This window comes from [Mycobacterium] manitobense (assembly GCF_025821665.1).
Lineage (GTDB): Bacteria > Actinomycetota > Actinomycetes > Mycobacteriales > Mycobacteriaceae > Mycobacterium > Mycobacterium arseniciresistens.
Window position 1 is genome coordinate 1 of the sequence record NZ_JACKSJ010000247.1, and the last position, 56,023, is coordinate 56,023.

The 56,023-nt window shown below is 70.3% G+C and carries 57 protein-coding genes (1 of these 57 cut by a window edge); 40 read left to right on the plus strand and 17 right to left on the minus strand.

What is annotated here, in order from left to right; genetic code table 11:
- The 4 genes from H7I41_RS27070 to H7I41_RS27085 form a co-directional block, all read left to right on the plus strand.
- Positions 1-595 (plus strand): SDR family NAD(P)-dependent oxidoreductase (locus tag H7I41_RS27070; RefSeq protein WP_264015731.1); only part of this gene is annotated, 595 nt, incomplete at its 5' end.
- 28 nt (positions 596-623) lie between these two features.
- Positions 624-1,826, plus strand: coding sequence for a precorrin-6y C5,15-methyltransferase (decarboxylating) subunit CbiE (cbiE, locus tag H7I41_RS27075; RefSeq protein WP_264015732.1), 1,203 nt, complete (start codon positions 624-626; stop codon positions 1,824-1,826).
- Complete coding sequence (gene cobM, locus H7I41_RS27080; protein WP_264015733.1) at positions 1,823-2,578, plus strand: precorrin-4 C(11)-methyltransferase; 756 nt, start codon at positions 1,823-1,825, stop codon at positions 2,576-2,578. The genes cbiE and cobM overlap by 4 nt, the downstream gene beginning before the upstream one ends.
- 21 nt (positions 2,579-2,599) lie before the next feature.
- The gene (locus tag H7I41_RS27085; protein ID WP_264015785.1) at positions 2,600-3,322 is read left to right on the plus strand and encodes a cobalt-precorrin-6A reductase; all 723 of its coding nucleotides are present in this window, start codon (positions 2,600-2,602) and stop codon (positions 3,320-3,322) included.
- On the opposite strand, the gene H7I41_RS27090 is transcribed toward H7I41_RS27085, so the two are convergent.
- Genes H7I41_RS27090 through cobG form a run of 4 tightly spaced genes read right to left on the minus strand, consistent with a single transcriptional unit; the run spans position 3,309 to position 7,619 of the window.
- Positions 3,309-4,373 (minus strand): phosphotransferase family protein, encoded by a 1,065-nt coding sequence (locus H7I41_RS27090; protein WP_264015734.1) that lies wholly within the window; start codon positions 4,371-4,373, stop codon positions 3,309-3,311. The two genes, H7I41_RS27085 and H7I41_RS27090, sit on opposite strands and share 14 nt — an antisense overlap.
- A 12-nt stretch (positions 4,374-4,385) precedes the next feature.
- The gene (locus H7I41_RS27095; protein ID WP_264015735.1) at positions 4,386-5,867 is read right to left on the minus strand and encodes a precorrin-2 C(20)-methyltransferase; all 1,482 of its coding nucleotides are present in this window, start codon (positions 5,865-5,867) and stop codon (positions 4,386-4,388) included.
- Complete coding sequence (locus tag H7I41_RS27100) at positions 5,864-6,490, minus strand: precorrin-8X methylmutase (protein ID WP_264015736.1); 627 nt, start codon at positions 6,488-6,490, stop codon at positions 5,864-5,866. The genes H7I41_RS27095 and H7I41_RS27100 overlap by 4 nt, the downstream gene beginning before the upstream one ends.
- A gap of 4 nt (positions 6,491-6,494) precedes the next feature.
- Entirely contained in the window at positions 6,495-7,619 is a 1,125-nt protein-coding gene (gene cobG, locus H7I41_RS27105; protein ID WP_264015737.1) for a precorrin-3B synthase, read from the minus strand.
- 246 nt (positions 7,620-7,865) lie between these two features.
- Between cobG and H7I41_RS27110 the strand changes: the two genes are divergently transcribed.
- Positions 7,866-8,126 (plus strand): hypothetical protein, encoded by a 261-nt coding sequence (locus tag H7I41_RS27110; RefSeq protein ID WP_264015738.1) that lies wholly within the window; start codon positions 7,866-7,868, stop codon positions 8,124-8,126.
- Between the two features lie 2 nt (positions 8,127-8,128).
- On the opposite strand, the gene H7I41_RS27115 is transcribed toward H7I41_RS27110, so the two are convergent.
- On the minus strand, positions 8,129-9,025 hold the full coding sequence (locus H7I41_RS27115; protein WP_264015786.1) for a TauD/TfdA dioxygenase family protein: 897 nt from the start codon (positions 9,023-9,025) through the stop codon (positions 8,129-8,131).
- A gap of 185 nt (positions 9,026-9,210) precedes the next feature.
- On the opposite strand from H7I41_RS27115, the gene H7I41_RS27120 reads away from it, so the two are divergent.
- From H7I41_RS27120 to H7I41_RS27150, 7 genes are all read left to right on the plus strand, one after another.
- Positions 9,211-9,858, plus strand: a complete 648-nt coding sequence (locus H7I41_RS27120) for an ABC transporter permease (protein WP_264015739.1) — start codon at positions 9,211-9,213, stop codon at positions 9,856-9,858.
- A complete protein-coding gene (locus H7I41_RS27125; protein WP_264015740.1) occupies positions 9,855-11,045 on the plus strand; it encodes an ATP-binding cassette domain-containing protein in 1,191 nt (396 codons plus the stop codon). The genes H7I41_RS27120 and H7I41_RS27125 overlap by 4 nt, the downstream gene beginning before the upstream one ends.
- Positions 11,042-11,812 carry an ABC transporter permease gene (locus H7I41_RS27130; protein WP_264015741.1) on the plus strand — a complete coding sequence of 257 codons (771 nt, stop codon included), beginning with the start codon at positions 11,042-11,044 and terminating at the stop codon, positions 11,810-11,812. Before H7I41_RS27125 ends, H7I41_RS27130 begins: the two co-directional genes overlap by 4 nt.
- Positions 11,809-12,786: a glycine betaine ABC transporter substrate-binding protein gene (locus H7I41_RS27135; protein ID WP_264015742.1), complete on the plus strand. Its 978-nt coding sequence runs from the start codon at positions 11,809-11,811 to the stop codon at positions 12,784-12,786. Before H7I41_RS27130 ends, H7I41_RS27135 begins: the two co-directional genes overlap by 4 nt.
- Positions 12,787-13,065: 279 nt before the next feature.
- Positions 13,066-16,650 (plus strand): cobaltochelatase subunit CobN, encoded by a 3,585-nt coding sequence (gene cobN, locus H7I41_RS27140; RefSeq protein WP_264015743.1) that lies wholly within the window; start codon positions 13,066-13,068, stop codon positions 16,648-16,650.
- A gap of 9 nt (positions 16,651-16,659) precedes the next feature.
- Positions 16,660-17,058: a PPOX class F420-dependent oxidoreductase gene (locus H7I41_RS27145; RefSeq protein WP_264015744.1), complete on the plus strand. Its 399-nt coding sequence runs from the start codon at positions 16,660-16,662 to the stop codon at positions 17,056-17,058.
- Position 17,059: 1 nt separating this feature from the next.
- Positions 17,060-17,443, plus strand: coding sequence for a PPOX class F420-dependent oxidoreductase (locus H7I41_RS27150; protein WP_264015745.1), 384 nt, complete (start codon positions 17,060-17,062; stop codon positions 17,441-17,443).
- Here the strand turns inward: H7I41_RS27150 and H7I41_RS27155 are convergent.
- On the minus strand, positions 17,440-18,090 hold the full coding sequence (locus H7I41_RS27155) for a dienelactone hydrolase family protein (RefSeq protein WP_276009721.1): 651 nt from the start codon (positions 18,088-18,090) through the stop codon (positions 17,440-17,442). The two genes, H7I41_RS27150 and H7I41_RS27155, sit on opposite strands and share 4 nt — an antisense overlap.
- A 104-nt stretch (positions 18,091-18,194) precedes the next feature.
- On the opposite strand from H7I41_RS27155, the gene H7I41_RS27160 reads away from it, so the two are divergent.
- Genes H7I41_RS27160 through H7I41_RS27175 form a run of 4 tightly spaced genes read left to right on the plus strand, consistent with a single transcriptional unit; the run spans position 18,195 to position 22,988 of the window.
- A complete protein-coding gene (locus tag H7I41_RS27160; protein WP_264015746.1) occupies positions 18,195-18,701 on the plus strand; it encodes an FxsA family protein in 507 nt (168 codons plus the stop codon).
- Between the two features lie 15 nt (positions 18,702-18,716).
- On the plus strand, positions 18,717-20,309 hold the full coding sequence (locus tag H7I41_RS27165; RefSeq protein WP_264015747.1) for an amidohydrolase: 1,593 nt from the start codon (positions 18,717-18,719) through the stop codon (positions 20,307-20,309).
- Entirely contained in the window at positions 20,302-22,197 is a 1,896-nt protein-coding gene (gene lnt, locus H7I41_RS27170; RefSeq protein WP_264015748.1) for an apolipoprotein N-acyltransferase, read from the plus strand. The genes H7I41_RS27165 and lnt overlap by 8 nt, the downstream gene beginning before the upstream one ends.
- On the plus strand, positions 22,194-22,988 hold the full coding sequence (locus tag H7I41_RS27175) for a polyprenol monophosphomannose synthase (RefSeq protein ID WP_264015749.1): 795 nt from the start codon (positions 22,194-22,196) through the stop codon (positions 22,986-22,988). The genes lnt and H7I41_RS27175 overlap by 4 nt, the downstream gene beginning before the upstream one ends.
- Before the next feature lie 7 nt (positions 22,989-22,995).
- Here H7I41_RS27175 and rbpA read toward each other — a convergent pair whose 3' ends face one another.
- A complete protein-coding gene (gene rbpA / locus H7I41_RS27180; protein WP_264015750.1) occupies positions 22,996-23,334 on the minus strand; it encodes an RNA polymerase-binding protein RbpA in 339 nt (112 codons plus the stop codon).
- Between the two features lie 120 nt (positions 23,335-23,454).
- On the opposite strand from rbpA, the gene H7I41_RS27185 reads away from it, so the two are divergent.
- The 7 genes from H7I41_RS27185 (at position 23,455) to H7I41_RS27215 (ending at position 29,093) form a co-directional block, all read left to right on the plus strand.
- Positions 23,455-23,820, plus strand: coding sequence for a hypothetical protein (locus tag H7I41_RS27185; protein ID WP_264015751.1), 366 nt, complete (start codon positions 23,455-23,457; stop codon positions 23,818-23,820).
- Between the two features lie 104 nt (positions 23,821-23,924).
- Positions 23,925-24,617, plus strand: coding sequence for a hypothetical protein (locus tag H7I41_RS27190; protein ID WP_264015752.1), 693 nt, complete (start codon positions 23,925-23,927; stop codon positions 24,615-24,617).
- A 159-nt stretch (positions 24,618-24,776) separates the two neighbouring features.
- A complete protein-coding gene (locus H7I41_RS27195) occupies positions 24,777-25,553 on the plus strand; it encodes an ABC transporter permease (protein WP_264015788.1) in 777 nt (258 codons plus the stop codon).
- On the plus strand, positions 25,550-26,287 hold the full coding sequence (locus H7I41_RS27200; protein WP_264015753.1) for an ABC transporter ATP-binding protein: 738 nt from the start codon (positions 25,550-25,552) through the stop codon (positions 26,285-26,287). Before H7I41_RS27195 ends, H7I41_RS27200 begins: the two co-directional genes overlap by 4 nt.
- A gap of 23 nt (positions 26,288-26,310) precedes the next feature.
- On the plus strand, positions 26,311-27,345 hold the full coding sequence (locus H7I41_RS27205) for an ABC transporter substrate-binding protein (RefSeq protein WP_264015754.1): 1,035 nt from the start codon (positions 26,311-26,313) through the stop codon (positions 27,343-27,345).
- Between the two features lie 2 nt (positions 27,346-27,347).
- Complete coding sequence (locus tag H7I41_RS27210) at positions 27,348-28,472, plus strand: LLM class flavin-dependent oxidoreductase (protein WP_264015755.1); 1,125 nt, start codon at positions 27,348-27,350, stop codon at positions 28,470-28,472.
- A gap of 75 nt (positions 28,473-28,547) precedes the next feature.
- Positions 28,548-29,093 carry a hypothetical protein gene (locus H7I41_RS27215; protein ID WP_308214660.1) on the plus strand — a complete coding sequence of 182 codons (546 nt, stop codon included), beginning with the start codon at positions 28,548-28,550 and terminating at the stop codon, positions 29,091-29,093.
- 10 nt (positions 29,094-29,103) lie between these two features.
- Here the strand turns inward: H7I41_RS27215 and H7I41_RS27220 are convergent, their stop codons facing one another.
- Entirely contained in the window at positions 29,104-29,811 is a 708-nt protein-coding gene (locus H7I41_RS27220) for a hypothetical protein (protein ID WP_264015757.1), read from the minus strand.
- Between the two features lie 76 nt (positions 29,812-29,887).
- On the opposite strand from H7I41_RS27220, the gene H7I41_RS27225 reads away from it, so the two are divergent.
- From H7I41_RS27225 to H7I41_RS27250, 6 genes are all read left to right on the plus strand, one after another.
- Entirely contained in the window at positions 29,888-31,396 is a 1,509-nt protein-coding gene (locus H7I41_RS27225) for a carboxylesterase/lipase family protein (protein WP_264015758.1), read from the plus strand.
- A gap of 54 nt (positions 31,397-31,450) precedes the next feature.
- Positions 31,451-33,394, plus strand: coding sequence for a primary-amine oxidase (locus H7I41_RS27230; protein ID WP_372503810.1), 1,944 nt, complete (start codon positions 31,451-31,453; stop codon positions 33,392-33,394).
- 47 nt (positions 33,395-33,441) lie between these two features.
- Positions 33,442-35,442 carry a DUF7064 domain-containing protein gene (locus H7I41_RS27235; RefSeq protein ID WP_264015760.1) on the plus strand — a complete coding sequence of 667 codons (2,001 nt, stop codon included), beginning with the start codon at positions 33,442-33,444 and terminating at the stop codon, positions 35,440-35,442.
- Positions 35,443-35,528: 86 nt separating this feature from the next.
- Complete coding sequence (locus H7I41_RS27240) at positions 35,529-35,858, plus strand: YnfA family protein (RefSeq protein WP_264015761.1); 330 nt, start codon at positions 35,529-35,531, stop codon at positions 35,856-35,858.
- 58 nt (positions 35,859-35,916) lie between these two features.
- Positions 35,917-36,126 carry a hypervirulence associated TUDOR domain-containing protein gene (locus H7I41_RS27245; RefSeq protein ID WP_264015762.1) on the plus strand — a complete coding sequence of 70 codons (210 nt, stop codon included), beginning with the start codon at positions 35,917-35,919 and terminating at the stop codon, positions 36,124-36,126.
- Between the two features lie 3 nt (positions 36,127-36,129).
- Positions 36,130-36,486 (plus strand): DUF3140 domain-containing protein, encoded by a 357-nt coding sequence (locus H7I41_RS27250; protein ID WP_264015763.1) that lies wholly within the window; start codon positions 36,130-36,132, stop codon positions 36,484-36,486.
- On the opposite strand, the gene H7I41_RS27255 is transcribed toward H7I41_RS27250, so the two are convergent.
- A complete protein-coding gene (locus H7I41_RS27255) occupies positions 36,473-37,366 on the minus strand; it encodes an SCO6745 family protein (RefSeq protein ID WP_264015764.1) in 894 nt (297 codons plus the stop codon). The two genes, H7I41_RS27250 and H7I41_RS27255, sit on opposite strands and share 14 nt — an antisense overlap.
- Before the next feature lie 8 nt (positions 37,367-37,374).
- Entirely contained in the window at positions 37,375-38,091 is a 717-nt protein-coding gene (locus H7I41_RS27260; protein WP_264015765.1) for a FadR/GntR family transcriptional regulator, read from the minus strand.
- Positions 38,092-38,215: 124 nt separating this feature from the next.
- Here H7I41_RS27260 and H7I41_RS27265 point away from each other — a divergent pair, with 124 nt between their 5' ends.
- Positions 38,216-38,728 carry a gluconokinase gene (locus H7I41_RS27265; protein ID WP_264015766.1) on the plus strand — a complete coding sequence of 171 codons (513 nt, stop codon included), beginning with the start codon at positions 38,216-38,218 and terminating at the stop codon, positions 38,726-38,728.
- A complete protein-coding gene (locus H7I41_RS27270) occupies positions 38,725-40,200 on the plus strand; it encodes a GntP family permease (RefSeq protein WP_264015767.1) in 1,476 nt (491 codons plus the stop codon). Before H7I41_RS27265 ends, H7I41_RS27270 begins: the two co-directional genes overlap by 4 nt.
- A 27-nt stretch (positions 40,201-40,227) precedes the next feature.
- On the opposite strand, the gene H7I41_RS27275 is transcribed toward H7I41_RS27270, so the two are convergent.
- The 4 genes from H7I41_RS27275 to H7I41_RS27290 all read right to left on the minus strand — a co-directional run bounded on the left by H7I41_RS27275 (position 40,228) and on the right by H7I41_RS27290 (position 42,957).
- On the minus strand, positions 40,228-40,701 hold the full coding sequence (locus tag H7I41_RS27275; protein ID WP_264015768.1) for an RDD family protein: 474 nt from the start codon (positions 40,699-40,701) through the stop codon (positions 40,228-40,230).
- 98 nt (positions 40,702-40,799) lie between these two features.
- Complete coding sequence (locus tag H7I41_RS27280) at positions 40,800-41,807, minus strand: DoxX family protein (protein ID WP_264015769.1); 1,008 nt, start codon at positions 41,805-41,807, stop codon at positions 40,800-40,802.
- Between the two features lie 46 nt (positions 41,808-41,853).
- Positions 41,854-42,357: a DUF6328 family protein gene (locus H7I41_RS27285; protein ID WP_264015770.1), complete on the minus strand. Its 504-nt coding sequence runs from the start codon at positions 42,355-42,357 to the stop codon at positions 41,854-41,856.
- A 48-nt stretch (positions 42,358-42,405) separates the two neighbouring features.
- Positions 42,406-42,957, minus strand: a complete 552-nt coding sequence (locus H7I41_RS27290; RefSeq protein ID WP_264015771.1) for a dihydrofolate reductase family protein — start codon at positions 42,955-42,957, stop codon at positions 42,406-42,408.
- Positions 42,958-43,041: 84 nt separating this feature from the next.
- Between H7I41_RS27290 and H7I41_RS27295 the strand changes: the two genes are divergently transcribed.
- Positions 43,042-44,439, plus strand: a complete 1,398-nt coding sequence (locus tag H7I41_RS27295) for a xylulokinase (protein ID WP_264015772.1) — start codon at positions 43,042-43,044, stop codon at positions 44,437-44,439.
- Positions 44,440-44,475: 36 nt separating this feature from the next.
- Here H7I41_RS27295 and H7I41_RS27300 read toward each other — a convergent pair whose 3' ends face one another.
- Positions 44,476-45,393 (minus strand): LysR family transcriptional regulator, encoded by a 918-nt coding sequence (locus H7I41_RS27300; protein WP_264015773.1) that lies wholly within the window; start codon positions 45,391-45,393, stop codon positions 44,476-44,478.
- Positions 45,394-45,420: 27 nt separating this feature from the next.
- Here H7I41_RS27300 and H7I41_RS27305 point away from each other — a divergent pair, with 27 nt between their 5' ends.
- On the plus strand, positions 45,421-46,287 hold the full coding sequence (locus H7I41_RS27305; RefSeq protein ID WP_264015774.1) for an acyl-CoA thioesterase domain-containing protein: 867 nt from the start codon (positions 45,421-45,423) through the stop codon (positions 46,285-46,287).
- Positions 46,288-46,329: 42 nt separating this feature from the next.
- Positions 46,330-47,826 (plus strand): FGGY-family carbohydrate kinase, encoded by a 1,497-nt coding sequence (locus H7I41_RS27310; protein WP_264015775.1) that lies wholly within the window; start codon positions 46,330-46,332, stop codon positions 47,824-47,826.
- Here the strand turns inward: H7I41_RS27310 and H7I41_RS27315 are convergent.
- On the minus strand, positions 47,811-48,602 hold the full coding sequence (locus H7I41_RS27315; protein ID WP_264015776.1) for an SDR family NAD(P)-dependent oxidoreductase: 792 nt from the start codon (positions 48,600-48,602) through the stop codon (positions 47,811-47,813). The two genes, H7I41_RS27310 and H7I41_RS27315, sit on opposite strands and share 16 nt — an antisense overlap.
- 22 nt (positions 48,603-48,624) lie before the next feature.
- The gene (locus tag H7I41_RS27320; RefSeq protein WP_264015777.1) at positions 48,625-49,650 is read right to left on the minus strand and encodes a sugar-binding transcriptional regulator; all 1,026 of its coding nucleotides are present in this window, start codon (positions 49,648-49,650) and stop codon (positions 48,625-48,627) included.
- A gap of 127 nt (positions 49,651-49,777) precedes the next feature.
- Here H7I41_RS27320 and eltD point away from each other — a divergent pair, with 127 nt between their 5' ends.
- The 6 genes in view from eltD to H7I41_RS27350 are tightly spaced (at most 20 nt apart) and all read left to right on the plus strand, a layout consistent with a single transcriptional unit that may run on beyond the window.
- Positions 49,778-50,866 (plus strand): erythritol/L-threitol dehyrogenase, encoded by a 1,089-nt coding sequence (gene eltD / locus H7I41_RS27325; protein WP_264015778.1) that lies wholly within the window; start codon positions 49,778-49,780, stop codon positions 50,864-50,866.
- 20 nt (positions 50,867-50,886) lie between these two features.
- Positions 50,887-52,311, plus strand: a complete 1,425-nt coding sequence (locus tag H7I41_RS27330) for an extracellular solute-binding protein (RefSeq protein WP_264015779.1) — start codon at positions 50,887-50,889, stop codon at positions 52,309-52,311.
- Positions 52,312-52,325: 14 nt separating this feature from the next.
- Entirely contained in the window at positions 52,326-53,282 is a 957-nt protein-coding gene (locus tag H7I41_RS27335; protein WP_264015780.1) for a carbohydrate ABC transporter permease, read from the plus strand.
- 4 nt (positions 53,283-53,286) lie between these two features.
- A complete protein-coding gene (locus tag H7I41_RS27340) occupies positions 53,287-54,168 on the plus strand; it encodes a carbohydrate ABC transporter permease (RefSeq protein WP_264015781.1) in 882 nt (293 codons plus the stop codon).
- Complete coding sequence (locus H7I41_RS27345; RefSeq protein WP_264015782.1) at positions 54,168-55,274, plus strand: ABC transporter ATP-binding protein; 1,107 nt, start codon at positions 54,168-54,170, stop codon at positions 55,272-55,274. Before H7I41_RS27340 ends, H7I41_RS27345 begins: the two co-directional genes overlap by 1 nt.
- Before the next feature lie 8 nt (positions 55,275-55,282).
- Positions 55,283-56,023, plus strand: the 5' portion of a protein-coding gene (locus H7I41_RS27350) for an ABC transporter ATP-binding protein (protein ID WP_264015783.1). Its footprint extends 375 nt past the window's final position; the window shows 741 of its 1,116 coding nt (coding positions 1-741); the start codon lies at positions 55,283-55,285; the stop codon falls past the right edge of the window.

Sequence of the window (56,023 nt, forward strand, 5' to 3'; positions counted from 1 at the left end):
GGGTGCGCAGGCGGTGCACACGGTGGCGTTCGACGCCGACGACGTCGCGGCCCACGGCGCGCTGATCGGCGCGATCGTCGCCGAGCACGGGCCGATCGGCACCGCGGTGCTGGCGTTCGGCGTGCTCGGCGACCAGGCCCGCGCCGAGCGCGACCCGGCGCACGCCGCGGCGATCGTGCACACCGACTTCGTCGCCCAGGTCAGCCTGCTCACCGCACTGGCGGCCGCGATGCGGGACGTCGGTGCGGGCACCATCGTCACCTTCTCCTCGGTCGCCGGGGTGCGGGTGCGCCGCGCGAACTACGTGTACGGATCGGCCAAGGCGGGACTGGACGGGTTCTGCGCCGGCCTGACCGACGCGCTGCACGGTTCCGGGGTGCGGCTGCTGGTCGTGCGCCCGGGGTTCGTGATCGGCCGGATGACCGAGGGGATGTCACCCGCGCCGCTGCCGAGCACGCCCGCGCAGGTCGCCGATGCGACCGTGCGCGGGTTGCGGCGGGGGCGCAGCCACGTCTGGGTGCCGGGCGCCCTTCGGCTGCTCTTCTTCGCGTTGCGGATGGTGCCGCGGCCGGTGTGGCGCAGGATGCCGCGATGAGCGCTCCCGCGAAGAGCCGAGGACACCGATGATCTATGTGGTGGGTGTCGGCGCCGACGGCATGGGTGGACTGGCGCCGGCGTCGGCGGCTGAACTGCGCCGCGCGACGGTGGTGTACGGCTCAGCCCGCCAGCTGCGCCTGCTCGACGAGTCGGTGGGCGCGCAGCGCCGGGAGTGGCCGTCGCCGCTGGTGCCGGCGCTCGCGGTGCTCGGCGAGGCCACCGGCGACGTGCACGTGGTGGCCAGCGGTGACCCGATGCTGCACGGGATCGGCGCGACGCTGATCCGGCGGTTCGGCGCGGACCGGGTGTCGGTGCTGCCGCACGTCTCCTCGGTGACGCTGGCCTGCGCCCGGCTCGGCTGGAGCGTGCAGGACACCGAGGTGATCAGCCTCGTCACCGCCGACCCGCACACCGCGGTGCGCAGGGGCGGCCGCGCGGTGGTGCTGTCCACCGACCGCACCACGCCCGAGGCGCTGGCCGCGCTGCTGACGGCGCACGGCCGGGGCGACTCCGAGCTCACCGTGCTCGAGCAACTCGGCGGCCCCGACGAACGGCGCCGCAACGGCACCGCCGCGCAGTGGGCCGGCCGGGCGCCCGCCGACGTCGACGACCTCAACGTCGTGGCGGTGCGCTACCTGCCCGACGAGCGGATCGCCTGGCCCGGCGACGACGCGTTCGACCACGACGGGCAGATCACCAAGCACGGCATCCGCGCCGTCACCCTCGCCGCGCTCGCCCCCCGTCCCGGGGAACTGCTGTGGGACGTGGGCGCCGGTGCGGGCAGCATCGCGGTCGAGTGGTGCCGCAGCGGCCCGGGGTGTTCGGCGGTCGCCTTCGAGTGCGACGAGCGACGTCGCGCCCGCATCGTGGCGAACGCCGAGGCGTTCGGGGTTCGCGTGGACGTGCGCGGCGCCGCCCCCGAGGCGTTCGGCGCCGCCGAACTCAGCAGTGCGGGCGTGGCAGGCGTGCCGACACCCGCGGCGATCTTCGTCGGTGGCGGCGTCACCGCACCGGGACTTCTGGACGCCTGCGTCGAGCGCCTGCCCGCCGGTGGGCGGCTGGTGGTGAACACCGTCACCGCGGAGTCTGAAGCGCTTGTGCTGCAGTGGTATTCACGGCTCGGCGGTGAGTTGCGCCGGTTTCAGCACTACCGCGGCGAGCCGCTGGGCGGGTTCACCGGATGGCGGCCGGCGATGCCGGTCACCCAGTGGTCGGTGGTGCCATCGTGACCGTCTACTTCATCGGTGCCGGCCCGGGCGCCGCCGACCTGATCACCGTGCGCGGGCAGCGACTGCTGCAACGGTGCACGGTATGCCTCTATGCCGGCTCGATCATGCCCGATGACCTGCTGGACTCCTGTCCGCCGGACGCGAAGATCGTCGACACCGGGCCGATGACGCTCGAGCAGATCGTCGGCGAACTGGCCGAGGCGCACGCCGCGGGACTGGACGTGGCGCGACTGCACTCGGGTGACCCGTCGATCTACAGCGCGCTGGCCGAGCAGTGCCGCCGCCTCGACGACCTCGGGGTGGACTACGAGATCGTCCCCGGCGTACCGGCGTTCGCCGCCGCCGCGGCCGCGCTCGGCCGCGAGCTGACCGTGCCCGGCGTCGCCCAGACGGTCACGCTGAGCCGGGTGGCGACGCTGTCGACGGCGATGCCTGCGGGGGAGGACCTGCGCACCCTGTCGGCCCCCGGCGCCACGCTGGTGCTGCACCTGGCGGCCGCCCAGATCGACGGGATCGTGCCCGAGCTGCTCGCCGGTGGATACCGGCCCGAAACCCCCTGCGCCGTGGTGGCATTCGCGAGTTGGCCGCAGGAGGTGGTGGTGCGGTGCGCGTTGGCGGAACTCGCGGAGCGGACGCACGCGGCCGGCATCACCCGCACCGCCGTGATCGTCGTCGGCGAGGTCCTCGCCGCCGAGGGATTCACCGACAGCTACCTGTACTCGAGCGGCCGGACACGGCGCGGGCGGCATTGAGGTGAGCCGGTGACCACCCGGCTGCGGGTGCTGCTGCTCGGCGGCACGGGCGAGGCCCGCGCGCTCGCCGCCCGGCTGCATCCCGCTGTGCACGTGATCAGTTCGCTGGCCGGCCGGGTGCCCGATCCGGCGCTGCCGGTCGGTGAGGTGCGCGTCGGCGGCTTCGGCGGCGTCGAGGGACTGCGCCACTGGCTGGCGGAGGCCGGCGTCGACGCCGTGGTCGACGCGACGCACCCGTTCGCCGCCACCATCACCGCCAACGCGGCGAAAGCCTGCGCGCAAGCCGGGGTGCCGCACCTGGTGCTGGCCCGCCCGGCGTGGCCGCACGGCGCCGCGATCGTCGTCGATTCGGACCGAGAGGCCGCTGAAACGGTTGCACGTCAACAATTCTCGCGGGTGTTCCTGACCACCGGCCGTTCCGGCATCGCGGCCTTCGCCGACGTCGACGCCTGGTTCCTGATCCGCGCCGTCACCGCGCCCGACGCCGCGGTGCTGCCACGGCGGCACGAGCTGCTGCTGTCCCGCGGGCCCTACCGCTACGACGAGGAACTGCAGCTCATGCGGGGCCGTCGCATCGACGCCGTGGTCACCAAGAACAGCGGAGGCGACATGACGCGGGCGAAGCTCGACGCGGCGGCCACCCTGGAGCTGCCGGTGGTGATGGTCGACCGCCCGCCGCTGCCCGCAGGGGTCGACACGGTGCACACCGTCGACGAGGCGGTGGGCTGGATCAGCTCTCGATGAGCTCGAGGGCCCCGAGGTCGCGGATCGCCTGGCAGCCGCGCTGCGCCATCACCGCCATCATGTCGTCCCCGCGCTCGGTGGAGGAGGCGAACGCGCAGCCCAGCACGGTGATCAGCGGGGCCTGCAGCGTGCCGAGCCGGTAGTCGCGCCAGCAGTCCTCGGCGCTGTAGTCCGCCACCCCGTGGGTGAGCAGCTCGCGGTGGTAGGCCTCGACCAGGTCGCGTTCGACCTGCGGGCGCAGCTCCGACGGCAGGCTGGTGGCCAGGAAGTACGCCAGGTCGCGGGCCGGCAGTCCGACGCCGAGGGTCTGCCAGTCCACCACCGTCACGCGGGTGCGGTCGGGGTCGAAGAGCAGGTTGTCGAGCCGGTAGTCGCCGTGCAGCAGGGAGAACCGGCCGGGCTCGGTCAGCAGCCACGGCGTCACCACCGACATGGCCTCGACCAGCGTCTCGCGATCCTGCGGCGACACCTTGTCGCCCAGCTTCTCGATCGTCATGTCGGCGGCCATCCTGGCGACGTCGCCCATGCCCTGGGCGGTGGCCGCGTCCGGCTTGACCATCGCGATGCCGGGGGTGGCCGCCAGGTCCTCGTCACCCCAGCTGGGCCCGTGCAGGCCCGCGATCGCGACCGCGGCGAGCCGCGCCTCCTCGGCGCTGCACCCGGCGATCTGGTCGCCCTGCACCGCGGGCGCCATGTCGGCCAGCAACAACACGAAATCTGCTCCGTCGCGGTCGATCTCGCAGTGGTAGCAGTCCGGAACCGGGACCGTGGTGCGGTCGGCGAGCGACTGGTAGAACGCGTGCTCGGACAGGTAGCCGAGGGTGACGCGCTCGCGCACCGCCTCGTCCTGTGCGGGCAGTTTCACCGCGAAGGTGGCGGGCAGGCGCACGTCGGTGTCGCCGTAGCCGACCGACAGCCGGTAGGTGGCGCCGGTCTGGCCGGTCCCGATCGGCGCGACGTCCACCTCGCGGACGTCGGCGCCCAGCACAGAGGTCAGCCACTGCGGAGTGATGTCGGTGGGCCGCGCGGGGATCGAGACGGTCGAAGTCATGCAGAGTACCTATCAGGTCGGGTAGCGCCGTGGTGTGAAAACCCGGTCACCGGAGTCGTCACCGTGGGAATCGTCGCGGTACCACTGGGTCTGGGAGGACCCCACGATCAGCAGGCAGCGCATGTCGACGTCGGCGGGGTCCAGATCGGCCAGTCGTACCACCGTGATCCGTTCCTCGGGTCCGGCGACGTCGCGCCCGATCACCACCGGGGTGTCCGCGTCGCGGTGGCGCAGCAGCAGATCGCGCGCCGCGCCGACCTGCCAGGTCCGCGACTTCGACGCCGGGTTGTAGATGGCGAGCACCAGATCGGCGGCGGCCGCGGCGGCCAGGCGCTTCTCGATCACGTCCCACGGCTTGAGCCGGTCGGACAGCGACACCACCGCGTAGTCGTGGCCCAGCGGAGCGCCGACCCGGCTGGCGACGGCCTGCGCCGCCGTCATCGCCGGGATCACCCGCACCTCGACACCGGGCCACTGCTTGGCTTCCTCCACCACCGCGGTGGCCATCGCGAACACCCCCGGGTCGCCGGAGGACACCACGGCGACGGCGCGGCCCTGCTGCGCCAGCTCGCACGCCAGGCGGGCGCGGGCAGGTTCGTCGGTGTTGTCGCTGGGGTGCCTGCGCTGGTCGGCGCGCGGGCGGACCCGGTCCAGGTAGGGGGCGTAGCCGATCAGGTCGGTGGCCGCAGCCAGTTCCCGGCGGCTCTGCGGCGTCAGCCAGTCCGGGTCACCGGGTCCCAGGCCCACCACGGCGACGCCGGCGGGCAGCGGCGGGCGGCGGTGACCACCGGGCAGCATCGCGATCGAGAAGTACGGCACGGCGTCGGCGTCCGCCTCGCCCGCGGGCAGCACCCGCTGCGCCGGCGTGCTCGCCCGCTCCACGTAGAAGGCGCCGTCGAGCCGGTCTGCCGCAGAAAGTGCCTCTCGCACAACCGGATAAGATCGTCCGAGCTTGAGGATCACGGCGGCGTCGGTGTCGGCGAGGCGGCGGCGCAACTCGTCGGAGGGCAACGTGCCGGGCAGGATGGTCAGCACCTCGTCGCCCTGGACGAGCGGGATGCCGGTGGCCGCGGACGCGGCGCTCACCGACGTCACCCCGGGCACGATCACCGCGTCGAAGCGCTCGGTGAGCCGGGTGTGCATGTGCATGTAGGAGCTGTAGAACAGCGGGTCGCCCTCGGCCAGCAGCGCCACGTCGCGGCCCGCGTCCAGGTGGGCGGCGATCCGCTCGGCGGCCTCGCGGTAGAAGTCCTCGATGGCGCCGGCATAGCCGCCGGGGTGGTCGGTGGTCTCGGTCGTGACGGGGTAGACGAGGTGCTCCTCGATCTGTCCGTCGCGCAGATAGGGTTCGGCGATGCCGCGGGCGATGCTGCGGCCGTGCCGGGCGCTGTGGTAGGCGATCACGTCGGCCTGCCCGATCACCCGGGCCGCCTTGACGGTGACGAGTTCGGGATCGCCGGGTCCAAGGCCGACACCCCAGAGCGTGCCCCTCATTCGTGCTCACTCGCGATCGCGTTGACGGCGGCGGCCGCCATCGCGCTACCGCCGCGCCGCCCGGTCACCATCAGATAGGCGATGCCACGCGGGTTGTCGACGAGTTCCTGCTTGGACTGCGCGGAGCCGACGAACCCGACCGGCCCACCGAGCACCGCGGCCGGAACCGGCGCGCCGGCGTCGATCAGCTCGAGCAGCCGGAACAGCGCGGTCGGCGCGTTGCCGATGGCGAGCACGGCGCCGCCGAGCCGGTCGGACCACAGTTCCACCGCGGCCGCAGACCGGGTGTTTCCGGTGCGCTCGGCGTGTGCGGCCGCCCGCGGGTCGGCGACCAGCGACACCACCTCGTTGTCGGCGGGCAGCCGGGACCGGGTGATTCCCGCGGCGACCATCGAGGAGTCGCAGAGCACGGGGGCGCCCGCGGCGAGCGCGGCGTGGGTGCGGGCGACGACGTCGGCGGTGAACGCCACGTGCTCGGCCACGTCGACCTGACCACAGGTGTGGATCAACCGCACCACCACCCGCGCGACGTCGGCGGGGAAACGGGTCAGATCCGCCTCGGCGCGGATGGTCGCGAACGACTGCCGATAGATCTCCGCGGCGTCGCGGATGTAGTCGAGCACGCGCTCACCCTACGGTGCGCGACACCCGCCGCCGGTAGCCGGAGTCGGTCGCCACGAGCACGTCACCAGTGGCGGGGCTGCCGCAGGCGCGATCGCAGCCGACGAAGTGGCGGTGGCCCTCGGCGGGGGTGTGGACGGCGGCGGCGGCGTCGGCACGCACGTCGGCCGCGGAGCGCTCACACCCCGGGCTCCCGGTGCACGCGCTGATGTCCAGCCACGGCGAGTTCGCGTCGAAGATCAGGCCCATCGGCGCCAGCACCCGCAGCGCGACGTCGGCGACGCCCTCGTCCAGGTCGTGCACCAGCACCGAACGCCACGGCGTGATCACCATCGGCGCCTCGATTGCGGCCAGGAATTCGGCGACCCGGGCCTGCAGCACGCCGAGGGGGACCGCGGCGCCCAGGGTGACGCGGCCGTCGCCCTGGGGCAGCCACCCGACGGGCGGCCGGGCCGACGGCGGCCATGTCCGGCCCGCCGGGGCCAACCGGTCGAACCCGTCGAGCAGGGGCTCGATGTCGGCGAGTTCGGCGACGCGCCAGCATGTTCCGCGGGAGGCGGCGAACCGCTCGGCGATCGTGACGAGCGTGGCGACCACGTCGGCGGAGGTCAGCCGCACTCCGGTGTCGCGGCCGGCCAGCAGCAGCGCGGCGGTCTCGCCGTCGAGCATGTGGACGCCGACGTCGGCGGCCAGTCCGGAGACGTCGCCGCGGCCGTCGTCGAGGCCGAACCAGAACCGGCCGGACAGCCCGGCCAGTTCCGGCGCGGCCTGGATGCCGTTGTCCAGCAGACCTACCAGGGGGCGGACGTCGGCGGCGCCCCCGGCGCGGCCGGACAGCGGCGACGCGACGACGTTGCGCACCCGCTCGTGGGAGGCCGACGGCAACAGCCCGGCGGCGGCCACGGCGTCGGCGAGCGCGGCGGTGTCGGTGACGGCGCGGATCTGGATGTTGCCGCGGGAGGTGAGTTCCATTGCGGGCGAGCCGAACTCATTTGCCGCGCCAGCCAGTGCCCGCAACTGGTCGGGTGTCGCCATGCCGCCGGGGAGGCGCACCCGCGCCAGCGCGCCGTCGGCGGCCCGGTGCACGCTGAGTGCGCCGGGGCAGGCGTCCTGGTCACGGTGTCGGCTCATCGGTCTCACCATTCTAGGAGCCCCGCCGCACGACACGACCGCGTGTTAGCCAGGATCTGCATCGGCGACCCGGCACGCCGGAGCGGCGATAGCTGAAAGTGAGCGCGGACTTCTTCAACAGTGTCGATTGGGCGGTGGTAGTTCGCCACGCGCACGGGTAGTCGACTACGCGTGAGGTAGCTGGGTTTGAGTCGTAGCGTTCGCTTCATCAAGTCCGGGCGGTCCGGACGCGAGGGGGTAGATGAAATGACCGAACTGTCAACGGCGCCAGCGGCGACGATGCCGTCGGTCGTGCCTGCCGCGCAGGAGCCGAGCACGCAGGTGCTGATCACCGAGCAGCAGGTGCTGTTCTCGACCGCGGCCGCCGCGCCCGTGGTGCCCGGCAGGGCACACCGACTCGCCCAGTGGCTGCACGCGGTGTTCGAGACCCCGCAGCGGACGCATCCGCCCGCCCGCCTGGACTTCCTGGAGCGCTCGGCGATGTCGCGGGAGATGGGACGGCTGTAGCCTCAGCTGGCCAGCGCGATCGGTGTCACCACTGCCGAATAGTGCGACGCGTCACCGGAGATCACCCTGCTGCGCCTGCCGTGGACGTCCACCGGGATGTCGCCGGCCAGGGTGACCCGGCTGAGCCGGCGGAACTGGTCGTCGTAATCGGAGACCGCGTAGTGCTGGGTGGCCCTGTTGTCCCAGATCGCGACGTCGCCCGGCGCCCAGTTCCACCGGATGGTGTTCTCCAGCTTCGTGATCCGGGCCTGCAGCAGGCCGAACAGGGCGGCCGACTCCGCGGAGTTCAATCCGACGAAGTTCTTGACGAAGTGCCCGAGCACCAGCACCCGGCGACCGGTCTCCGGATGCACCCGCACCACCGGATGCTCGGTCTCGTAGTAGTCCTTGACGAACTCCGAGCGGTACTGCCGCTCGGCGGCCGACGCCGACGCCGACGGCGTCTCGACGTCGGCGATGTAGTCATAGGCGTTGGTGTGCACCGCCCACAGGTTGTCGACCAGTGCCCGCAGCGGTTCCGGCAGCCGGTCGTATGCGGCCTCCGTCGACGCCCACGTGGTGGTCCCGCCGTACTCGGGCAGCGTCACCGCCCGCAGCAGCGAGGCCTTCGGGATGCGGTCGACGAACGTCACGTCGGTGTGCCAGCTGTTGGCCTTGTCGTAGCGGGAGTCGATGGGCAGCACCCGCTCGCCGCGGGAGGTCACGGTGGGATGGGCCGTCGTCGGCGTTCCGAGCCTGCGCGCGAACGCCAGCTGGCCGTCGTCGTCCAGGTCGTGTTGCTCGCGGAAGAAGATCACCTTGTGCTCGAGCAGCGCGTCGTTGATGCGTGCCGCCGTCGCCGCGTCGGACACGTCGCTCAGCTGGACTCCATCGATGCGGGCTCCGATCCGGGCACCCATTTTCACCACGCGCACGGGCGCAGACGCTTCCGCAACGGCGCTCGCCGGCCCAGGGTTTGACTCAGTGAGAACCGAACCGGCGGCATCACCGAGCCGTTTTGATCTAGTCGGGTTCGGGTACCAGCCAGGCACCCCGCGCGTAGGGTGCTGCGCACACGCGGGACGAACCTACAGCGGAGGTGGGCGTGCGAGGTCTGTGGGACTACGTGACCTCCCACCAATCCCAGCTTCTGTTCGATTCCTATCAGCACGTCAGCGCGGTGGTGCAGAGCGTGCTGATCGCGACCCTGATCGGCGTGGCCGTCGGCGTGCTGACCTATCGCAGCCCACTGGCCGCCAACCTCGCCACGACGACATCGAGCATCATCCTGACTGTTCCGTCCTTCGCCCTGCTCGGCCTGCTCATCCCGCTGTTCGGGCTCGGCGTGGCCACCAGCATCGCGGCGCTGGTGCTGTACTCGCTGCTGCCGATCATCCGCAACACCATCGTCGGTCTCACCGCGATCGACCCCGCACTCACCGATGCGGCGCGCGGCATCGGGCTCAGCCGGATGGGCACCCTCGGTCGCGTCGAGATCCGGCTGGCATGGCCGTCGATCCTGTCGGCCATGCGGATGAGCACCCAGATGTCGATGGGCGTGCTGGCCATCGCCGCCTACGTCAAGGGCCCGGGTCTGGGGAACCTGATCTTCGCCGGGCTGGCCCGGGTCGGCAGCCCCACGGCACTGCCGATGGCACTCGCCGGCACCCTGCTGATCGTGATCCTGGCGCTCGTACTGGATGCCCTGCTCGTCCTGCTCGGGCGCCTCACCACATCGAAAGGTGTTCGATGACAACCGGACTGACAGCCGAAAGCCCCACCAAGCAGGATCCGACCGGGGTGCGGATCCTGCTGGACAACGTGTCGAAGGTGTATCCGGGTTCGAAAGACCCTGCGGTGGAGAATGTCTCGCTCGAGATTCCGGCCGGCGAGATCGTCGTCTTCGTCGGCCCGTCGGGGTGCGGCAAGACCACCACCATGCGGATGATCAACCGGCTGTCCGAACCGACCTCGGGTCGCATCGAGATCGGTGACAAGGACGCGCTGTCGATCAAGCCGACGGAGCTCCGGCGTTCGATCGGCTACGCCATCCAGCAGGCCGGCCTCTTCCCGCACATGACGATCCGGCAGAACGTCGGTCTGGTCCCGGGCCTGCTGGGCTGGGACCGCAAGCGTATCGGTGACCGGGTCGACGAACTGCTCGACATGGTGGGACTCGAGCCGGCGCAGTACGCGCAGCGCTATCCGCGCCAGCTCTCAGGCGGCCAGCAGCAGCGGGTCGGGGTGGCCCGCGCACTGGCCGCCGATCCGCCGGTGCTGCTGATGGACGAGCCGTTCGGCGCGGTGGACCCGATCACCCGCAGCACGCTGCAGGACGAGCTGCTGCGGCTGCAGACCGAACTCCGCAAGACGATCGTCTTCGTCACGCACGACTTCGGCGAGGCGGTCAAGCTCGGCGACCGCATCGCCGTGCTGGGGCAGCGGTCCAAGGTGCTCCAGTACGACACCCCGCAGACCATCCTGGCCAGCCCCGCGGACGACACCGTCGCCGGCTTCGTCGGGTCCGGCGCCTCGCTGCGGCAGCTCGGCCTGTTGCGGGTCAAGGACGTCGAACTGCGACCGCACCCGGCCGTGCACCGCGACGACACGGTCGAACAGGCCCGCACCGCGCTGGCCGGGACCGACTTCGACTGGCTGGTGCTGCTCGACGACCGTGACCGTCCGGTCAGCTGGGTGCGCGAGAAGCGGCTGCGGCACGCCGGCTCGCTCAGCGACGTCGCCGAGCCGCTCGACGTGGTCAGCACGCAGTCGACACTCGAGGACGCCCTCGAGGCGATCCTGGCCGAACAGCACGCCTCAGCGGTGGTCGCCGGACCCGGCAGCCGGTACGTCGGGGTCGTCACGCTGGACACCCTGATCGAGACCATCACCACGCTGCGGTCGGATGCGGAGGCGGCCACCGGGAACGACGAACCGTGACGAGCGCCGTCAAGACCGTCGACACCCCCAAGGCCTCCGCGGCCGAGCGCGTCCGGCTCTACATCCAGCCGGTGCTCGTGCTCATCGTCGCTGCGGCCGTGGTGTTCTGGGCGTTCAACCGCGATCTGACCGCCACCCAGAAGGAGAACATCAACCCGGCGAACGTCGCCTCGCTGATCTGGCAGCACCTGCTGATCACCGGCGCCGTCACCGCCATCGTCCTGCTCATCGGCGTCCCGCTCGGCGTGTTCGTCACCCGTCCCGGCGCAAAGATCTTGCGGCCATTGGTCATCGGTGTGGCGAACATCGGGCAGGCCGCGCCGGCGATCGGCCTGCTGGTGCTGCTGTTCCTCCTCACTGCGCGGACCGGGTTCTGGATCGGCGTGCTGCCCATCGCGCTGTACTCGCTGCTGCCCGTGCTGGCCAGCACCATCCTGGGCATCGATCAGGTCGACCGATCGCTGATCGACGCCGGCCTGGGCCAGGGCATGTCGCGTGCCGCGCTGCTGTTGCGGGTCGAACTCCCGCTGGCTGTGCCCTACATCCTGGCCGGGCTGCGCACCTCCCTGGTGCTGGCGGTCGGCACCGCGACACTGTCGTTCCTGGTCAACGCCGGCGGTCTGGGCATCCTGATCGACACCGGCTACAAGCTGCAGGACAACGTGACGCTGATCCTGGGCAGCGTGCTGGCGGTGTGCCTGGCTCTGCTCGTGGACTGGGTCGGCGGCCTCGCGGAGTTCTACGTCGGCCCCAAGGGTCTGCGGTGACGGCGCGGCGGGCGCTGGTCGCGCTGGCGTCGTGTGTCGTGCTGGTGTTGTCCGGGTGTGGCCTCGGCTCCGGTAGCGCGGTGCCGTTCGAAGTGGGTCCCGGATCGATCGAGCCTGCGCCCGAGCTGCAGGGCGTGAAGATCACCGTCGGCTCCAAGGAGTACACCGAGCAGGTCATCCTGGGCTACATCCTCGAGTACACCCTCGCCGCGGCCGGCGCCGACGTCCGGGACCTGACCGGCATCGTCGGGTCGCGCAGCACCCGCGAGGCGCAGCTGCGTGGACAGGTCGACGTCGCCTACGAGTTCACCGGCAACGCGTGGATCAACTACCTCGGCAACGAGAAGCCGATCCCGGACACCCGCGAGCAGTTCGAGGCGGTGCGCGACGAGGACCTCGCCCGCAACGACATGGTGTGGCTGGAGCCCGGACCGATGGACGACACCTACGCGCTGGCCGCGAGCAGGCGAGTCGTCGAGCGGACCGGCGTGCGCACCCTGTCGCAATACGCCGATCTGGTGCGCCGCGATCCAGCCGCCGCGAAGACCTGTGTGGACACCGAGTTCCGCGCCCGCCAGGACGGCTTCCCCGGGATGGCCGCCGCCTACGGGTTCGACCCGGCCCGCGCCCAGACGCCGATCCTGCAGGTCGGCATCATCTACCAGGCCACCGCCGACGCCACGCAGTGCGACTTCGGCGAGGTGTTCACCACCGACGGCCGGATCGCCGCCCTCGATCTGGTGGTGCTCACCGACGACAAGCAGTTCTTCGCCCACTACAACCCGTCGGTCACCATGAAGCGCGGCTTCTTCGACGCACATCCTGAGATCGCCGCGGTGACCGCGCCGGTGACGGCCGCGCTGACGAACGACGCGATCATCGAGATGAACAAGCAGGTCGACGTCGAGGGCCGCGACCCCGCCGTCGTCGCCCGCGACTGGATGATCGCCGAGGGCTTCGTCACCGACCGCTGAACCCGGAAACACGGCCAGATGTGACGTCCTTCACACTGTCGGGGCGTGTGATCTCCTCCACACAAACGCTTTGATTCGCCCTTGCGGCTCCGTACCTTTCAGGTGAGGCGATACCGCCGGTATCGCATACAAGGGAAGGGGGCCGCGATGTTCACCATCATCGCTCTCGTCGTCGCTCTGTTCGTCCTCATCGCCGCGATCGGACTGCCCTACCAGCAGTCGTGGCATGCGCGCTGGGGAAACTACGACCGCTGACCCCGGGTGGGGTACGAATGACGGGTGGCCCAGCCGACCCGTCATCCGACCGTCCTGTTGCTGTCGACGTCCGACACCGACCTCACCACCGCCCGCGCCAGCGGCGCGCAGTACAGGTGGGCCAATCCGACCCGCCTGGTGGACGGTGAGCTGACGGAACTGCTGGACGGCGCCGACTGCGTCGTCGTACGGATTCTCGGCGGGTATCGCGCATGGGAGGACGGCATCGCCGCCGTCGTCGCCAGCGGGGTGCCCGCCGTGGTCGTCTCCGGGGAACAGGCGCCCGACGCCGAACTGATGCGTCGCTCGACGACGCCGGCCGGAGTGGCGTTGCAGGCCCACATCTACCTCGCCCAGGGCGGGGTGGAGAACCTCCGCCGGCTGCACGCCTTCCTGTGCGACACCATCCTGATGACCGGATACGGTTTCGCCCCACCGGAATCCACCCCTGAGTGGGGTGTTCTCGAGCGCGACGCCGCCGACGTCGACGGTCCAACGGTCGCCGTGCTCTACTACCGGGCGCAGCATCTGGCCGGCAACACCGGCTACGTCGACGCGCTCTGCTCGGCCATCGAACATGCAGGCGGACAACCGCTTCCGGTGTTCTGCGCATCGCTGCGCACCGCGCCCGCCGAACTGCTCGACACGCTCAAGGCCGCCGACGCCATGGTCACCACGGTGCTGGCCGCCGGGGGAGCGACACCCGCCTCGGTGGGTGCGGGCGGCAACGACGACACCTGGGACGTCGCCCATCTCGCGGCGCTGGACATCCCGATCCTGCAGGGGCTGTGCCTGACGAGTTCCCGGGCGCAGTGGGCCGCCAACGACGACGGAATGTCCCCGCTGGACGTCGCCACCCAGGTGGCCGTGCCGGAGTTCGACGGCAGGCTCATCACGGTTCCGTTCTCGTTCAAGGAGATCGACGCCGAGGGCCTGGTGTCCTACGTGGCCGACCCGGAGCGCTGCGCGCGGGTGGCGGGCCTCGCCGTCCGGCACGCACGGCTGCGCGCCGTCGCGCCGCCGGACAAGCGGGTGGCAGTGGTGTTCTCCGCGTATCCGACCAAGCACGCGCGCATCGGCAACGCCGTCGGGCTCGACACGCCCGCCAGCGCCATCGAACTGCTGCGCGCGATGGCCGCCCACGGTTACGCCGTCGGGGACTTCCCGGGAGTCGAGGCCGGCGATGGTGACGCGCTGATCCACGCGCTGATCGAACGCGGCGGCCAGGACGCCGCCTGGCTGACCGAGGGCCAGTTGGCGGGCAATCCGATCCGGATCGCCGCAGCCGAGTACCGCGCGTGGTTCGCCACCCTGCCCGCCGAACTCACCGACGCCATCGTCGAGCACTGGGGGCCGCCGCCGGGCGACCTGTTCGTGGACCGCAGCCACGACGCCGACGGCGAGATCGTCATCGCTGCGATGCAGGCGGGCAACGTGGTGCTGATGGTGCAGCCGCCGCGCGGCTTCGGGGAGAACCCCGTCGCCATCTACCACGACCCCGACCTGCCGCCGAGCCACCACTACCTGGCGGCCTACCACTGGCTCGACGCGGGCTTCGGGGCCGATGCGGTCGTGCACCTGGGCAAGCACGGCAACCTGGAGTGGCTGCCGGGCAAGACCCTCGGCATGTCCGCGGCGTGCGGCACCGACGCGGCACTGGGCAACCTGCCGCTGATCTACCCGTTCCTGGTCAACGACCCCGGCGAGGGCACCCAGGCCAAGCGCCGCGCGCACGCCACCCTCGTCGACCACCTGATCCCGCCGATGGCGCGGGCCGAGAGTTACGGCGACATCGCCCGCCTCGAGCAGCTCCTCGACGAGCACGCCAACGTCTCCGCCCTCGATCCGGGGAAGCTGCCCGCCATCCGCCAGCAGATCTGGACGCTGATGCGGGCGGCGAAGATGGACCACGACCTCGGGCTCGCCGAACGCCCCGACGAGGACTCGTTCGACGACATGCTGTTGCACGTCGACGGCTGGCTGTGCGAGATCAAGGACGTCCAGATCCGCGACGGCCTGCACGTGCTCGGGCATCCGCCGCAGGGCGAGTCGCAGCTCGACCTGGTGCTGGCGATCCTGCGGGCCCGGCAGTTGTTCGGCGGCGAGCAGACGGTGCCAGGGTTGCGGCAGGCCCTCGGTCTGGCCGAGGACGGGAACGACGAGCGCACCGCCGTCGACGCCGCGGAGTCCGCCGCCCGCGAACTGGTGGCCGCGCTGCAGCGTTCGGGGTGGGACGCCGAAGCCGTCGACGGGATCACCCACGACCCCGCGGTGGCGGCCATCCTGCGGTTCGCCGCGACCGAGGTGGTGCCCCGGCTGGCAGGGACGTCGGCCGAGATCGAGCAGGTGCTGCGGGCTCTGGACGGCCGCTTCATCGCCGCGGGCCCGTCGGGCTCACCGCTGCGCGGCCTGGTGAATGTGCTGCCGACCGGACGCAACTTCTACTCGGTGGACCCCAAGGCGGTGCCGTCCCGGCTGGCCTGGGAAACCGGTGTGGCCATGGCGGATTCGCTGCTGGCCCGCTACCGCGATGACCACGGCCGCTGGCCGAGGTCGGTCGGGCTCTCGGTGTGGGGCACCTCGGCCATGCGCACCTCCGGCGACGACATCGCCGAGGTGCTGGCGCTGCTGGGGGTGCGGCCGGTGTGGGACGACGCGTCGCGGCGCGTCGTCGACCTCGAGGCCATCACAACCGCCGAGCTCGGCAGGCCCCGCATCGACGTCACCGTGCGGATCTCGGGCTTCTTCCGCGACGCGTTCCCGCACGTGGTCACGATGCTCGACGACGCGGTGGCGCTCGTCGCCGGCCTCGACGAACCCGCCGAGGACAACTACGTGCGCGCCCACGCGCAAGCCGACCTCGCCGAGCACGGCGACCAACGCCGCGCCACCACAAGGATCTTCGGCTCCAAGCCGGGAACGTACGGCGCGGGCCTGCTGCAGTTGATCGACAGCCGCAACTGGCGCGACGACGCCGATCTCGCCGAGGTGTACACCGCGTGGGGCGGATTCGCCTACGGCCGGGGCCTGGACGGCAGGCAGGCGACCGAGGACATGAATCAGAACTACCGGCGCATCGCGGTGGCCGCGAAGAACACCGACACCCGCGAGCACGACATCGCAGACTCCGACGACTACTTCCAGTACCACGGCGGGATGATCGCCACGGTGCGGGCGCTCACCGGCAAGGACCCCGCCGCCTACATCGGTGACAACACCCGCCCCGACGCGGTGCGCACCCGAACTCTGAGCGAGGAGACCACCCGGGTGTTCCGTGCCCGCGTGGTCAATCCCCGCTGGATGACCGCGATGCGCAGGCACGGCTACAAGGGCGCCTTCGAGATGGCCGCCACCGTCGACTATCTGTTCGGCTACGACGCCACCGCCGGGGTGATGGCCGACTGGATGTACGAGCGGCTCAGCAGCGAGTACGTCCTCGACGACGAGAACCGCAAGTTCATGTCCGAGTCCAACCCGTGGGCGCTGCACGGGATGGCGGAGCGGTTGCTCGAGGCGGCGGGCCGGGGGATGTGGGCGCAGCCCGAACCCGCGACGCTCGACGGCCTGCGCCAGGTACTGCTGGAGACCGAGGGCGATCTCGAGGGCTGATCGGCCGGAATGGGTACGGTGACTGTCGTGCCCACATTCGCTGAGGTCGCCAAGGCCGAGTACATCCTGCTGACCACGTTCACCAAGGACGGCAGGCCCAAGCCGACACCGATCTGGGCCGCGCCGTCGGGCGACGGGCTGGTGGTGATCACCCAGGAGAAGTCCTGGAAGGTCAAGCGCATCCGCAACACCCCGCGGGTCACGATCGCCGAGTGCGACCGCAGCGGCAATCCCAAGGGAGAGGCGGTCGAGGCGACGGCGACGCTCCTCGACAAGTCGGCCAACGGACCCACCTACGACGCGATCGGTCGGCGTTACGGCCTGCTCGGCAAGGGCTTCGGGTTCTTCTCCAAGCTCAACGGCGGGTTGAAGAAGAACGTCACCATCGAATTGAAGGCGGTGAGCTGAGATGGCTCCGACGTTCCAGGACGTCTACGGCGAGAAGTACCTGCTGCTGACCACGTTCACCAAGGACGGCAGGCCGAAGCCGACCCCGGTGTGGGGTGTGCCCGACGGTGACCGGCTGCTCATCAGCACCGACGACGGCTCGTGGAAGACCAAGCGCATCAACAACACTCCGCGGGTGACCATCCAGAAGTGCGGCGTGCTCGGCAAGCCCAAGGGTGAACCGGTGGAGGCGATCGCCCGCAATCTGCCGAAGTCGGAGACCCGGCGGGTGTTCGACATGGTGACCCGGCGCTACTGGTGGCACGCCTGGTGGTGGATTCCGCAGGCACTGATCCGCGGCGGCGTGGACAAGGTGCACGCGGCGATCGAGGTGCGGGCGGCTTAACCGGCGCGCAGGTGCGTGTCGAAGAACGCGAACACCCTCGACCAGGCGTCCTCGGTGGCGGCCTCGTCGTAGCCGAATCCGGTGATCCGCAGCAGCGGTTGGGCCGGCAGTTGGTTGGCGAAGCTGTGGCCGACGTCCGGGTACACCTTGACGTCGGCGGTGATGTTGCGGGCCTCGACCGCCTTGGTCAGGCGCTCGCCCGCGCCGATGCCCAGCGGATCGCGCCTGCCGAAGCTCGCGACGACCGGGCAGGACGCGTCGAGCGCCTCGTTAAGGCCGCGCGGCAACGGCGTGCCGTAGAACGGCGCCGACGCGGCGAACCCGCGCGGCGACAGCAGCAGCGCGAACTGTCCGCCCATGCAAAAGCCCACGATGCCGACCGGCCCGCTGCACTCGGGCATGGCGAGCAGGTGTTCCCGGGCGGCCAGGATGTCGTCGACGGTGGGGCCGGTGCGGGTGAACAGGCTGCGGAACGCGCTGGTGATGCACCGCACCCGGCCGCGGGAGAACAGATTCGGGGTGATGGTCACGTACCCCTGGGCGCAGATCCGCGCGGTCGTCCTGCGATTGTCGGGGCTGTAGCCGATGGCATCGTGCACCACCACCACGCCCGGCCACGGACCGGAACCTTCGGGGACGGACACCATGGCCTCGAGGGGACCGTTCGGTGCGGTGATCTTGATGTCGCGCACGTCGTCTACCACGCGCTCAATCTACGGAACCCCGGCGCCGTGCGGAACGTTGTCCGATCATGATGATGCGGCTGTTCCTGCTCTATACGGTCGTCGAACTGGCGGTGCTCGTCGCGCTGGTGTCGACGATCGGGTTCGGCTGGACACTCCTGCTGGTGCTCGCCACCTTCGTGCTCGGCCTGGCGCTGGCCGGTTCGCAGCTGCGGCGCCAGATCGGCAGGCTGCAGTCCGGGATGACCGCCGCGTCGGCCCGCGGCGCCGTGACCGACAGCGCGCTCGTGGCGCTCGGCACGGTGCTGGTGGCGATTCCCGGTGTCGCCTCGTCGGTGCTCGGCGCGCTGCTGCTGCTGCCGCCGACAAGGGCCGCCGTCCGGCCCGCGGCGACGGCGATGGCCGCCCGCCGTCTCGGCCGTGTCCCCGTGGTCACCGTGGCGGGTATGCCGCCCTACACCCGGGACTACCGCGACGGGGGCTACATCGACGGCGAGGTCGTCGACGTGCACGACACCCCGCCCGGCACCGCTTCGGCTGCCCTGCCCGAGGTCGTGGAGCGCAAGCCCGACTAGCGTGTCGGACTCGTGGTGACGACACTGCTGTCGGGCGGGCGGATACACAGCCCGGCCATGCCCGACGCCACCGCGATGGCGGTCCGCGGCGACACCGTCGTCTGGCTCGGCGCCGACGATGTCGGCCGGGCTCAATTCCCCGATGCCACCGTCGTCGACCTCGACGGCGGGTTCGTGGCGCCGGCATTCGTCGACAGCCACATCCACCTGACCGCGACCGGACTGACGCTGACCGGGCTCGACCTGCGTACGGCGACGTCGCTGCGGCACTGCCTCACGATGGTCGCCGACCACGCCAAGGCCCATCCCGACGGGGTGATCTGGGGACACGGCTGGGACGAGTCCGGGTGGCCGGAACGCCGCCCGCCGAGCACCTCGGACCTCGACGGGCTGCTCGGGGACCGGCCGGCCTACCTGTCCCGCGTCGACGTCCATTCCGCGGCGGCCACCACGGCGCTGCGCCGGTCGGCCCCGGGCGTCGAGGACGCCGCAGGGTTCTCCGTCGAGCTGCCGCTGACCGCCGACGCCCACCACCGGGTGCGGGCCGCCGCGCGCGGGCACCTGACCGCCCTGCAGCGCAGGGACGCGCAGACGGCGGCCCTCGACGCGGCCGCCGCGAGCGGGATCGTCGCGGTGCACGAATGCGCCGGTCCGCAGATCGGCGGCCTCGACGACTGGCTCGCCGTCCGCGAACTCACGCACGGTGTCGACGTCGTCGGGTACTGGGGTGAAGCGGTCAGCAGCCCCGGTGCGGCACGCGACCTCGTCGATCGCACCGGGGCGCGCGGACTGGCCGGCGACCTGTTCGTCGACGGCGCACTGGGGTCGCGAACGGCCTGGCTGCACACGCCGTACGCCGACGCGCCGGACAGCTGTGGCAACACGTATCTCGACGCCGGCGAGATCACCGCGCACCTGGCCGCCTGCACCGACGCCGGGGTCACCGCGGGTTTCCACGTGATCGGTGACGCCGCGGTCGGCGCGGTGGTCGAGGCACTGGCCCGCATCGTCGAGCGGGTGGGCGCGCCCGCGGTCGCGCGCTGCGGTCACCGCCTCGAACACCTGGAGATGGTCACCCCCGCGCAGGCCACGCTGCTCGGGTCGTGGGGTGTGCACGCCAGTGTCCAGCCCTCCTTCGACGCCCTCTGGGGCGGACCCGACGGCATGTACGCCCAGCGACTCGGCCCGGATCGCGCCGCCGGGCTCAACCCGTTCGCGCTGTTAGCATCCCAAGGCGTGCCCCTCGCCTTCGGCTCGGACAGCCCCGTCACCGGGCTGGATCCCTGGGGCTGGGTCCGCGCCGCGAGCGCACACCGGACACCGGGCAGCGCGGTGTCGCTGCGGGCCGGGTTCGCTGCCGCGACCCGGGGCGCCTGGCGCGCCGCAGGCGTCAACGACGGCGTCACCGGCACCCTGGTCCCCGGAGCGCCCGCCTCTTACGCGATCTGGGACGCCGACGACCTGACGGTGAGCGCGCCGGCCGACGGTGTGGCGCGCTGGTCCACCGACCCGCGGTCCCGGGTCCCGGCGCTGCCGAGGCTGGCGCCGGGCGATCCGTCGCCGAGGTGCCGCCAGACCGTCCACCGAGGTGTCGTCATCCATGGCTGACCCACCGCGTCGCCGCCGCCGCCGGGCGATGGACGACACCGACGTGATTCCCGCGGTTCCCGTCGACACCGATCCCGACGACCTCGACTCCGGCCCGAACGAGACCGTCGACGAGAGTTCCGGCGACGAGGCCGCCCGCCGGGAATCCTTCGGCGAGGACGCTGTCTCACGTTCGCGCGCGCAGCGGGCGGAGCGGCACGCGCAGCCGTCGCGGCTGACCCGCATCGCTCGCGGTGCGGGCCCGGCAGTGCTGTCGCGGTGGGCGCAGTTGGGCGCGGTCGCCGTCGGCGGGATGCTGCTGTGTCTGAGCTTCCCGCCGTTCGGCTGGTGGTGGGCCGCATTCGTCGCGTTCGCCCTGCTGGGGTGGACGCTGATGCGACCGTCGACGACCGTCGCCGGCGGATTCGGCTACGGCGTGCTGTTCGGCACGGTGTTCTACGTGCCGTTGCTGCCGTGGATCAGCGGGCTGGTCGGCCCCGTGCCGTGGCTGGCGCTGGCCGTGGTGCAGGCCCTGTTCCCCGGGCTGTTCGGCGCCGTCGCGGTGCTGGTGCGGCGGCTGCCCGGCCTGCCGCTGTGGCTGGCGGCGCTCTGGGTGGGCCAGGAGTGGCTCAAGTCGACGGTGCCGTTCGGCGGGTTTCCGTGGGGTGTGGTGGCCTTCAGTCAGACCAACGGACCGCTGCTGCCGCTGGTGCAGGCCGGCGGTGCGCCGCTGCTGTCCTTCGCTGTCGCGCTGACCGGTTTCTGCCTGACCGCGATCGTCGTCGAGGCCGTCCGCTGGTGGCACCACGAGGACGACACGCACACCGCGCTGCCCGCCGTCGTGCTCCCCGGCATCTGCATCAGCGCGGCACTGCTGGGCACCGCGCTGATCGCCCCGCAGGTCCGGCACTCCGGGGTCGGTGCCGGAGACGACCCCGCTGTCACCGTCGCCGCCGTGCAGGGCAACGTGCCGCGGCTCGGGCTGGACTTCAACGCTCAGCGCCGCGCGGTCCTCGACAACCACGTGCAGGAGACGCTGCGGCTGGCCGAGGACGTGCGGGCCGGCCGTGCACCGCACCCGGCACTGGTCATCTGGCCGGAGAACTCCTCGGACATCGACCCGCTGGCCAATCCGGACGCCGCGGAGCAGATCACCGCGGCCGCCGACGCCATCGACGCACCAATCCTGGTCGGCGGCGTCGTCAGGGCCCCCGACTACCGCCCGGAGAACCCGGTGTCCACCAACTCGGTGATCGTGTGGCAGCCCGGGACCGGGCCCGCCGAACGGCACGACAAGCGGATCGTGCAGCCGTTCGGGGAGTACCTGCCGTGGCGCAGCTTCTTCTCCAAGCTGTCGCCCTACGCCGACCGGGCCGGCTACTTCATCCCCGGCTCCGGCAACGGGGTGGTGCACGCGGCCGGTGTTCCCGTCGGGGTGACCACCTGCTGGGAGGTGATCTTCGACCGGGCCGCGAGGGAGTCGGTGCTGGCCGGCGCGCAGATGCTGGCGGTGCCGTCGAACAACGCCACGTTCACCGAGCCGATGAGCGAGCAGCAATTGGCGTTCGCCCGGCTGCGCGCCGTCGAGCACGACCGGTTCGTGGTGGTCGCGGGCACCACGGGCATCAGCGCGATGATCGCCCCCGACGGACGTGAGCTGGCGCGCACCGGGTTCTTCGAGCCGGCCTACCTCGATCAGCAGATCAGGCTGAAGACGCAGCTCACACCCGCCACCCGCTGGGGACCCATCGTGCAGGCCGTGATCATCGCGGTCGGCGTCGCGTCGGTGCTGGCGGCCATGCTGCACAATGGAGCGTTCGTATCGGCGATCAGACGGCGCCGGCAGAGGGCCGGGAAGACCGGGAACAGCCCGCCCGACAAGGGCGGCAACGACGGAGGACTCACATGACTGACCCTGGTGGAGCGCGGCCGGGGGAGGGTGCCGGCGGCGCCACCCGGCCGAGTCAGCGCGCGCTGGTCATCATCCCGACCTACAACGAGCGGGAGAACCTGCCGTTGATCGTCGGCCGCGTGCACCAGGCCTGCCCCGGCGTGCACATCCTGATCGTCGACGACGGCAGCCCGGACGGCACCGGTGAGCTGGCCGACGAATTCGCGCTCGCCGACCCCGACCGGGTGCACGTCATGCACCGCACCAGCAAGGACGGGCTCGGAGCGGCGTACCTGGCCGGGTTCGCCTGGGGACTGGGCAGGCAGTACTCGGTGCTGGTGGAGATGGACGCCGACGGCAGCCACGCACCCGAGCAGCTGCACCGGCTGCTGGAGGCCGTCGACGGCGGCGCCGACGTGGCGATCGGGTCCCGGTACGTCCCCGGCGGCACGATCCGGAACTGGCCGCGGCGGCGCTACGCCCTGTCGAAGACCGCCAACACCTACGCCCGGGTGCTGCTGGGTGTCGACATCCACGACATCACCGCCGGGTACCGGGCCTACCGCCGCGAGGTACTCGAGAAGATCGATCTGGCCGCGGTGGACTCGAAGGGCTACTGCTTCCAGATCGACCTGACCTGGCGAGCCATCAACCAGGGCTTCGTCGTGGTGGAGGTGCCGATCACGTTCAGCGAACGAGAACTCGGCGTGTCCAAGATGAGCGGGTCCAACATCCGGGAAGCGATGTTCAAGGTCGCCACCTGGGGTGTCCGCGGGCGCCTCGATCGCGCCCGCGGCATCGTCCGCTAGCGGACGCTCAGCTGCCGCGGCGCTTGGACTTGATCAGGTCCAGGCGCTCCTTGAGCAGCTCTTCCAACTCGTCGACCGAACGCCGTTCGAGCAGCATGTCCCAGTGGGTGCGCGGGGGCTTCACCTTCTTGGGCTCCGGCACGTCACCCTCGATCAGGGTGCCCTCCATACCGTTGCGGCACAGCCAGGTGCCGGGGATCTCGGCGTCGTCGGCGAACGGGACGTCGAACTCCTCGCCGTTGTCGGTTCGGTAGCGAGCCACCTGACGCGGCGCCAGGTCGTGGTTGCGGTCCGTCTCGTAGCTCACGGCTCCGAGGCGACTGCCTCTCAGGACGCGATCAGCCATCGTCAACACTCCTCGATGTGTAAGTTGCCGGATCATCAACGCGGTCGGTGCCCGTTGAGTTCCCGACTCGACCCCCAGGATACCGGGAACCGCGCCGTGGGCCGTCTACAGTCGACCACCGTGGGGCCTGAAGTGCGTAGCCGCGAGCATCGCGACGATGTCAGACGTCGCCGTCTGCAACCCTGCCGCTGGTGCGGCCGCGAGGTGGCCGACGCCGGGATGGGCAGGCGGCGCCAGTACTGCAGGCAATCCTGCCGTCAGCGCGCGTACGAGCAGCGGGCCATGGTCAAGGGCAGCGCGGTCGCGCCGGATGCCGTGGTGCTGACCGCGGACGAGGCCGCGCAGCTCTCCGACCGGGTCTACCAGGTGCGTTGCGCCGCAGAGGATGTCGCGATCGCGCTGGACGAGGGCGCCGAGTCCGACGAGCTGCGCAAGCTCTGTGACGCTCTCGTGCGGGCGGCCAAGGCGGCCGACGGCTGGCGCTAGTTCGGCCCCGCGGGCGCGGGGTAGCAGTGCTGACCCGTCTGTAGGGCGGCTGCGCAGGCGCCGGTTTCCGCCCGCGATCAACAAGGGCGGGGGATGCTGAGCACATGCTCACGCACCTGCGCGCACTGCTGGTGAGCATCGGCGGGCTGCTCGCGCTCGGTCTCGTGGCGTGCTCCGGCGGGTCGTCGCCCGAGGCTACCGGGCCGTCGGTCGTGGCGACGTCGGCCACCACCTTCCCGCCCTCGGGCACCTACATCGCCGACATCACCAGGGACGGCAGGGCGATGAGCATCGGGATCTCCGTCGACGGCTCGGACATCGCCGCCTACGCGTGCAACGGCGCCGACGACGAAGCATGGTTCTTCGGCAGCGAGTCCACCGGCCGCATCGACATCGACTCCCGCTTCCGCGACACGCTCGAGGCCACATTCGACGGCACCGACGTCGAGGGCGAACTGACCGTGGACGGCGTCGCGTACCCGTTCGTCGCCACTCCGGCGCAGGCGCCGGCGGGGGTGTACACCGCCGATACCGGTGGCGTGCGCTCGACGTGGGTGCGCCGGCCCGACGAGTCCGCGATCGGCGTCCAGTACAGCGGCGGTGTCAGCGATCACGACCTCGAACAGGCCGACCGGCAGCGGCTCGCGGCCGAGCAGTTCCGCACGCAGGTGCGCAGCCGGCGTCAACTGCAGCAGGCCGCGCAGCTGGTGGTGCTGGACAACGGCACGATGGGATCGACGATCAACGGACGGGCGGTGACGCCGACCCTGGTCAGCGGGAGCTTTCGGCTCGACTGACGACGCACCGCAGGCCGCCGGGGCGCGGATTCCGGCGTTTTCTTTTCCTCACCGCGAACAGAACCCTTACGCCGCTGCGATGTGCGCCCGTAGCGTCGGTTCACCGTGGCGAGTTCATCGGAGGTGGCGACTGCGCCGGGCGCGGTAGGCACGGCAGGCATCAGCGGGCGCACGAAAGGCGTTCGCGGCGAATGCAAGTGGGGTTTCGTCCGGCTGGCGTCGCCGCTGGTGCTGCTGCTGTTGTGGCAGCTGGGCAGCGCGCTGGGCCTCATCCCGCAGGACGTGCTGCCCGCGCCGTCACTGATCGCCGAGGCCGGCGTCGAGCTGATCGGCAACGGCCAACTGGCCGACGCGCTGCGGGTGTCGGGCATCCGCGTCGTCGAAGGGTTGCTGCTGGGCAGCGTCGTCGGGGTCGCGCTCGGTACCGCGGTGGGACTCTCCCGCTGGCTGGAGGCCACCGTCGACCCGCCGATGCAGATGGTGCGCGCGCTGCCGCATCTCGGCCTGATCCCGCTGTTCATCGTGTGGTTCGGCATCGGCGAACTGCCCAAGGTGCTGCTGGTGGCGCTCGGGGTGAGTTTCCCGCTCTACCTCAACACATTCTCCGCCATCCGCCAGGTGGACCCGAAACTCTTCGAAACCGCTCAGGTACTGGGATTCTCGTTCTGGCAGCGGTTCCGCGACATCATCGTCCCCAGCGCCGCGCCCCAGGTGCTGGTCGGCTTCCGGCAGTCCCTGGCGATCGCGTGGCTGACGCTGATCGTCGCCGAGCAGATCAACGCCGACAAGGGCATCGGCTTCCTGATCAACAACGCCCGCGACTTCCTGCGCATCGACATCATCATCTTCGGGCTCGTCGTCTACGCACTGCTGGGCATCGGCACCGATGCCATCGTCCGCGCTCTCGAGCGCCGAGCATTGAGGTACCGCACATGACCATCGCAAGCGAACGCCGCACGCAGACCGCGGGTGAGCTCCGCCACGTCGACAAGTGGTACGGCGACCATCATGTGCTCAGCGACGTCTCGCTGCACATCGCCCGCGGTGAGATCGTCGCGCTGATCGGCCGCAGCGGCTCCGGCAAGTCGACGGTGCTCCGGGTGCTGGCCGGGCTGTCCACCGATCACACCGGTGAGCGGGTGGTGGCCGGGGCGCCCGCGCTGGCGTTCCAGGAACCGCGGCTCTTCCCGTGGCGGGACGTGCTCACCAACGTCGTATACGGGCTGACGCGGCAACGCCTGTCCCGCGGCGAGGCGAACGAGCGGGCCCGGCGTGCGCTGGCCGATGTCGGCCTGGCCGACCGCGCCGGTGTGTGGCCGTTGACGCTCTCGGGCGGTCAGGCACAACGCGTTTCGCTGGCTCGGGCCCTGGTCGCCGAGCCGGAACTGATGCTGCTCGACGAACCGTTCGGCGCGCTCGACGCGCTCACCAGGCTGAGCATGCGCTCGCTGCTGGTCGACCTGTGGCGTGAACACGGATTCGGGGTGCTGCTGGTCACCCACGACGTCGACGAGGCCGTCGCGCTGGCCGACCGCGTGCTGGTGCTCGACGACGGAAAGGTGGCGCACACCCTCGAAATCGACGAGCCGCGCCGCCCGCCGGGCGAATCGGCCGCCCACACCGAGCATTACCGCGCCGAGCTGCTCGACCGGCTCGGCGTCATCCGCTGACGACTTCGACTGAGGAGACGACCATGCCCAGACCCCGGCCGATCGTGGTGCTGCTCGCCGCGCTGACGGCGCTGAGCCTGCTCGCCGGCTGTGTGTCACGCGAGGAGTCATCCGGCGCGCAGCAGGCGCCGGAGACCGTCCCGCTGTCCGAACTCGCCGGTGTCACCCTGCACATCGGCGACCAGAAGGGCGGCACCCAGGCGCTGCTGACGGCCGCGGGAGCACTGGAGAACCTGCCGTATGCCGTCGAGTTCTCGACATTCACCTCGGGCCCGCCGCAGATCGAGGCCGCCACCGCGGGCAAGATCGACTTCGCGATCACCGGCAACACCCCGCCGATCTTCGGCGCCGCGTCCAACGCGAAGGTGAAGATCGTCTCGGCATACGACGGCGGAGGGTTCGGCGACCAGATCCTGGTGCACGCCGATTCGCCGCTGCAGTCGATCGGCGACCTGCGGGGCAAGAGCATCGCGGTCGCCAAAGGCAGCTCCGCACACGGCCATACGTTGGTCCAACTGGACCGGGCGGGGCTGACGCCCGCCGACGTCAAGCTGGTGTTCCTGCAGCCCGCCGATGCGCTGTCGGCGTTCACCCAGCGCCGCGTCGACGTGTGGGCGGTGTGGGACCCCTACACCGCACAGGCCGAGACGGAACTGCCCGTGCGCAGCATCGCCCGCGCCACCGGCGTCACCAACGGCGCCGGCTTCGGCGTGGCGGCCGACGCGGCGCTGGCCGACCCGAAGCGCAACTCGGCGCTGAGCGATCTGCTGGTGCGCTACGCCAAGGCCGTCCGCTGGGCGCACGACAACCCCGACGAGTGGGCCACCCGCTACGGCGAGGACGTCGGCCTCGACCCTGAGGTCGCGAAGCTGGCGCAGGGCCGCAGCCTGCGACTGCCCTTCGACCTGTCAGATCAACTCGTGGCGTCCGAGCAGGAGATGGCCGACCTCTTCGCGAAGTCGCAGCAGATCGCGTCGGCCCCCGACTTCTCCCGCTGGGTCGACCGCCGCTACGGCGACGTGCTTGCCCCGCTCTACATCGACCGCAACAAGGAGTGAAGATGCCCACCCCAGCTGCAGCTCAACCGCCGGCTTCGCCTGCGAAATTCTTCTGGTTCCTGCCCACCAACGGCGACAGCCGCAACATCGTCGGCGCCTCGCACGCCTCGTCGCACCACACCGTGCCCGCCGGGTACCGCGAACCCAGCAGGCGCTACCTCGCCGAGGTGGCCCGCGCGGCCGACCGTCTCGGCTTCGAGGGAGTGCTCACCCCGACCGGAACCTGGTGCGAGGACGCCTGGTTGACCGCGGCGGCGCTGCTGTCGGAGACCGAGCGGCTGAAGTTCCTGGTGGCGTTCCGCCCCGGGCTGGTGCCGCCGACGCTGGCCGCCCAGCAGGCCGCCACCCTGCAGCGATTCTCCGACGGCCGCGTCCTGCTCAACATCGTCAGCGGGGGAGACGACCTCGAGCAGCGGCGGTTCGGCGACTGGCTGGACCACGATCAGCGCTACGCCCGCACCGGCGAGTTCCTGCACATCGTCAGCACGCTGTGGCAGCAGGAGTCACTGGACTTCTCCGGCGACCACTACCGGGTCGCCGACGCCCGGGTGTCGGCGCCGCCGAACCCGTTGCCCGGCATCTACTTCGGCGGTTCGTCGGCCGCCGCGCTGCCGATCGCCGCGCAGTACGTCGACGTCTACCTGACCTGGGGTGAGCCCCCACAGGCGGCAGCCGCCAAGATCGAGCGGGTTCGCGCGCTGGCCGCCGAGCGCGGGCGCACCATCCGCTTCGGCATCCGGCTGCACACCATCAGCCGCGACACCTCCGCGGCGGCATGGGCCGTCGCCGACGAACTCGTCGGCCAGCTGACACCCGAACAGATCGCGAAGGCCACCGCCCTGCACTCGAAGTCGGAATCGGAAGGGCAACGGCGGATGACGGCGCTGCACGGCGGGCGGGTGGACCAGCTGGAGATCTACCCGAACCTGTGGGCGGGGGTCGGGTTGGTGCGCGGCGGCGCGGGCACGGCGCTGGTCGGCAGCCACGAGGAGGTCGCGAACCTGATCGTCGAGTACCACGCGCTGGGCTTCGACGAGTTCATCCTGTCGGGCTACCCGCACCTCGAGGAGGCGCACTGGTTCGCCGAGGGTGTGCTGCCGCTGCTGCGGCGCAAGGGCGTGGCCTGACCTGAGGACGCACCGCGGCGCCGCTGCTCGTACTCTGCGGTGACGATGGATGAATGGTTTGAGCACAGCCCTTTCGTGGGGTTCGCACCCTGGATTCTGTACTGGGTGGTGGCCGGCAGCTCGAGCACCTGGCTCTACGGCGGTCTGTGCGCGGTGATCGCGGCGTTCATCCTCGGGGTGTCGATGCGCGTCGGCGGTCCCCGGTTGCTCGAGGTGGTGACGATCGTGTTCTTCGTCGCCGTCACCGTCGCCGGCATGGTCACCGGTGCCACCGACATGGACTGGATGGACGTCTACTCGACCACGGTGTCCAGCGGCGTGCTGGCCGTGATGGCGTTCGGTTCGCTGGCGTTCACCCCGTTCACCGAGCAGTACGCGCGTGACTTCACCCCGCGCAGCGACCGGGAGAAGGCTGCGTTCCGGCGCACCAACCAGATGCTCACGCTGATGTGGGGACTGGTGTTCGCGCTCATCGCGGTGCTCGGCTTCGTCGCGGCCGGTGCCCCGTCGACCGCGCACTGGACCAACTGGGTGATCCCGGTGGTGGTGATCGCCGGTGCGGTCGGGATGACGAACACCTATCCCGAGAGGGTGCAGGCGCGGCTTCGCACCACCGACTAGGTGCGGTGGGTCATTCCGGGCAGCTGTACCGGATCCCGATGTCGGCCGGCGGGCTCACCTTCTTCAGGCAGCCGAACGGCTCCACCCCGGCGTCGCTGAGGCGGGCGGCCGTCTGGTGGGCGTAGTTCACACAGAACAGGCCCGCGGGGTCGGCGCGGCACCGGAAGTCACCGAAGGCCAGCGACCGGCCGTAGGGCAGTGCGGCCCCGTCGCCCCGCCCGAACGGGCCGGGATCGCCGTGCACCGACCCGACGTCGAGTGTCGGGCCGGTGAAATCCACCCAGTCGCCGATCCACTGGCCCGCGATGTCGGGCGGGGCCGGTGGCGGGTCGGTCAGCCGGACCAGGCAGTCCAGCCCGCCGTCGGACTGCGGATCGGTCATGCACCGCGTCGCGCCCGACGGTGTGGTGAACGCGACGGCATCGCCGAGTCGTGACACCTCGCCGTCCCGGGTCGCCTCGTGGAAACCGCGCACTTCGGTGGGCGTTCCGGCCGCGACGAACGCGATGACGTCGCCGATCGCGGAGCCGGCGAGCGGCGCGCCCACCGGCGGCTTCGACGTCGCAGTGGGGGTGGGCGGGACGCTCGCGCGCGACGTGGGCGACGGCACCGACAATCGGGAACCCGACGGTGCCCCGGACTCGCCGTCCTGCCCGCCGCACCCTGCGCAAACCCCCGCCACCAGCACAGACGCCGCGATCAACACAGCAATCCGCATGCAGCCAGGCTAGCGGGCCGAAGCGGTGGGGCCCGTCAGGCGCGGCGAACGGCGGTTCGTTCGCTACGGTCGGTGAATGCACGAACACACAGTCCGCGCAACGATCAGCACCGGCACGATCGAGGGCTTCACCCGTGACGGCGTGCACCGCTGGCGGGCTGTCCCTTACGCCCAGCCGCCGGTGGGCCGGCGGCGGTTCCGGGCGCCGTTGCCCGCGCAGCCGTGGCGCGGTGTCCGGCACTGCCACAGCATCGGGTACTGCGCACCGCAGCAGCGCAGGTACACCCTGGTCGGGGTCAACAAGTACCAGCCGATGAGCGAGGACTGTCTGACGCTGAACGTCGTTGCGCCGCAGTCGCGGCCCGACGGGCCGATGCCGGTGATGTTCTTCGTCCACGGGGGCGGCTACCTGCTCGGCAGCTCGGCGACACCGCTCTACGACGGTGCGGCGATGGCGCGGCGGGGCTGCGTCTACATCTCGGTGAACTACCGGCTCGGGGCGCTGGGCTGCATGGACCTGTCGTCGCTGTCCACGCCGGAGAACCCGATCGACGGCAACCTGTACCTGCGCGACCTGGTGATGGCGCTGCGCTGGGTGCGCGACAACGTCGAGGTGTTCGGCGGCGACCCGGACAACGTGACGATCTTCGGCGAGAGCGCCGGGGCGCACGCCGTCGCGACGCTGCTGGCCGTGCCGCAGGCCAAAGGCCTTTTCGCGCGGGTCATCTCGCAGAGCCCGGTCAGTGGCATGGTGCGGTCACCGGAGGCCGCCGCCACCTTCGCCGACCAGTTCGCCGGGCTGCTCGGCGCGCGACCGCAGGACGGGGCCGCCGCGCTGATGGCGGCCAGGCCAAGGGAGCTGGTGACCGCGCTGGAACGGTTGCTCACCCGAGGCACGGACGACCTGCCGGGAGCGTTCGCGGTCGGCCCGGCGTTCGGCACCGACTACCTGCCCCGCGATCCGGTCGAGGCGATGCGCGAGGGCACCGCCCACCGGGTGCCCCTCATCGTCGGCAACAACGCCGAGGAGGGCAAGCTGTTCACCCGGTTCCTGCAGCTCCTGCCGACGTCGGAGGCGACCATCGAGCTGCTGCTGGCCAACTCGGACGCCGAGCGGCGCGAACGCATCACGTCGGCCTACCCCGGCTACCCGAGCCCGTCGGCGTGTGTGCGGCTCGGTGGCGACTTCGCGTTCGGCACGGCCACCTGGGAGGTCGCCGAGGCGCATTCCCGGCACGCGCCCACCTACGTCTACCGCTACGACTATGCGCCCCGCACGTTGCAGTGGTCCGGGCTCGGCGCCACGCACGCCATGGAGCTGCTCGCCGTGTTCGACACCTACCGCACTCGGCTGGGGTCGTTGCTCACCGCGGCCGCCGACCAGCGGTCGGCCCGCCGGGTGAGCCGGGACGTGCAGCGGCGCTGGCGCGCGTTCGGCCGCACGGGTGTGCCGGGAGAGGACTGGCCGCTCTACACCGCCGACCAACGCGCCGTGCGGGTGTTCGACCGAAAGCCTCGGATCGAGTTCGACCCCGACGTCGACCGCAGGCAGGCGTGGGAGGGCTTCAGCCTCGCGGCGCGCTAGCGCCGAGCACATCGAACGGCTGCGGGGCGCCGCCGGATGTGATTGCGTGATCGCGTGCATCCCCTGGATCCCCTGGCCGCAGACGAATTCGAGGCGGTGTCGGCGATACTGCGCCGCGACACCGACGTCGACGACGGCTGGCGGTTCGCGTCGGTCGAACTGAGCGAACCGGACAAGGCGGAGCTTCGCGAGTTCGCTGCCACAGGCATCGCGCCACAGCGCCGTGCCACGGTGATCTGCCTGCACCGGGCGACCAACTCCACGTACAAGGGCGTGGTGTCGCTGACCGAGGGCCGGGTGGATTCGTTCACGCACCTGCCCGGCGTGCAGGCCAACTTCACCGTCGACGAGTTCGCCGAATGCGACCGGATGCTGCGCTCGCATCCGGATCTGGTCGCCGCCCTGGCCCGTCGTGGCATCACCGACCTCGAGCTCGTGTTCATGGACACCTGGACGTACGGAAACGCCGTCGCCCCAACGGAATTCCGTGACCGGCGGATCGGCTGGTCCGACACCTGGCTGCGCGGCGCACCGGGTGCCAATCCCTATGCGCACATGGTCAGTGGGCTGCACTGCGTCGTCGACCTCAACGCCATGTCGTTGCTCCGGATCGAGGACACCGGCCCGTTCGCCGGCGGCGCCGAACCACCGGACGTCATGGGCGAATACGCCCCGGCCCACGTCCCCGAGCGGATCAGGGCGGCGTGGCGCCGCGAGCCACTGGCGCCGCTGCACATCACCCAGCCGCAGGGAACGTCGTTCCGGCTCGACGGCAATCTGCTGCAGTGGCAGAACTGGTCGCTGCGGATCGGGTTCAACCACCGGGAGGGAATGACGCTCCACACGGTGTCCTACCGGGACGGCGACCGCGACCGGTCGGTGGCGCACCGGCTTTCGTTCGCCGAGATGGTGGTGCCGTATCGGGATTCGTCGCAGGATCACTACCGCCGCACGGCGTTCGACATCGGCGAATGGGGCCTCGGCTTCATGACGACGTCACTGGAACTGGGCTGTGACTGCCTCGGCGAGATCCGCTACCTGGACGCCGTGCTGCACGACAGCCGCGGCGTGCCGTACACGATCACCAACGCGATCTGCATCCACGAGGAGGACAACGCGGTCCTGTGGAAGCACGTGGACCACGATGCCGGCGCCGAGGTGCGACGGATGCGGCGGCTCACAGTGTCGTTCCACGTCACGGTCGCGAACTACGAGTACCTGGTGTACTGGCGGCTCTACCAGGACGGCAACATCGAGTGCGAGGTGCGTGCGACCGGGATCATGGTCACCACCCCGCTCGCCCCCGGCCAGCCCCACCCGAACGGCACGCTGGTCGACGACCGCACGTATGCACCGTTCCACCAGCACTTCCTGGTGGCCCGGCTGGACCTCGACGTCGACGGCGGCGAGAACACCGTCTACCGCACGGAGTCCTACGCCGAGCCGATGGGGCCCGCCAACCCCTACGGCCTGTCGGTGCTGCTGCGCGAGGTGCCGTTGCTCACCGAGGCCGACGGCAGGCAGGACGTCGACTTCGCCTCCCAGCGCGGCTGGAAGGTGGTCAACACCAACGTCGTCAACGGACTGGGCACCCACCCGTCCTACAAGCTGATCCCCACCGGGGCGCTCCCACCGATGTTCGACCCGGCGTCGCCGGTGCTGCGCCGCGCCAACGTGATCGGCCACACCCTCTGGGTGACACCGAACAGTCCGGACGAGCGCTGGCCTGCAGGCGAATTCGTCAACCAGTCGGAGACCGACACCGGGCTCGGCGAGTGGACGAAGGCGAACCGGTCGATCGACAACACCGACGTGGTGCTGTGGTACGTATTCGGCATCCACCACATCACCCGGCCGGAGGACTGGCCGGTGATGCCGGTCGACGTGGTGTCGTTCTGGCTCAAGCCCTACGGCTTCTTCGACCGCAACCCCGCGCTCGACGTGCCCGCAGCACCACCGCAGCACTGCCACACCCCTTCCACCAGCGCGCCGCACTGATTGACACCCGTCAACAGTGTGATCCACCCCACTGCTACGTTCATCCGGTGGACGCACGTGACGACCTGGTGATCGAACGGCCGGACGACCTGACCGCCGACTGGCTGACCACGGCGATCGGCACGGGACGCGTCGCCGGCTTCTCCTTCGAACGCATCGGCACCGGCCAGATGAGCGAGTGCTACCGCGTCTCGCTGCAGTATGCCGACGACGTGGCGCCGGGCCCGGAGTCGGTGGTGCTCAAGGTCGCCGCCACCGACGCCAACAGCAGGCAGACCGGGCTGGCGATGGGACTCTACGAACGCGAGGTGCGGTTCTACACCGACATCGCCCCGCGGCTCGGCGGCCCGGTCGCGCCCTGCCACCACACCGCCTACGACCCCGCGAACGGAACATTCCACCTGGTGCTCGGCGACGCGGCGCCCGCCGTCGTGGGCGACGAGATCCGCGGCGCGACAATCGAACAGGCGACCCTCGCCCTAACCGAACTGGGCCGGGTGCACGGGCCGCTGCTCGGCGACCCCACGCTGGCCGATGCGGACTGGCTCAACCGGGAGTCGCCGATGAACCAGGGCCTGATCGCCGCGCTGTGGGCCGGCTTCGCCGAACGCTACGCCGAGAAGATCCAACCCGGACACCGCGAGGTGTGCGAACAGCTGGTGGCGAGCTTCGACGCCTATGTCGCCGAAGAGGCCGCCGCGCAACGTGTCGCGGGTCTGGTGCACGGCGACTACCGGCTCGACAACATGCTGTTCGGTCAGGCCGGCGCCGACCGCCCACTGACGGTGGTGGACTGGCAGACCGTCACGTGGGGCCCGGCCTTCACCGACGTGGCGTACTTCCTGGGCTGCGCCCTGACGGAGTCGGCGCGCCGCGACCACTACGACGCCCTGCTGCGGGCGTACCACGAGGCGCTCGGACCACAGTCGACCGTCAGCCTCGACGAGGTGCGCGACGGCGTCCGGCGGCAGAGCTTCTTCGGGGTGATGATGGCGATCGTGTCGTCGATGCTCGTCGAGCGCACCGACCGCGGCGACCGCATGTTCATGACCATGCTCGCGCGGCACTGCTCCCATGTGCTCGACACCGGCGCGCTCGACGTGCTGCCGTCGGCGTCACCGCCGGAAGCCCTGCAACCGTCGGCCGGCGACGAGGGCGGGCACCCGCCGGGTGACGAGGAACTGTGGAACGAGAGCTGGTACTTCGACGTCGTCGACGCCGGCCAGGGCGTCGGCGGCTGGGTCAGGGTCGGCCTGTACCCGAACCGGCGCACGGCCTGGCTCAACGCGCTGATCTGCGGGCCCGACATGCCGACCATCGCCGTCCTCGACTTCGAAGCGCCACTGCCCGAGGATCCGTTCCTGGCGCGCGGTGACGCCGTCGAGATCTCCATGGCGGCCGACGAACCGCTGCGCCGCTTCCGGGTGACCGTGCGGGGCAGCGGCCAGGCGTTCGACGACGCCGGCGCACTGCTCGAGGGCGCCGAGGGCCGTCCGGTCGAGCTGACGATGGACCTCACCTGGACCACTGCCGGCACGCCCTACCAGTACCGCATCACCCCTCGATACGAGATCGCCTGCACGGTGTCGGGCACGATCACCGCCGAGGGCCGGACGGTGACGCTGCGCGATGCGCCCGGGCAGCGCGACCACTCCTGGGGCGTGCGCGACTGGTGGTCCATGGACTGGGTGTGGAGTGCGCTGCACCTCGACGACGGCACCCATCTGCACGGCGTCGACCTGCGCATCCCCGGGACGCCGCCGCTCAGCGTCGGCTACGTGCAACCGCCGGGGGCGCCGCTGCAGGAGACCACGACGGTCACCGCCCAGGCGACGTTCGCCGACAACGGCCTACCCGTCACCACCACGCTGACCATGTCGCCCGGCGACGTGGACGCCACCGTCGACCTGCGCGGTTTCGCGCCGGTGCGGCTGACCGCCGACGACGGCCGGGTCAGCCACTTCCCGCGCGCATGGGCGACGGTGACGCTCACCGACGGCCGTACCGGCGTCGGCTGGCTGGAGTGGAACCGCAACCTCAATTCGTGAGCGCTGGTTCCGCGAGTGCGCGTGTCTGCGGCCCGACACGCCGTCAATCACCGACAAACGTGCACGCTCGCGGCAGGCTGACGGGCATGGTCGTGGCCAAGTCGGTGATGTTGTTCGTGCTCGCGGCGCTGCTGGAGATCGGTGGCGCCTGGCTGGTCTGGCAGGGCGTGCGGGAAGACCGCGGCTGGTGGTGGGTCGGATTCGGAGTGATCGCCCTCGGCGCCTACGGTTTCGTCGCGGCGTTCCAGCCCGACGCCCAATTCGGCAGGGTGCTGGCGGCCTACGGCGGCGTGTTCATCGCCGGCTCGCTGGCGTGGGGGATGGTCGCCGACGGTTTCCGCCCAGATCGGTGGGACATCACCGGCGCCGCGGTGAGTCTCGTCGGCGTCGGCGTCATCATGTACGCGCCACGCTGAAATGTGACGAATCCCGGACGCCGCGAATGACGGCGGGGCCGACGGGTACCCGCCGCTCATGAGCAAAGAGTTCAAGAAGGGCGATAAGGTCAGCTGGCAGAGTCACGGCAGTACCGCCGAGGGCACCGTCGAGGAGAAGATCACCTCGGAGAAAGAAGCGGCCGGCCGCAAGGTCAAGGCGTCGAAGGACGAGCCGCAGTACCGGGTGAAGAGCGAGAAGAGCGGTAACGACGCCGTCCACAAGCCGGGCGCGCTGAAGAAGAAGTGACCGATGGCCGAGAGTGACACAAAGCAGCACGAGGACCACAAGCAGGCGTGGGACGAGTTCCACGACGTCGTCAACATGACCGCGTCGGAACTGGAGAAGTGGCTCGACTCCGACGATTCGAAGTCGGTGGGCCAGAAGTCCGGCGGCGGCGAGTCCACCGGCCACGAGAGCGGCCGGCACATCGTCAAGATCCTGAAGGCCAAGAAGTCCGACCTGTCCGACGACGACTACGCGCACATGCGCAAGGTCGTCGGTTACACCAAACGCCATCTGGCACAACGCCCCTCAGGCGACATCGAAGACTCGGCGTGGCGGTACTCGCTGAAGAACTGGGGCCACGACCCGGTCAAGAAGTCCTGAGCCCGGCGCTCTCGTCGTCGAGGTCGTCGCGATTGAGGCCCATCGGGGTGGCCTGCGGCACGTCGCCCCCCGCCACCGCGGCGCGGGCGAGCGGTGTCAGCGTCCGGAACAGCTGTTCGACCTCGTCGTCGGCGAGGCCGTCGAGTGCCGAGAGCGCCAGCGCGTCGGTGGTGTCCTCGATGTGCTGCTTGAGTTCCCGGCCTGCATCTGTGAGCGCTCCGCTGTCGTCGAGCAGGCCGCGAGCGGCGAGCCGGTTCTGGTGCTCGGCCCACTGCTGCTCGTCGTAATCCCGGCTGCGCATGATCATCTCGGCGGGCACCTTGCCCGCGGCGGCGTGCAACACGTTGCACTCGCGGCCGCTGACGCCTGCGGCGGCGAGCACCGCCACATGCGCGTCGCCACGGTGTTCGCGCAGCAGCGTCGCGGCGTGCCACAACCGCGCCACGGGATCGGTGGGCCAGTCCAGCGACAGGTTGGCCGCGAACAGCGGCCGGCCGTCGACTGGCGCCGCGACGGCGGCCTTGGCCGCGAGATCGGCTGCGGTGCGCAGGCCGTCGTCGTCGACCAGGCCGTAGCGCCGCAGGGCGGCGACGGCCGACTCCTCACGCGCGCGCAGGGCCTCGGCCGGGCCGGCCACCTCCCAGGCCGCGGGCAGGGCCTTGGCCACCCGCGCGGGTGCGAAGTTGTAGAACACGGCGGTTACCACCTCCGCCGGAACCGGTCCCAGCGGCGCCGAGCGCGCGGCGAAGTAGCCCATCCAGAATCCGCGGTACCCGAGCGCGTCCATCGCGGACCGCGCCTCAGGGGCGAAGTAGGTGACGGCGTGCACCGCCTCGAACCGGTCGAAGAAGCGTCGTGCGAGATTCGGTTGTCTGCCCACCATCGCAGTTAACCACTGCCGGTGAACTCCTCGGCCACCGCGGATGCCGCTTCGTCGATGATGGCGCGCATCGCCCGTTCGGCCTCCGCCGCATCGTTCATCCGTATCGCCCGGGCGACGTCGTCGTGCAGCGCGATCGCGGCGGGGTTCGGGTTCTCCGGCATCATCCCGTGCTGGGTCCGGCCGGACAGCACCGAGGCGACCACGCCGGTCAACGCGCGGAACATCTCGTTTCCGCTGGCGTCCAGCAGCGTCTGATGGAACACCAGGTCCGCGGACAGGTAGGCGTCCAGGTCACCGGCGCGGCCGTGCACCAGCATGTCCGACGCGGCGGCGGCCATCACCCGGCACTGGTGCGGGTCTGCCCGCCGGGCCGCCAGGGCGGCGGCCGCGGGCTCGAAGCCGCGACGCAGTTCGGACAGCGACTCCAGCTGGGCCACGCGGTCGCCTGCGTCGAGGCGCCATCGAATCACGTTCGGGTCGAACACATTCCAGCTCGTCGACGGCTGCACCGTGATGCCGACCCGGCGGCGCGACTCCACCATGCCCATCGATTCGAGGACGCGGATCGCCTCGCGGGCGACGCTGCGTGACACACCGTGGCCGACGCCGACGGCGTCGAGCGTGAGCACCTGACCGGCTGGGTACTCCCCGGAGACGATGCGGGTGCCCAGCGCGGTGAGCAGTCCGCCGTGCAGAGCGCCGACGCGAGTGGCCACGGTCACACTTACATGGTGTCATACGTTTGCTGGCGCGGCTAAGGACCCATCATCCGAACTTCGATCTTGCATAAGTCTTACCATTGGTGCAGTCTGTGTGACGTCAACCACAACTGGGTAGGTGGAGGGTATGGCGTCACCAGTAGTCGTCATGGGTGTGTCCGGGTCCGGAAAATCGACCGTTGGTGCGGCGCTCGCGCAGCGCCTGCGCGTCCCGTTCGCCGACGCGGACGACTTCCATCCGCCGGCGAACATCGCCAAGATGACCGCGGGTCACCCGCTCGATGACGACGACCGTCATCCGTGGCTGGAGGCCATCGGAATCTGGCTGGCCGAGCATCCCACGGGCGGGGTGATGAGCTGCTCGGCGCTCAAGCGCCGATACCGTGACCAGCTCCGCCGGCACTGCGCCGACGTCGCGTTCCTGCACCTGAGTGGGGCGCTGGAGGTCATCTCCCGTCGTCAGGCCAGCCGGCCCGGCCACTTCATGCCGGCGTCCCTGCTGGCTTCCCAGTTCCAAACGCTCGAGCCGCTGGAGCCCGACGAGCACGGCGTCTCCATCAACGTCGACCAGGACATCGATTCGATCATCGACTCGTATGTCACCTTGACCGATCCCGCCACCGAAGAGGAGACCCGATGACCACGGCACTGACCCTGCTGGCCGCCGATGCGGAGCTGGCCGAACCCGTAGCGGCCGGTTGGCAACTCGTCGTCGCGGCGCTGGCCGGCATCGCGGTCATCGTCATCCTGATCACCCTGTTGAAGCTGCACCCGTTCCTCGCCCTGATCTTCGGCGCGCTCACGGTGGGCCTCGTGGCTGGCGTGAACATCGCCGACGTCCTGGACTCCTTCGCCGACGGATTCGGCTCCACCGCAGCAGGTGTCGGCATCCTCATCGCGCTGGGCGCAATGTTCGCGAAGTTACTGGCCGACTCCGGTGGCGCCGACGAGATCGTCGACACCATCGTCGGGCACGCCTCACCGCGCGCGCTGCCCTGGGCGATGGCACTGGTGGGTTCGATCATCGGCCTGCCGATGTTCTTTGAGATCGGCCTCGTGCTGCTGATGCCGGTGATCTACCTGGTGGCGAAGCGCTCGGGCCTGTCACTGATCACCGTCGGCATCCCCGCCCTCGCCGGGCTGTCCGCGATGCACGGCCTGGTCCCGCCGCACCCGGGCCCGCTGACCGCCATCGAGTACCTGGGCGCCGACCTCGGCATGACGCTGGCCCTCGGTGTCGCCGTGGCCATCCCGACGGTCATCGTCGCCGGGCCGCTGTTCGGCAAGCTGGCCGGCCGCTGGGTCGTGCTCGACGTGCCGGACCGCTTCGACGCCGACGACTTCGACGGCAACGGCAGTGGAAAGGGCGCAGCCGCAGGGGAAGTGGGCGACGGCGCGCAGACTTTGACCGCGACCGAGGCCGGACTCCGTACCGAACGGCGCAGGCCGTCGTTCGGCATCACGATGTTCAGCGTGCTGCTGCCCGTCGGGTTGATGATGGGCAAGGCACTCGTCGACATCTTCATCGACGACGAGAGCAATCTCGTGCGACAGACGTTCGACATCCTCGGGCGGCCGCTGATGGCGCTGCTGATCGCCGTCATCGTCGGCATCGTCACCCTCGGCAAGAGTTCGGGCATGACCCGCGACCAGATCACCAAGTGCATCGAGTCGTCGCTGCCGCCGGTCGCCGGCATCATCCTGATCGTCGCCGCCGGCGGCGGGTTCAAGCAGGTGCTGGTCGACACCGGCATCGGCACCAAGCTCGCCGAATGGGCGACGGCGGCCAACGTCTCGGTGATCCTGCTGGCCTGGGTGCTGGCCGTGCTGATCCGTCTGGCGACCGGCTCCGCGACCGTGGCCACGATCACCGCGTCGTCGCTGATGCTGGGACTCGTCGAGGGAATGAGCGCCGGCGAGGTCTCGCTGGTGGTGCTCGCGGTCGGTGCCGGCTCGGTGTTCTTCAGCCACGTCAACGACGCCGGGTTCTGGTTGGTGAAGGAGTACTTCGGGATGTCGGTCGGTCAGACGATCAAGTCGTGGTCGCTGATGGAGACCGTGCTGTCGGTGACCGGCCTGGTGTTCGTGCTGCTGTTGGGGCTCTTCATCTGACGACGCGCCGGCAGCGGACGCAGGCCGTCAGCCCTTGACGACCTGCGTCCCGCCGGCCAGCTCGTCGTGCTTGCCCTGCTTGGTCGGGCTGCCGTTGATGGTCACCGCGATGACGACCATCGCCACGAAGGCCAGCAGCCCACCCACCAGCGGAATGATGGTGAGCACCGTGAACGCGTTGCGGATCGCCGCTTCGCGGGCGGTCGGCTTGGCTGCGCCGCCGGCACCACGCACGTGCAGCCCGAGCAGCTTTTTGCCCGGGGTCCAGCCCTGGGTCAACTCGAACGCGAAGAAGTAGAGGAACATCGGCACGCCGGTGAACAGGCCGGATGCCCAGAAGCTCGACATGCTGTCGGTCAGCACGATCAGCAGCCCGGCGACGATGCCGACGAGGATGCCGTCGATCAGCCGGGCCAGAAACCGTGGCAGCAATGCGCCGGGCGCACCCGCTCCCGGCGAGCCGTAGGAACCGGACGGGGAACCGTACTCGCCTGAAGTCATTGCATTCGCTCCTGCTCACAAGGGGTGGATGCGAATGTACCGCCCGAGCGGGCGCCGGGAAGGGGCGACGGCCGCTCGGGCGGTGACGGTCTTCTGGGTCAGCGCAGGCGCTTCTGCTGCTTGTTGAGCTCCTTGCGGGTCTTCTCCAGTTCCTTGCGTGTGGTGCCGGCGAGGTCGCCGGCCCGGTAGCGGGCGGCGTCGGCGACGGCGGCGCTGCGCTTGGCGGCCGCGTCGGCGAGCTCGGGGGCGCGGTCGCGGGCGACGTCGGCCCAATCCGACCCGCGCTCGCGGGCGAGTTCGGCCCAGTCGTAACCGCGTTCCCGAGCCACCTCGGCGAGTTCGGCGCTGCGCTTGCCTGCGACGTCGGCCAGTTCGGCGCCGCGCTTGCCTGCCACCTCGGCCAGTTCGGCGCTGCGCTTGCTCGCGACCTCGGCGAGTTCGGCGCCACGCTCACGCGCCACATCGGCCCACTCTGCGCCGCGCTTGCCTGCGACCTCGGCGAGTTCGGCGCCGCGCTCACGGGCGATCTGTGCGAGCTCCCGGCTGCGCTCGGCGCTGACGTGCAGGCCGTGGCCGACCTTCTCGGCGAGTTCGCTGTCGGTCAGCGAGTTGCCCGCGGCCGCGCCCACCGGCAGCGCGGAGGTGACGGCCACCGAGACCTTGCGTGCGGCGCGGCGGCCGCGCCAGCCGAGGGACGGCTTGCCCTCGGTGTCGACGGCGGCGATGATCAGGCCGCCGATGAGGCTGATGTCGGTGAGGAACGCGCGCCGCTCGTCGGCCTTGCGCCCCGGCTCCGTCTCGGTCCAGAAGGCGTGGGCGCCGAGGCTTCCCGGCACCACGCTGAGGGCCAGTGCGGCCGAGGCGAAGCGCGGCAGCTTGCCCGTCGCCAGCAGCAGGCCGCCTCCGATCTGGACAGCCGCGGTGACCTTGGCGACCGTCTCGGCGTCGGACGGCACATTGGGGCCGACCGGATCGGGCAGCTTGCTCAGGCCGTCGAGTGTCGGTCGGGCGGCGTCGGCGGCGGGCTTGGGGCTCCGCAGCGCGTCTACGCCGCGCCCGATGAAAACGGCGGACAACATGGGGCGCGCGACTCGTCGAATCAACATGGCCCGGGGGTTCCCCCGGCATCCGCTTCACAAACCCTGATCTGCCTCAATAGGACGTGTCGGTCTTCCGTCGTCCCCACAGCGGCAGCGCGAACCAGAAGGTGTTCAGCGCCAGCAACGTCGCGCCACCGGCGATCCACGCACCGGTCCGCCCGGCGACGGTGTCGAAGATGACGACGGCGACTCCGGTGAGTGCGGCGCCCAGCAGCAGCAGGCCCCACATCGCGTACCGATGGGAGGCGGCGACCAACGCCTCCATCCGGTGTCGCCGGAACAGCAACCGGTGCATGCCCACCGGCGCCACCAGCAACACCGTGGCGCCCACCGAACAGGCCACGGTGATCAGGTAGACCAGCCGCATCACCGCGTCGAGCTGAGGGAACCGGGCCTGGAACGGCAGCGTCAGCAGGAAGCCCGTCAGCAGCTGCACCCCGGTCTGCGCCACCCGGAGTTCCTGCAGCAGGCTCGACCAGTTGCGGTCCAGCCGCTGCGCCTCGGTCTCCTCGCGATCGGCATCCCACCTCTCGGCGCCAGGACGCTCGGTGTCCACAACGGCATTCTCGCAGTCGGCGCACCCGACTTCCCGGCTTCGGCGAAGTCAGCCGACGCGGTACTTGAGCAAGGTGACACCCGAGGGGAAGGTGCGCGCCGGCTCGAGCACCGAGAGCCGGGGGAGTGTGCGGCCGTCGGGGAACAGCTTTCGTCCGCGGCCCTGCACCGTCGGGTAGACGGTCAGCCGGAACTCGTCGACCGCTCCGGCCGCGATGAGCGCATGGGCGAGCGAGATGCTGCCGGTCAGCACGATGTCGCGGCCCGGTGCGGCCTTCAGCGCAGCCACCTCGGCCACCGGATCCCCACGCAGCACCGTCGAGTTCGCCCAGCCCGGATCCCCCAGTGTGGAGGACACCACGTACTTGGCGACCTGGTTGAGGTAGTCGGTGACGCCGGTGCTGTCGTCGGTCTGCTCGGGCCAGTACCCCCGGAAGTCCTCGAACGTCCGCCGTCCGAGCAGCAGCGCGTCGGACTCCCGGTCCTGGCGGTGCGTCTCGTCGAGAAGTTCCTGATCCTGCAGCTGCGGGTCGAACCAGTCGTCGAGCATCTCGATCGATCCGTCCAGCGTGGCGTTCTGGGTGATGACGAGTTTTCGCATACCGGTACCGACCCGCACAGCGTCCGGGAATCATCGGCCCGGCTGACTAGGCTGGGACATTCGACCGGATTCGAGGAGGTAGCGGTGACGCTCGTTGCGGGATTCGACTCGTCGACGCAGTCCTGCAAGGTCGTCATCTGCGATGCCGAGAGCGGTGAGGTGGTGCGCGCGGCATCGTCGCCGCATCCCGACGGCACGGAGGTCGACCCGCAGCTGTGGTGGTCGGCGTTGCAGGCCACCGTCAGTGCCGCCGGCGGCCTCGACGACGTCGCCGCCGTTTCGGTCGGCGCGCAACAACACGGCATGGTGTGTCTGGACGAGCACGGTTCGGTGGTGCGGAATGCCCTGCTGTGGAACGACACCCGATCCGCGGCAGCGGCCGCGGATCTGGTCGGCGACCTCGGCGGCGGCGCCGCATGGGCGGACCGTATCGGCGTGGTCCCGGTGGCGTCGATCACCGCGGCGAAACTCCGCTGGCTCGCCGATGCCGAACCGGCACACGCCGATGCGACCGCGGCGGTGTGCCTGCCGCACGACTGGTTGACGTGGCGGCTGTCCGGTTCGACCGACATCGCCGACCTGCGTACCGACCGCAGTGACGCCAGCGGCACCGGGTACTTCTCGGCGGAGCGCGACGCCTACGACCGCGATCTCCTCGAGCTGGCCATGCGGGGCCGCGCTCCGTCGTTGCCGGTCGTGCTCGGTCCGCACGACGAGGCCGGCCGCACAACGGCCGGCGCGGTGCTCGGGCCCGGCGCGGGGGACAACGCCGCCGCGGCGTTGGGGCTCGGCGCCCAGCCGGGGGACTGCGTGATCTCCGTGGGGACCTCGGGCGTGGTCAGCGCGGTCGGCCACACCGCACCCCATGACGCCGAAGGCATCGTCGCGGGTTTCGCCGATGCCACCGGCCGGCAGTTGCCCCTGGTGTGCACACTCAACGGCGCACCCGTGCTGGCTGCGGTCGCCGCGCTGCTCCGGGTCGACTTCGACGAGCTCGACCGGTTGGCGCTGTCGGCGCCGCCGGGAGCCGAGGGTCTCACGCTGGTGCCGTACCTGGACGGCGAGCGCTCACCGAATCTGCCGGAGTCGGCCGGCGCTCTGCACGGGGCGACGACCCGGAACCTCACCGCCGCCAACATGGCGCGGGCGGCGGTCGAAGGACTGCTGGCGTCGCTGGCCTACTGCATCGACAAGATCGCGGCGCAGGGGGTCGCGGTGGAGCGCATCATCCTGGTGGGAGGCGGGGCACGATCCGGGGCCGTCCGCAAGATCGCACCCGCGATCTGGGGCAGGCCGGTGCACGTTCCCACCCCCGGGGAGTATGTGGCGCTCGGCGCTGCCCGGCAGGCGGCATGGACGCTCGCCGCCGGTGGTGAGCCGCCGCAGTGGTCCTTCGGCATCACGGCCTCCTACACCGCCGACGCCACCCCTGCTGTGCTGGACCAGTACCGCGTCGCGCAGCCGCTGACCCTCGGGCAGTGACGCAAAATCAGTGCGGGCTGGTGCATTCCGGTCGCGTCACTGGCGGGCCGCCGGCCTCGGCCACGATTCGGCAGGCACCGGACGGGTCCGCGGCCGTAACCGGTCGAGCACCAGCCGCAGGGGCGGCCACGTCGAGCGGCCGCGCCGCGTGACGGCGAACGCGGTCAGTATGACGGCGGGTTCGGTCAGCGGCAGCACCCGCACTCCGGGTCCCGTCGGCCGGTGCACGGGCAGCAGTCCGACGCCGTAGCCGGTCCGGATCAGGTCCTCGACGAGCTCGAGGCTGTCGATCTGGTGGGCGATGGTCGGTGTGAAACCGGCCAGCGACGCCAGCGTGCGGACAGCGTCCTCGTCGGCGGTGTTGCGGGAGTTGACGATCCAGCGGCGATCGGCGAAATCGCGGAGATCCGCGATGTCGCTGGGGTCGTCGTCGGGCACTCCGAGGCCCCAGGGCGTCGACCACAGTGGCACCGCCTCCAGGACGGCGTCCGGCGATGCCGGCGCGAGGTCGTACTCGTAGGTCAGCGCCAGGTCGAGGTCGTCGTCGGCGAGCAGACGGAACGCCTCGATCGGCTCGTATTCGCTGATCACGACGTCGACCTGGGGATGGCTGCGGGACAGTTCGTCGAGAATCGGCAACAGCGAGACCCGGATCCCGGTGGCGAACCCGCCGACGCGCAGCGTGCCCGCCGGGTCGGCGTCGGGGTCGAGGTCGAGGCGCGCGGCGTCGACCGCCGCCAGGATCGTCACGGCGTGGTCGGCCAGTCGCCGCCCGGCCGGGGTGAGCCGCACGCGCCGGCCGTCGGGTTCGATGAGCTGGGTGTCGGTGTCCCTGGCCAGTGCGGCCAACTGCTGTGACACCGTCGACGTGGTGAGTCCGTGTGCGTCGGCGACCGCCCGCATCGAACCGAGCCGCGACAGCGCCAGCAGCAGTTGCAGCCGGCGGGTGTCCATCCGCCGATTGTCCGGGAACACCGCAGTATGTGTCCAGCACCGTCCAGTGATGATGAACGATCAGCACTGTGCGAAGATGCCCCGGTGACCCGACCCGCACACTTCACGCAGCTCGACCAGGATCGCTTTCAACCTACGCGGTTCGCCCAAAGTCACTGGGGTGCCGACCATCTCAACGGTCCGGCGGTCGTCGGCCTGGCTGCCCGTGCGCTCGAGACACAGTTCGGGTTGCCGGAGCTGATGCCGGCAAGGCTCACCGTCGACCTCTTCCGCGCCGCGAAAGGCGTGCCGACCGAGACCGTCACGCGGCTGGTCCGCGACGGCAGGCGGGTGCGCAACGCGGAGTGCGAGATCGTGCAGGGCGGCGTGACGGTGGCTCGCGCCACGCTGGTGCAGTACCGCCGTGGCGCACCGCCACGTGGCGAGGAGTGGACGGCCGCAATGGATTTCGAACCACCGGCCGATCTGGATCAGGGCAGGCCGATCAACATCGGCAGTGACGGGGTGGGCTGGTCGCATGCGATCGTCGACCATCAGAACGCCGCCCGCAAGCGCACCGTCAACCGCACCGCCGACGTGGTCGAGGGCACCGACAACACGCCGTTCGTCCGGGCGGCCATGGTGGCCGAGGGCACGAGCCTGGTGACCAACCTGGGCACCGCCGGTGTCGGCTACATCAACGGCGACCTCACCGTGGCGCTGGCGCGGCTGCCGGTCGACGACTGGGTGGGGGTGCAGGCCGACGCCCACTGGGCCGACGACGGCGTCGCGGTCGGCACGGCCACCCTGTTCGACCACCTCGGCGCATTCGGCACTGGCGTGGTGACCGCGATCGGCAACCCCGGCGCGCAGATCGACTTCTCCGACGATCCGTTCCCGTCCCGCACCCACTGATCGGCCCACGCCTGCGTAGGCCCACCGCGTAGGGTCGGGACCGTGGATCTGCTGCTCGGAATCGACATGGGCACGGGAAGCACCAAGGGCGTGCTGGTCGACGCCGAAGGATCGGTGATCGCGTCGGAGACGATCGCACACGCGATGAGCCTGCCGCGCCCGGGATGGGCGGAGGTCGACGCCGAGGGCCTGTGGTGGAGTGAGGTCTGCCGGATCAGCACCGCGTTGACGGCGCAACTGCCCGACGGCGCCGCGGTGGCCGGTATGTGTGTCAGCGGTGTCGGGCCGTGCCTGGTGCTGTGCGACGGTGACCTGCGACCGCTGCGGCCGGCGATCCTGTACGGCGTCGACACCCGGGCAACCGACGAGATCGCCTCGCTGACAGCCGAACTGGGGGAGCAGGCGATCCTCGAGCGTGCCGGCACCCTGCTGTCGAGCCAGGCCGTGGGGCCCAAGCTGGAGTGGGTCCGCCGTCACGAGCCGGAAGTCTTCGAACGTGCCGCCGGCTGGTACGGATCGAACTCCTACATCGCGGCGAAGCTCACCGGTGAGTACGTGATGGACCACCACACCGCCAGCCAGTGCGATCCGATGTACGCCACCCGCGAGTTCGCCTGGAACGACGAATGGGCGCGCCGGATCTGCGGACATCTGCCACTGCCGAGGCTGGTCTGGCCCAGCGATGTGGTGGGCCGGGTGACCCCGGCGGCGGCCGAGGCCACCGGCGTGCCCGCGGGCACCCCCGTGGCGGCGGGCACGGTCGACGCCTACTCGGAGGCGTTCTCGGTGGGCGTCCGGCGTCCGGGCGATCAGATGCTGATGTACGGGTCGACGATGTTCCTGGTGCAGGTCATCGACACCTATCACAGCGATCCGGCGCTGTGGACCACAGCCGGCGTCGAACCCGACACACTGGCGTTGGCCGCGGGCACCTCCACGGCGGGCAGCCTCATCGGGTGGCTGCAGAACATCACCGGCGGCGCCAGTTTCGACGATCTGATGGCCGAGGCGCGCAGCGTGCCGCCCGGCAGCGACGGGCTGCTGATGCTGCCGTACCTCGCGGGGGAGCGCACGCCGGTGTTCGACCCACAGGCCCGCGGCGTGGTCGCCGGGCTGACGTTGCGCCACAGCCGCGGTCACCTGTTCCGGGCGGCCTACGAGGGCATCTCGTTCGGTATCCGGCAGATCCTGGAGAAGTTCGACGACGCCCACTCGGCGGCCCGCACGGTGGCCGTCGGCGGCGGCCTGCGCAGTCCTGTGTGGGCGCAGACGCTGTCCGACATCACCGGTCGCCCGCAGCAGGTCCCCGAGCAGGCGATCGGCGCGAGTTACGGCGACGCGCTGCTGGCCGCGATCGGCATCGGCCTGGTGCCGCCGAGCACCGACTGGGCAAGGATCGCCAGGGAGATCGAACCCGACCCCGCCAACCGGGCCCGCTACGACGATCTGTACGGGACCTGGCTGGAGCTGTACCCGGCCACCCGCGAGCAGGTGCACCGGCTCGCGGCCACCGAACGGCGCGATCAGCCCATCGTGTAGCCGCCGTCGAGCGGCAGGTCGACACCGTTGACCATGCTGGCGGCGTCGGACGCCAGCCACACCACCGCGTCGGACACCTCGTGCGGAACGGCGAAGCGGCCCAGCGGGATACGCGCGAGCATGGGAGCCGCCTTGGCGTCCTCGCCCCACACCCGCTGCCCCATCTCGGTCAGCACGACCGTTGGGCACACCGAGTTGGCCCGGATGCCGTGCGGACCGAGTTCGCGGGCGAGCACCTTGGTCGCCATGACGAGCCCTGCCTTCGACGCGCAGTACGCGTAGTGGTCGGGCAGTGGCGCCAGCGCCGCGGCGGAGGCGACGGTGATGATGGCGCCGCCGGTGCCCTGCCGGACCATCGCCGCACCGACGGCGGCGGCCAGCAGCGCAGGCGCCCGCAGGTTGACGGCGATGGTGGCGTCGAACAGGGCAGGATCGGTGTCGACGGCCGGCTGGGGATGTGAGATGCCGGCGTTGTTGACCAGCACGTCGAGGCCACCGAAGGCTTCGCCGGCGAGCCCGGCGAGCATGTCCGGTCCGTCCGGCCGAGCGAGATCGACTGCGGCGGTGCGCACCTCGGCTCCGTAACGGTCCGACAGCGTGGCGCGTGCCGCATCCAGTTCGCCCTCGTCGCGGCCGCTGAGCACCAGGTGTGCACCGGCGGCGGCGAAGGCCCGCGCGATGTCGGCGCCGATGCCCTTGGTCGCGCCGGTGATCAGGGCGCGCTTGCCGTCCAGGCGCAGCACTCCGGAGTAGCGCGAATCGGCGGTCGTGGTCACGGGTGTCCTTTCACGACGGCGGTCAGGCGGCGTGGTCGAGGGCGTCGAGGATCGCCGCGGCCGTCGCCGGATCGGTGACGAGCTGATTGAAGTAGCCACCGCGGGCGCCGGCGATGATCGACTCGACTTTGTCCGGCCCGACAGCCACGGCGATGGTGACCGGGATGTGGCGCAGGGCGTCGAGTTCGACGGCGATCAACCGGTCGCTGCCGTCGAACTCGACCGGTTCGCCGTCGCGGTCGTAGAACCGGGAGCAGACGTCACCCACCGCGGCGCGCAGCGAGGTGGAGCGGGTGGGCACGAACCGGGGGATGTCCGACCGCATCAGCGGAGGCGCCCCTACGCCCATGAGCGCGCACCGGGCGTGTGGCCACAGATGCAGCACCCGCTGGATGCTCGGGTCGTTGAGCAGCGACGGGTACAGGTCGGCACCCGGGAGTGCCGGGGCGAACAGGTAATTCGGCCTGCCGTTGACGCGGTTGGCCACCAGCCGGGTGATCTCGTTGGTCTGGTACCACTCTTCGGGCTGGTCGTTGCCACCCACGGTCGGGGCGACGAGCACCCCGGGCAGTGCGTGCATCTCGTACTGCGCCACCTCGTAGACGGTGCGTCCCGACGACACCAGCAGCACGTCGCCGGGCAGCAGTCCCGCCGCGCCGAGCGCGCGACCGACCGCCGGTGCCAGTGCGGCGCCCATCACGTCGACGATCGTCCGGCCCGGTCCCGGATTCGGCAGCGGGTGACTGAGGAACACCGTCGTCAGCGCCAGCGCGCGCATCAGCCGGTCGCTCAGATCGCCGGTGGCGACCTCGGCCGGTGGGACGACCTCGATGCGGACGATGCCGCGTCGTTTGGCTTCGGCCAGAAGGCGACTCACCGTCGCACGGCTGGTGCCGAGCTGGGCGGCCACGTCGGCCTGGGTGGCGTCCTCGGTGTAATAGAGCTTGGCCGCGGTGTACAGCAGCGACGCCGAGAAGTGGCCGGCGTCGGCGTCGGCGGCGGCACCGTCGACACCGGCCGGGCTGACGGGCTGTGCGGGCCGGGGCACGCACCGAGTATGCCATCGACACGCAGCTTGAACACGTATTCCTGAACAAATTCTCATTGAACAAGTGTTCTGGACATATGTGCATAGGTTGGTTAGTGTGACTGCAACCACATCCCGAGGAGCCGCGATGACCGCACAGATTCCCGAGAAGATGCAGGCAGTGGTGTGCCACGGCCCGCACGACTACCGACTCGAGGAAGTCGCCGTGCCCCAGCGCGGTCCCGGGGAAGCGCTCATCCGGGTCGAGGCGGTGGGCATCTGTGCCAGTGACCTGAAGTGCTACCACGGCGCCGCCAAGTTCTGGGGCGACGAGAACCGTCCGGCCTGGGCCGAGACCATGGTGATCCCGGGGCACGAATTCGTCGGCCGGGTGGTCGAACTCGACGACGAGGCCGCGCAGCGCTGGGGGATCGCGGTCGGCGACCGGGTGGTCTCCGAGCAGATCGTGCCCTGCTGGGAGTGCCGGTTCTGCAAACGCGGCCAGTACCACATGTGCCAGCCGCACGACCTCTACGGCTTCAAGCGCCGCACACCCGGGGCGATGGCCAGCTACATGGTCTATCCGGCGGAAGCACTGGTGCACAAGGTGTCCGGCGATGTCGCCCCCGCGCACGCGGCGTTCGCCGAGCCGCTGTCATGCGCCCTGCACGCCGTCGAGCGCGCGCAGATCACCTTCGAGGACACCGTGGTGGTCGCCGGTTGCGGCCCGATCGGCCTCGGCATGGTCGCGGGTGCACGCGCCAAGAACCCGATGCGGGTGATCGCGCTGGATATGGCGCCCGAGAAGCTGGAACTGGCCGCCCGGTGTGGCGCCGACCTGACCATCAACATCGCCGAACAGGACGCCGAGCAGATCGTCAAGGACCTGACCGAGGGCTACGGTGCGGACGTCTACCTCGAGGGCACCGGCCACACCTCCGCAGTGCCGCAGGGGCTGAACCTGCTGCGCAAGCTCGGCCGCTACGTCGAGTACGGCGTCTTCGGCAGCGACGTCACCGTGGACTGGAGCATCATCAGCGACGACAAGGAGCTCGACGTCCTCGGCGCGCACCTCGGCCCGTACTGCTGGCCGGCCGCCATCAAGATGATCGAGTCCGGTGTGCTGCCGATGGAGCAGATCTGCACCCACCAGTTGCCGCTCACCGACTTCCAGAAGGGCCTGGACCTGGTGGCGAGCGGCAAGGAGTCCGTCAAGGTCTCGTTGATCCCGGCCTGATCGAGCGAAGGACCGAAGACATGAGTCGATTCAATCCCTCGGGTCCGCGGATGACGCGGCGCGACATGTTGGCCGCGATGGGCATCGCCGGAGCCGCCGCGGCGAGCCTGCCGGTGCTGTCGGCCTGCGGCGTGGGCGGCAAGGCCGGTGCGCCGAACGGGGCGTCGGAGATCAGCGGCGGATTCGACTGGCGCAAGGCGGCGGGGTCGACGATCAACATCCTGCAGACCCCGCACCCCTACCAGCTGTCGTATCAGCCACTGCTGCAGGAGTTCACCGATCTCACCGGCATCAACGTCAACGTCGACCTGGTGCCCGAGGCCGACTACTTCACCAAGTTGAACACCGAGCTCGCCGGCGGTTCGGGCAAGCACGACGCGTTCATGCTCGGTGCGTACTTCATCTGGCAGTACGGCCCGCCCGGCTGGATCGAAGACCTCGACCCCTGGCTGAAGAACAGCTCCGCCACCAGCGCGGAGTACGACTTCGAGGATATCTTCGACGGGCTGCGCACTTCCACCCGGTGGGACTTCACCCTCGGAAACCCGTTGGGCACCGGCGGACAGTGGGCGATCCCGTGGGGGTTCGAGAACAACGTGGTGGCCTACAACAAGCGGGTCTTCGACGAGAAGGGCATCAAGAAGCTGCCCGACAACCTCGACGACTTCATCCAGCTCGCCGTCGACCTCACCGACCGCTCGGAGAACCGGTACGGCCTGTCCACCCGCGGATCCAAGTCGTGGGCGACCATCCATCCCGGCTTCATGACCCAGTACACCCGCCAGGGTGCGGTCGACTACACGTTCAACGGTTCCGAACTGGTCGCCGAGATGGACAGCGACAAGGCCATCGATTTCACCAACAAGTGGATCGACCTCCAGCACCGGGCCGGGCCGACGTCGTGGACCACCTACGACTACCCGAATGCCACCGGCGATCTCGGCGACGGCAAGGCGATGATGGTGTTCGACGCCGACAGCGCCACCTACCCGAAGAACAAGCCGGGAGCGAGCAAGGAGGCGGGCAACATCGCGTGGTACGCGGGACCCGCAGGGCCCGACGGCAACTACAAGACGAATCTCTGGACGTGGAGCTGGGCGATGAGCTCGGCGTCGCGGAACAAGCTGCCGGCCTGGCTCTTCATCCAATGGGCCACCGGCAAGGAGTCCATGAACAAGGCCGTCCAGGGTGGCACCTACGCCGATCCGGTGCGGAAGTCGGTGTTCGACACCACGTTCAAACGGGTCGCCGCCGATCAGTTCGGCTACCTCGAGGCGTTCGAGACGGTGATCGGGGAGTCGAAGATCCAGTTCACCCCGCAGAAGAAGTTCTTCGACACCACGCAGAGCTGGGCGGTGGCGCTGCAGGACATCTACGGCGGTGACGACGCGGCGACCCGGCTGCGCAGCCTCGCCAAGACCAACACCTCCAAGGTCAACCTCTAGGAGCGCTGGCGCACATGACAACTCAGACCCCCAAGGCTCCGGAGACGTCGCCGGAGCAGCCGGCTCGGACTCCGGGGCGCGACCTGCCCGAGGTGCCGACGTGGCGCCGCAGGCTGCGGCCGTACCTGCTCTCGATCCCGGCCCTGGTGATCGTCATCGGGATCCTCTATCCGTTCGCCGTCGGCGCGTACTACGCCTTCCTCAACTACGCCGCGGTCAACCCCGACCCGCACTTCGTCTGGTTCCAGAACTTCGCCTCGGTGCTCGGCGATCAGGTGTTCTGGCGCAGCGTGCAGGTCACCGCGATCTTCGCGGTGCTCGCCACGGCGATCGAGACCGTGCTCGGCGTCGGGTTGGCGCTGCTGCTCAACCGGTCGTCGATCATCGGCAAGATCTTCGAGAAGGTGCTGATCCTGCCGCTGATGATCGCCCCGGTGATCGCGGGCGTCATCTGGAAGCTGATGTTCAACCCGCAGTTCGGCATCCTCAACCACGTTCTCGGACTGGGCAACACCTTCGATTGGCTGTCGGCGGGCAACGCGCTGTTCTCGGTGATCCTGGTCGACATCTGGATCTTCACCCCGTTCGTGGCGATCCTGGTGCTCGCGGGCATCCGGTCACTGCCCAGGGAGCCGTTCGAGGCGTCCGAGGTCGACGGCGCGGGCTGGTTCTACATGTTCCGCAAGCTGATGCTGCCGATGCTGTGGCCCTACATCCTGGTCGCCGTCATCTTCCGGTTCATGGACAACCTCAAGGTGTTCGACCACATCTACGTGCTCACCGCGGGCGGCCCGGGCGTGGCCACCCGCACCCTGCAGATCGGCGCGTTCGAGGACTCGATCATCAACCTCGACTACTCCCGCGGCAGCACCTACATGCTGCTGCTCTGGATCATCGTGTTCATCACCGCGCGCTACCTGGTGAGCGTGCTCGGCAAGGCGCAGCGTCGTGCTGCCGGAGCGGAGTCCTAGAGAGATGGCACTCAAGTTGAGCCGGGCCGAACTCCTCCCGGGCCAGAAGCGGATGTCGATCGGCGCGGTGGCCGCCGACGTCGGACTGGTGTTCTGGTTCCTGTTCTCGCTGTTCCCCATCTTCTGGATGCTGATGCTGGCCCTGAAGAACGCCGAGCAGCAGACCACCACCTACTTCTCGTTCAGCCCGACGTGGTCGAACTTCGCCACGGTGCTGTCCGAGAAGGGCACCCAGATGACGAGCGTCGACTTCAAGGCGTCACTGCTGACCAGCCTGCTCAACTGCGGTGGCGCGGTGCTCGTCTCGCTGATCATCGGCATTCCCGCCGCCTACGCCGCCGGCCGCTGGCAGTACCGGGGCTCCAACGACCTGATGTTCCAGATGCTGTCGTTCCGCTTCGCACCGGAGCTGATGGTCATCGTGCCGCTGTTCGTGATCTACAACCAGATCGGCCTGTTCGACACCAAGGTCGGCATGATCTGGGTGCTGCAGCTGGTCACGATGCCGCTGGTGGTGTGGATCCTGCGGTCCTACTTCCAGGACCTGCCGGAGGATCTCGAGCAGGCGGCGCTGCTCGACGGCTACACCCGCAGGCGCGCCTTCATGATGGTCGCACTGCCCATCGTGCGGCCGGGTATCGCCGCGGCGGCGCTGCTGGCGTTCATCTTCGCCTGGAACAACTACGTGTTCCCGCTCATCCTGGCCGACAGCAATGCCGGCACCGTCACCGTGGCGATCACGAAGTTCCTCGGCGGCGGCGGCCAGGCGTACTACAACCTCACGGCCGCGGCGGCGATCATCGCGGCTCTCCCGCCCCTCATCCTGGCGCTGACCATTCAGCGCTACCTGGTCCGGGGCCTGTCGTTCGGGGCGGTGAAAGCCTGATGGCCACGGTATCGGTTGTCGATCTGCACAAGTCGTTCGGAAAAACTCACGCGGTCAACGGGATATCCGTCGACATCGAGGACGGCGAGTTCTTCGTCATCCTCGGGCCCAGCGGCGCGGGAAAGACCACGACGCTCAAGTCGATCGCCGGCCTGGTCGACATCGACGGCGGGTCGGTGGCGATCGGCGGCCGGGACGTCACCCGGGTGGAGCCGTATCACCGCAACGTCGCGATGGCCTTCGAGAGCTACGCGCTGTACCCGCAGAAGACGGTCAGCGAGAACCTCGCCTCGCCGCTGAAATCGGGCAGGACGGGCCGCTACACCGAGGCGCAGCGCACCGAGCGGATCGACCAGGTCACCACCACGCTGGGGATCAACCACCTGCTCGCACGGTTCCCACGCGAGCTGTCCAACGGCCAGCGCCAGCGCGTCGCCCTGGGCCGGGTGCTGGTGCGGCCCGCCGACATCTACCTGCTCGACGAACCACTCAGCCACCTCGACGCCAAGCTGCGTGCCTCGATGCGGGCCGAGCTCAAACAACTGGGCGCGATGTCGAACACCACCACGCTCTACGTCACCCACGACTACCAGGAGGCGCTCGCGCTGGGCGATCGCATCGCCGTGATGCGCGAGGGCACCCTCGTCCAGATCGGCACTCCGGAGGAGATCTGGCGGCGACCGGCGGACACCTTCGTCGCCAAGGCGCTGGGGCAGCCGGAGATCAACCTCCTCGACGGCGTCGTCGACGACGGCCGGATCCGGCTGGGCGACGGCTCGTTCGACGTGCCGGTGCCCGCAGGCACCACGGTCGACCGGGGTGACCGCGTGCGGGTCGGACTGCGGCCCTGCGATATCCACGTCACCCCCGGTGCGGGCGCACTGCGCGGCAGGGTGACGCTCGCCGAGCGACTCGGCCGCAACGTCGAACTGGCCGTCGAGGTCGGGGGAGTGCCCCTGATCGTGCTGGCGTCCGGACGTGAGGGCGTCGACGAGGGCGCCGAGATCACCATGTCCGTTGCGGATGGCGACGTCCATGTGTTCTCCGCCGGTGACGGCGACACCGAACGGCTCGGCGCCGAGAAGATGCTGGAGGCGATGAAGTGACGGCAACGATGAACTCCCCGAAGACCACGACCGCACAGAGCCTCACCCTCACCGACCTGGTCAAGACGTACATGGCGCGGGGCCGCGAGAGCTTCCAGGCGGTCAAGGGCATCAACCTCGACATCGCTCCCGGCGAGCTGATCGCCCTACTGGGACCCTCGGGCTGCGGCAAGACGACCACCCTGCGGATGATCGCCGGACTGGAGACCGTCACCAGTGGGTCCATCAAGATCGGCGACCGGGAGATCTCCCAGCTGCCCGCGGCCAAGCGCGGCATCGGTGTCGGCTTCGAGAGCTACGCGCTGTACCCGCCGATGTCGGTGCGCGACAACCTGCTCTACGGACTGAAGGCACGCAAGGTCAAGGGCGCCGAGCAGATGGTCGACTCCATCAGCGAGCGGCTCGAGATGCGCGACATGATGAACCTGCGGCCGGCGGGGCTGTCCAGCGGTCAGAAGCAACGGGTGGCGTTGGCGCGCGCGCTGGTCCGCAACCCGCCGGTGCTGCTGCTCGACGAACCGCTCAGCCACCTCGACGCCTCGGCGCGGCAGCGGGTGCGGCGTGAACTGAAGGTGCTGCAGCGCGAATTCGGCTACACCACCATCGTCGTCACCCACGACCAGGTCGAGGCGCTGTCGCTGGCCGACCGCCTCGCCGTGATGGACGCCGGCGTGGTCCAGCAGTTCGGCACGCCGGACGAGGTGTTCGACGACCCGGCGAACCTGTTCGTCGCGCAGTTCGTCGGCGAA

What these genes read in the sequence shown, in the direction of transcription:
- cbiE (WP_264015732.1), top strand. Translation starts at nt 624, where the DNA reads ATGATCTATGTGGTGGGTGTCGGCGCCGACGGCATGGGTGGACTGGCG.
- H7I41_RS27090 (WP_264015734.1), bottom strand. Translation starts at nt 4,373, where the DNA reads ATGACTTCGACCGTCTCGATCCCCGCGCGGCCCACCGACATCACTCCG.
- H7I41_RS27095 (WP_264015735.1), bottom strand. Translation starts at nt 5,867, where the DNA reads ATGAGGGGCACGCTCTGGGGTGTCGGCCTTGGACCCGGCGATCCCGAA.
- cobG (WP_264015737.1), bottom strand. Translation starts at nt 7,619, where the DNA reads ATGAGCCGACACCGTGACCAGGACGCCTGCCCCGGCGCACTCAGCGTG.
- H7I41_RS27110 (WP_264015738.1), top strand. Translation starts at nt 7,866, where the DNA reads ATGACCGAACTGTCAACGGCGCCAGCGGCGACGATGCCGTCGGTCGTG.
- H7I41_RS27115 (WP_264015786.1), bottom strand. Translation starts at nt 9,025, where the DNA reads ATGGGTGCCCGGATCGGAGCCCGCATCGATGGAGTCCAGCTGAGCGAC.
- H7I41_RS27125 (WP_264015740.1), top strand. Translation starts at nt 9,855, where the DNA reads ATGACAACCGGACTGACAGCCGAAAGCCCCACCAAGCAGGATCCGACC.
- H7I41_RS27145 (WP_264015744.1), top strand. Translation starts at nt 16,660, where the DNA reads ATGGGTACGGTGACTGTCGTGCCCACATTCGCTGAGGTCGCCAAGGCC.
- H7I41_RS27150 (WP_264015745.1), top strand. Translation starts at nt 17,060, where the DNA reads ATGGCTCCGACGTTCCAGGACGTCTACGGCGAGAAGTACCTGCTGCTG.
- H7I41_RS27155 (WP_276009721.1), bottom strand. Translation starts at nt 18,090, where the DNA reads ATGGTGTCCGTCCCCGAAGGTTCCGGTCCGTGGCCGGGCGTGGTGGTG.
- H7I41_RS27160 (WP_264015746.1), top strand. Translation starts at nt 18,195, where the DNA reads ATGATGATGCGGCTGTTCCTGCTCTATACGGTCGTCGAACTGGCGGTG.
- lnt (WP_264015748.1), top strand. Translation starts at nt 20,302, where the DNA reads ATGGCTGACCCACCGCGTCGCCGCCGCCGCCGGGCGATGGACGACACC.
- H7I41_RS27175 (WP_264015749.1), top strand. Translation starts at nt 22,194, where the DNA reads ATGACTGACCCTGGTGGAGCGCGGCCGGGGGAGGGTGCCGGCGGCGCC.
- rbpA (WP_264015750.1), bottom strand. Translation starts at nt 23,334, where the DNA reads ATGGCTGATCGCGTCCTGAGAGGCAGTCGCCTCGGAGCCGTGAGCTAC.
- H7I41_RS27190 (WP_264015752.1), top strand. Translation starts at nt 23,925, where the DNA reads ATGCTCACGCACCTGCGCGCACTGCTGGTGAGCATCGGCGGGCTGCTC.
- H7I41_RS27200 (WP_264015753.1), top strand. Translation starts at nt 25,550, where the DNA reads ATGACCATCGCAAGCGAACGCCGCACGCAGACCGCGGGTGAGCTCCGC.
- H7I41_RS27205 (WP_264015754.1), top strand. Translation starts at nt 26,311, where the DNA reads ATGCCCAGACCCCGGCCGATCGTGGTGCTGCTCGCCGCGCTGACGGCG.
- H7I41_RS27210 (WP_264015755.1), top strand. Translation starts at nt 27,348, where the DNA reads ATGCCCACCCCAGCTGCAGCTCAACCGCCGGCTTCGCCTGCGAAATTC.
- H7I41_RS27220 (WP_264015757.1), bottom strand. Translation starts at nt 29,811, where the DNA reads ATGCGGATTGCTGTGTTGATCGCGGCGTCTGTGCTGGTGGCGGGGGTT.
- H7I41_RS27225 (WP_264015758.1), top strand. Translation starts at nt 29,888, where the DNA reads ATGCACGAACACACAGTCCGCGCAACGATCAGCACCGGCACGATCGAG.
- H7I41_RS27240 (WP_264015761.1), top strand. Translation starts at nt 35,529, where the DNA reads ATGGTCGTGGCCAAGTCGGTGATGTTGTTCGTGCTCGCGGCGCTGCTG.
- H7I41_RS27245 (WP_264015762.1), top strand. Translation starts at nt 35,917, where the DNA reads ATGAGCAAAGAGTTCAAGAAGGGCGATAAGGTCAGCTGGCAGAGTCAC.
- H7I41_RS27250 (WP_264015763.1), top strand. Translation starts at nt 36,130, where the DNA reads ATGGCCGAGAGTGACACAAAGCAGCACGAGGACCACAAGCAGGCGTGG.
- H7I41_RS27265 (WP_264015766.1), top strand. Translation starts at nt 38,216, where the DNA reads ATGGCGTCACCAGTAGTCGTCATGGGTGTGTCCGGGTCCGGAAAATCG.
- H7I41_RS27270 (WP_264015767.1), top strand. Translation starts at nt 38,725, where the DNA reads ATGACCACGGCACTGACCCTGCTGGCCGCCGATGCGGAGCTGGCCGAA.
- H7I41_RS27275 (WP_264015768.1), bottom strand. Translation starts at nt 40,701, where the DNA reads ATGACTTCAGGCGAGTACGGTTCCCCGTCCGGTTCCTACGGCTCGCCG.
- H7I41_RS27280 (WP_264015769.1), bottom strand. Translation starts at nt 41,807, where the DNA reads ATGTTGATTCGACGAGTCGCGCGCCCCATGTTGTCCGCCGTTTTCATC.
- H7I41_RS27290 (WP_264015771.1), bottom strand. Translation starts at nt 42,957, where the DNA reads ATGCGAAAACTCGTCATCACCCAGAACGCCACGCTGGACGGATCGATC.
- H7I41_RS27300 (WP_264015773.1), bottom strand. Translation starts at nt 45,393, where the DNA reads ATGGACACCCGCCGGCTGCAACTGCTGCTGGCGCTGTCGCGGCTCGGT.
- H7I41_RS27305 (WP_264015774.1), top strand. Translation starts at nt 45,421, where the DNA reads ATGTGTCCAGCACCGTCCAGTGATGATGAACGATCAGCACTGTGCGAA.
- eltD (WP_264015778.1), top strand. Translation starts at nt 49,778, where the DNA reads ATGACCGCACAGATTCCCGAGAAGATGCAGGCAGTGGTGTGCCACGGC.
- H7I41_RS27330 (WP_264015779.1), top strand. Translation starts at nt 50,887, where the DNA reads ATGAGTCGATTCAATCCCTCGGGTCCGCGGATGACGCGGCGCGACATG.
- H7I41_RS27335 (WP_264015780.1), top strand. Translation starts at nt 52,326, where the DNA reads ATGACAACTCAGACCCCCAAGGCTCCGGAGACGTCGCCGGAGCAGCCG.
- H7I41_RS27340 (WP_264015781.1), top strand. Translation starts at nt 53,287, where the DNA reads ATGGCACTCAAGTTGAGCCGGGCCGAACTCCTCCCGGGCCAGAAGCGG.
- H7I41_RS27345 (WP_264015782.1), top strand. Translation starts at nt 54,168, where the DNA reads ATGGCCACGGTATCGGTTGTCGATCTGCACAAGTCGTTCGGAAAAACT.